This is a genomic window from Vibrio sp. C8, from assembly GCF_054051265.1.
In genome coordinates this window covers 57,672-106,885 of the sequence record NZ_JBPAOE010000008.1, presented here as the reverse complement: position 1 = coordinate 106,885, position 49,214 = coordinate 57,672, and the positions used below count along the sequence as shown (strand labels likewise).

General features: G+C 41.4%; 43 protein-coding genes, 1 tRNA gene and 1 pseudogene (1 of these 45 only partly in view). 30 read left to right on the top strand and 15 right to left on the bottom strand.

All coding sequences use genetic code 11. From position 1 onward, the window contains the following. Window position 1: 1 nt before the first annotated feature. Window positions 2–77 (top strand) — tRNA-Gly (locus ACRQQK_RS05050). 486 nt (window positions 78–563) lie between these two features. Here ACRQQK_RS05050 and ACRQQK_RS05045 read toward each other — a convergent pair. Then, window positions 564–1,640: a PQQ-dependent sugar dehydrogenase gene (locus ACRQQK_RS05045; protein WP_457510298.1), complete on the bottom strand. Its 1,077-nt coding sequence runs from the start codon at window positions 1,638–1,640 to the stop codon at window positions 564–566. A gap of 266 nt (window positions 1,641–1,906) precedes the next feature. Here ACRQQK_RS05045 and ACRQQK_RS05040 point away from each other — a divergent pair, with 266 nt between their 5' ends. The 4 genes from ACRQQK_RS05040 (at window position 1,907) to ihfA (ending at window position 7,449) form a co-directional block, all read left to right on the top strand. Then, entirely contained in the window at window positions 1,907–3,025 is a 1,119-nt protein-coding gene (locus ACRQQK_RS05040; protein ID WP_457510297.1) for a diguanylate cyclase, read from the top strand. 291 nt (window positions 3,026–3,316) lie between these two features. Next, window positions 3,317–4,300, top strand: a complete 984-nt coding sequence (gene pheS / locus ACRQQK_RS05035; RefSeq protein ID WP_042488441.1) for a phenylalanine--tRNA ligase subunit alpha — start codon at window positions 3,317–3,319, stop codon at window positions 4,298–4,300. A 17-nt stretch (window positions 4,301–4,317) separates the two neighbouring features. Continuing rightward, a complete protein-coding gene (pheT, locus tag ACRQQK_RS05030; RefSeq protein ID WP_457510296.1) occupies window positions 4,318–6,705 on the top strand; it encodes a phenylalanine--tRNA ligase subunit beta in 2,388 nt (795 codons plus the stop codon). Window positions 6,706–7,152: 447 nt separating this feature from the next. Further along, window positions 7,153–7,449: an integration host factor subunit alpha gene (gene ihfA / locus ACRQQK_RS05025; protein WP_457510295.1), complete on the top strand. Its 297-nt coding sequence runs from the start codon at window positions 7,153–7,155 to the stop codon at window positions 7,447–7,449. Window positions 7,450–7,543: 94 nt separating this feature from the next. Here ihfA and ACRQQK_RS05020 read toward each other — a convergent pair whose 3' ends face one another. Continuing rightward, window positions 7,544–8,317 carry a phosphoribosylglycinamide formyltransferase gene (locus ACRQQK_RS05020; protein WP_457510294.1) on the bottom strand — a complete coding sequence of 258 codons (774 nt, stop codon included), beginning with the start codon at window positions 8,315–8,317 and terminating at the stop codon, window positions 7,544–7,546. A gap of 321 nt (window positions 8,318–8,638) precedes the next feature. Between ACRQQK_RS05020 and ACRQQK_RS05015 the strand changes: the two genes are divergently transcribed. After that, window positions 8,639–9,286 carry a thiopurine S-methyltransferase gene (locus tag ACRQQK_RS05015; protein ID WP_457510293.1) on the top strand — a complete coding sequence of 216 codons (648 nt, stop codon included), beginning with the start codon at window positions 8,639–8,641 and terminating at the stop codon, window positions 9,284–9,286. Between the two features lie 91 nt (window positions 9,287–9,377). Here ACRQQK_RS05015 and purT read toward each other — a convergent pair whose 3' ends face one another. From purT to ACRQQK_RS05000, 3 genes are all read right to left on the bottom strand, one after another. Next, the gene (gene purT / locus ACRQQK_RS05010) at window positions 9,378–10,553 is read right to left on the bottom strand and encodes a formate-dependent phosphoribosylglycinamide formyltransferase (protein ID WP_457510292.1); all 1,176 of its coding nucleotides are present in this window, start codon (window positions 10,551–10,553) and stop codon (window positions 9,378–9,380) included. A gap of 103 nt (window positions 10,554–10,656) precedes the next feature. Further along, window positions 10,657–11,970, bottom strand: a complete 1,314-nt coding sequence (locus tag ACRQQK_RS05005) for a ferredoxin reductase family protein (RefSeq protein WP_457510291.1) — start codon at window positions 11,968–11,970, stop codon at window positions 10,657–10,659. A 112-nt stretch (window positions 11,971–12,082) separates the two neighbouring features. Continuing rightward, window positions 12,083–12,958, bottom strand: a complete 876-nt coding sequence (locus ACRQQK_RS05000) for an AEC family transporter (protein WP_457510290.1) — start codon at window positions 12,956–12,958, stop codon at window positions 12,083–12,085. 328 nt (window positions 12,959–13,286) lie between these two features. On the opposite strand from ACRQQK_RS05000, the gene ACRQQK_RS04995 reads away from it, so the two are divergent. Continuing rightward, entirely contained in the window at window positions 13,287–16,025 is a 2,739-nt protein-coding gene (locus ACRQQK_RS04995) for an EAL domain-containing protein (RefSeq protein ID WP_457510289.1), read from the top strand. A gap of 70 nt (window positions 16,026–16,095) precedes the next feature. On the opposite strand, the gene cdd is transcribed toward ACRQQK_RS04995, so the two are convergent. The 5 genes from cdd to ACRQQK_RS04970 form a co-directional block, all read right to left on the bottom strand. Beyond that, on the bottom strand, window positions 16,096–16,983 hold the full coding sequence (gene cdd / locus ACRQQK_RS04990) for a cytidine deaminase (protein ID WP_457510288.1): 888 nt from the start codon (window positions 16,981–16,983) through the stop codon (window positions 16,096–16,098). A gap of 203 nt (window positions 16,984–17,186) precedes the next feature. After that, window positions 17,187–17,864 carry an LrgB family protein gene (locus ACRQQK_RS04985; RefSeq protein WP_457510300.1) on the bottom strand — a complete coding sequence of 226 codons (678 nt, stop codon included), beginning with the start codon at window positions 17,862–17,864 and terminating at the stop codon, window positions 17,187–17,189. After that, window positions 17,864–18,229 (bottom strand): CidA/LrgA family protein, encoded by a 366-nt coding sequence (locus tag ACRQQK_RS04980; RefSeq protein ID WP_457510287.1) that lies wholly within the window; start codon window positions 18,227–18,229, stop codon window positions 17,864–17,866. The genes ACRQQK_RS04985 and ACRQQK_RS04980 overlap by 1 nt, the downstream gene beginning before the upstream one ends. 49 nt (window positions 18,230–18,278) lie before the next feature. Beyond that, a complete protein-coding gene (gene sbcB / locus ACRQQK_RS04975; protein ID WP_457510286.1) occupies window positions 18,279–19,703 on the bottom strand; it encodes an exodeoxyribonuclease I in 1,425 nt (474 codons plus the stop codon). 143 nt (window positions 19,704–19,846) lie between these two features. Continuing rightward, complete coding sequence (locus ACRQQK_RS04970; RefSeq protein WP_457510285.1) at window positions 19,847–20,560, bottom strand: NAD(P)H-binding protein; 714 nt, start codon at window positions 20,558–20,560, stop codon at window positions 19,847–19,849. A 165-nt stretch (window positions 20,561–20,725) separates the two neighbouring features. On the opposite strand from ACRQQK_RS04970, the gene cobT reads away from it, so the two are divergent. The 6 genes from cobT to btuD all read left to right on the top strand — a co-directional run bounded on the left by cobT (window position 20,726) and on the right by btuD (window position 26,240). Further along, window positions 20,726–21,754, top strand: coding sequence for a nicotinate-nucleotide--dimethylbenzimidazole phosphoribosyltransferase (cobT, locus tag ACRQQK_RS04965; protein ID WP_457510284.1), 1,029 nt, complete (start codon window positions 20,726–20,728; stop codon window positions 21,752–21,754). Further along, window positions 21,754–22,554, top strand: a complete 801-nt coding sequence (locus ACRQQK_RS04960; RefSeq protein WP_457510282.1) for an adenosylcobinamide-GDP ribazoletransferase — start codon at window positions 21,754–21,756, stop codon at window positions 22,552–22,554. Before cobT ends, ACRQQK_RS04960 begins: the two co-directional genes overlap by 1 nt. After that, window positions 22,551–23,105, top strand: coding sequence for a bifunctional adenosylcobinamide kinase/adenosylcobinamide-phosphate guanylyltransferase (cobU, locus tag ACRQQK_RS04955; RefSeq protein ID WP_457510280.1), 555 nt, complete (start codon window positions 22,551–22,553; stop codon window positions 23,103–23,105). Before ACRQQK_RS04960 ends, cobU begins: the two co-directional genes overlap by 4 nt. 265 nt (window positions 23,106–23,370) lie before the next feature. After that, complete coding sequence (locus tag ACRQQK_RS04950) at window positions 23,371–24,399, top strand: succinylglutamate desuccinylase (protein ID WP_171137418.1); 1,029 nt, start codon at window positions 23,371–23,373, stop codon at window positions 24,397–24,399. A gap of 103 nt (window positions 24,400–24,502) precedes the next feature. Further along, window positions 24,503–25,498, top strand: a complete 996-nt coding sequence (gene btuC, locus ACRQQK_RS04945; RefSeq protein WP_457510278.1) for a vitamin B12 ABC transporter permease BtuC — start codon at window positions 24,503–24,505, stop codon at window positions 25,496–25,498. Then, window positions 25,485–26,240, top strand: coding sequence for a vitamin B12 ABC transporter ATP-binding protein BtuD (gene btuD, locus ACRQQK_RS04940; RefSeq protein WP_457510277.1), 756 nt, complete (start codon window positions 25,485–25,487; stop codon window positions 26,238–26,240). The genes btuC and btuD overlap by 14 nt, the downstream gene beginning before the upstream one ends. A 276-nt stretch (window positions 26,241–26,516) precedes the next feature. On the opposite strand, the pseudogene ACRQQK_RS04935 reads toward btuD, so the two are convergent. Beyond that, a pseudogene (locus tag ACRQQK_RS04935) lies at window positions 26,517–26,879 on the bottom strand (nucleoside triphosphate pyrophosphohydrolase family protein); the annotation flags it as partial. A gap of 219 nt (window positions 26,880–27,098) precedes the next feature. Between ACRQQK_RS04935 and ACRQQK_RS04930 the strand changes: the two are divergent. After that, a complete protein-coding gene (locus ACRQQK_RS04930) occupies window positions 27,099–27,659 on the top strand; it encodes a hypothetical protein (protein WP_102967183.1) in 561 nt (186 codons plus the stop codon). A 495-nt stretch (window positions 27,660–28,154) separates the two neighbouring features. After that, complete coding sequence (locus tag ACRQQK_RS04925; protein ID WP_146742617.1) at window positions 28,155–28,463, top strand: hypothetical protein; 309 nt, start codon at window positions 28,155–28,157, stop codon at window positions 28,461–28,463. A gap of 154 nt (window positions 28,464–28,617) precedes the next feature. Here the strand turns inward: ACRQQK_RS04925 and ACRQQK_RS04920 are convergent, their stop codons facing one another. Then, window positions 28,618–28,941, bottom strand: coding sequence for a helix-turn-helix domain-containing protein (locus ACRQQK_RS04920; RefSeq protein ID WP_258006854.1), 324 nt, complete (start codon window positions 28,939–28,941; stop codon window positions 28,618–28,620). 55 nt (window positions 28,942–28,996) lie between these two features. Here ACRQQK_RS04920 and ACRQQK_RS04915 point away from each other — a divergent pair, with 55 nt between their 5' ends. Together ACRQQK_RS04915 and ACRQQK_RS04910 are read left to right on the top strand one after the other, a co-directional pair. Beyond that, the gene (locus ACRQQK_RS04915; protein ID WP_102967186.1) at window positions 28,997–29,563 is read left to right on the top strand and encodes a hypothetical protein; all 567 of its coding nucleotides are present in this window, start codon (window positions 28,997–28,999) and stop codon (window positions 29,561–29,563) included. A 52-nt stretch (window positions 29,564–29,615) separates the two neighbouring features. After that, a complete protein-coding gene (locus ACRQQK_RS04910; RefSeq protein WP_102967187.1) occupies window positions 29,616–30,233 on the top strand; it encodes a hypothetical protein in 618 nt (205 codons plus the stop codon). A 102-nt stretch (window positions 30,234–30,335) separates the two neighbouring features. Here ACRQQK_RS04910 and ACRQQK_RS04905 read toward each other — a convergent pair whose 3' ends face one another. The 3 genes from ACRQQK_RS04905 to ACRQQK_RS04895 form a co-directional block, all read right to left on the bottom strand. Beyond that, a complete protein-coding gene (locus tag ACRQQK_RS04905) occupies window positions 30,336–31,334 on the bottom strand; it encodes a glycoside hydrolase family 53 protein (protein ID WP_102967188.1) in 999 nt (332 codons plus the stop codon). A 251-nt stretch (window positions 31,335–31,585) separates the two neighbouring features. Continuing rightward, window positions 31,586–32,593 (bottom strand): LacI family DNA-binding transcriptional regulator, encoded by a 1,008-nt coding sequence (locus ACRQQK_RS04900; RefSeq protein ID WP_102967189.1) that lies wholly within the window; start codon window positions 32,591–32,593, stop codon window positions 31,586–31,588. A 135-nt stretch (window positions 32,594–32,728) separates the two neighbouring features. Continuing rightward, window positions 32,729–33,832 (bottom strand): ABC transporter ATP-binding protein, encoded by a 1,104-nt coding sequence (locus ACRQQK_RS04895; RefSeq protein ID WP_102967190.1) that lies wholly within the window; start codon window positions 33,830–33,832, stop codon window positions 32,729–32,731. A 217-nt stretch (window positions 33,833–34,049) separates the two neighbouring features. Here ACRQQK_RS04895 and ACRQQK_RS04890 point away from each other — a divergent pair, with 217 nt between their 5' ends. The 13 genes from ACRQQK_RS04890 to ACRQQK_RS04830 all read left to right on the top strand — a co-directional run. After that, window positions 34,050–35,285 carry an extracellular solute-binding protein gene (locus ACRQQK_RS04890; protein WP_219725646.1) on the top strand — a complete coding sequence of 412 codons (1,236 nt, stop codon included), beginning with the start codon at window positions 34,050–34,052 and terminating at the stop codon, window positions 35,283–35,285. 102 nt (window positions 35,286–35,387) lie between these two features. Further along, window positions 35,388–36,692 carry a sugar ABC transporter permease gene (locus ACRQQK_RS04885; RefSeq protein ID WP_102967191.1) on the top strand — a complete coding sequence of 435 codons (1,305 nt, stop codon included), beginning with the start codon at window positions 35,388–35,390 and terminating at the stop codon, window positions 36,690–36,692. A gap of 134 nt (window positions 36,693–36,826) precedes the next feature. Then, a complete protein-coding gene (locus ACRQQK_RS04880; RefSeq protein WP_269348397.1) occupies window positions 36,827–37,540 on the top strand; it encodes a sugar ABC transporter permease in 714 nt (237 codons plus the stop codon). 16 nt (window positions 37,541–37,556) lie between these two features. Then, entirely contained in the window at window positions 37,557–38,792 is a 1,236-nt protein-coding gene (locus tag ACRQQK_RS04875) for a glycoside hydrolase family 53 protein (protein ID WP_102967192.1), read from the top strand. Continuing rightward, window positions 38,789–40,855, top strand: coding sequence for a beta-galactosidase (locus ACRQQK_RS04870; protein ID WP_102967193.1), 2,067 nt, complete (start codon window positions 38,789–38,791; stop codon window positions 40,853–40,855). Before ACRQQK_RS04875 ends, ACRQQK_RS04870 begins: the two co-directional genes overlap by 4 nt. Window positions 40,856–40,999: 144 nt before the next feature. Further along, window positions 41,000–42,265, top strand: a complete 1,266-nt coding sequence (locus ACRQQK_RS04865) for a maltoporin (protein WP_102954273.1) — start codon at window positions 41,000–41,002, stop codon at window positions 42,263–42,265. 166 nt (window positions 42,266–42,431) lie between these two features. Continuing rightward, window positions 42,432–44,165, top strand: coding sequence for a methyl-accepting chemotaxis protein (locus ACRQQK_RS04860; RefSeq protein WP_102954274.1), 1,734 nt, complete (start codon window positions 42,432–42,434; stop codon window positions 44,163–44,165). 43 nt (window positions 44,166–44,208) lie between these two features. Beyond that, the gene (gene galE / locus ACRQQK_RS04855; protein WP_102967194.1) at window positions 44,209–45,219 is read left to right on the top strand and encodes a UDP-glucose 4-epimerase GalE; all 1,011 of its coding nucleotides are present in this window, start codon (window positions 44,209–44,211) and stop codon (window positions 45,217–45,219) included. Between the two features lie 54 nt (window positions 45,220–45,273). Then, window positions 45,274–46,326: a UDP-glucose--hexose-1-phosphate uridylyltransferase gene (locus ACRQQK_RS04850; RefSeq protein WP_102967195.1), complete on the top strand. Its 1,053-nt coding sequence runs from the start codon at window positions 45,274–45,276 to the stop codon at window positions 46,324–46,326. Window positions 46,327–46,413: 87 nt separating this feature from the next. Continuing rightward, entirely contained in the window at window positions 46,414–47,574 is a 1,161-nt protein-coding gene (gene galK, locus ACRQQK_RS04845; protein ID WP_457510274.1) for a galactokinase, read from the top strand. 532 nt (window positions 47,575–48,106) lie between these two features. Further along, window positions 48,107–48,247, top strand: a complete 141-nt coding sequence (locus ACRQQK_RS04840) for a hypothetical protein (protein WP_180980371.1) — start codon at window positions 48,107–48,109, stop codon at window positions 48,245–48,247. Between the two features lie 141 nt (window positions 48,248–48,388). Continuing rightward, the gene (locus tag ACRQQK_RS04835) at window positions 48,389–48,574 is read left to right on the top strand and encodes a hypothetical protein (protein WP_102967198.1); all 186 of its coding nucleotides are present in this window, start codon (window positions 48,389–48,391) and stop codon (window positions 48,572–48,574) included. A gap of 567 nt (window positions 48,575–49,141) precedes the next feature. After that, window positions 49,142–49,214: the beginning of a hypothetical protein gene (locus ACRQQK_RS04830; RefSeq protein WP_457510272.1), read on the top strand. The gene runs 3,173 nt beyond the window's last position; 73 of the gene's 3,246 nt are visible here — the first part of the coding sequence; its start codon is at window positions 49,142–49,144; its stop codon lies off the right edge, out of view.

The following is a 49,214-nucleotide window of genomic DNA, read 5'->3' as shown; positions in this document are numbered from 1 at the left end:
TGCGACACTAGCTCAGTTGGTAGAGCGCAACCTTGCCAAGGTTGAGGTCACGAGTTCGAACCTCGTGTGTCGCTCCAGAATAAAAAAGCCTCGATTAATTCGAGGTTTTTTTATGTCTGAAATTCAGAGTCGACAATCTCATTTGGTAGAGCGCAAACCTTGCCAAGGTTGAGGTCACGCCTATTAGTTCATAAGAACGGGAACCTCGTGTGTCGCTCCAGAATAAAGAAGCCTCGATTTTTTCGAGGTTTTTTTATGCCTAAAATTCAGAGTGCACAATCTCATTTGGTAGAGCGCAAACCTTGCCAAGGTTGAGGTCACGCCTATTAGTTTAAAAAAATGGGAACCTCGTGTGTCGCTCCAGAATAAAAAAGCCTCGATTAATTCGAGGTTTTTTTATGCCTGAAATTCAGAGTGCACAATCTCATTTGGTAGAGCGCAAACCTTGCCAAGGTTGAGGTCACGCCTATTAGTTCAAAAGAATGGGAACCTCGTGTGTCGCTCCAGAATAAAAAAGCCTCGCTTGTTTCGAGGTTTTTTATGTCTGAAATTTATCCTCAAATTTAACTGTCAGGCATTAAGCGATATATGTTGCCGCTGTCGGTAGTAAAATAGATCCAGTCGTCAGGGGAGAGTTTGATATCTCTGATTCGCTCTTGCAGATCTTCCAGCAATCTCTCTTCTTTAATCGCTGATTGGTTCTCATCCATGGTAATCACATTGATGTGTGTGAGCTTTAAGGCTCCGGTTAAGAGTTTACCGTTGAGTTTAGGGTAGCGATCCCCTCGGTAGAGTAATAAGCCACTGGGAGCGATTGAAGGAATATAAACCTTGGCGGGCGATTCAATGCCTTTCGCTTCTTTGCTTTCGCCCACATCCAATGGCCCCCAATACTCCTTACCATAAGAGGTTTTTGCCCAGCCATAGTTAGCCCCTTTCTTGATGAGGTTTATTTCATCACCACCGCGAGGACCGTGTTCAATTTCCCATAAGTGTTGAGTCTGTGGATCAAAGAACAAGCCTTGAGGATTTCGATGTCCATAACTCCAGATCTCTGGGCGTGCATCTTTGACTCCGACAAGCGGATTATCCTGAGGAACCGTACCATCTAGATTGAGACGAAGAATGCTTCCTGCATGGGTAGAAAGATCCTGACCATTGGGTCTTTTACCTCTATCTCCCACGGTGAAAAACAAATGCTTATCAATAAAACTGATCCGGCTGCCAAAGTGGCGGGAAGTATCAGAGTTTGAAGTGGTGACCAACAGATCATTCCACTGGGTCACTTTATCGCCATTGAATTTTGCTATGGCTAATGTGGTATCTGCGCCAGTATTCGTTCGTTTACTGTAAGTGAAGTAAAACGTTTGGGGATCATAGGGAGAGAGGGCAATGTCAAGCAGACCGCCTTGTCCTTGTGCTGCAACATATTCAATTTGAAGTAATTCCGTCTTTGTCCCTTTGTTCAAATCAACGAGCAAAATTTTTCCATTGCGTTCTGTAACAAAGGCTTGGCTTTCATTTAAGAAACTGATGCTCCACGGAACCAATAAACCTTCCATAACTTTTTCTGCTCGATATTGTGCCTGAACTGGAATGGAAATAACGCAGAATAATAGAAGCCAAAATCTTTGTTTCATAAAACGTGTTCTTATCTTTGGTGAATACCTAATAAAAAGCATAGTTATAAATGAAATGAGATGCTTGGTGAGGCCATTTCAAATTTGTGTGTAAGTATTTCAAATCTGTCGTATCAAGCAGATAGAAGTGAATCAATCTGTGCTTCAAATACAAAATTTTCAACATAGCTTAACGTATAGTGCTTAAATATAAGACGTTAACATTACATATCTTATGGATATATGAGAGTGAACATTTCGCACTGGTTAAAGGAATAGAAACATAGATGAAGTCGTTTGAGTGGAATAAGCATTTTGAAACTGGTCTCATCGAAGTTGACGAACAGCACTTATATTTGGTTGGGTTTGTTAATCAATACGGTGGACTGCTATCAGAGAATAACGTGTCAACAGATGATGTGCGTAAGGCTCTGTTTGAATTAGCACGCTATGCCGAGTTTCATTTCAAAGAAGAAGAACAATTGATGCGTAATGCAGGCATCGCCGAAGAGCATCTCAATGAACATATTCAGGTTCATCGCTCTTTTATGCTTGAGATTAATAGCATGCAGGCTTTTATTGCCGACGACGATCATCGACCAGCAGTTCTGCTACTCGAATTCCTTATTCATTGGCTGGCCTATCATATTTTGGGTATCGACCAGAGTATGGCTCGACAGGTGAAGGCGATTGAAGCAGGGGAAGATCCTTTCGAAGCTTATAAGCGAGAACAACGCGAAAGAGATGCGGCAATTGAACCGCTTCTTAATGCATTGAATGGTTTGTTTCAGCAAGTCTCTGCTCGCAACAAAGAGCTGGTACGTTTGAATCAGTCACTTGAAGATAAAGTTGAAGAGCGCACTCGTCAGTTGCATCGTGCCAACAAACAGTTGGAAAAGCTATCTTTAACTGACAGCCTAACTTCTTTACCTAACCGCCGACAAGCGATGCAGCAGCTCCAAGAGTTTTGGTTGCGCTCTGTAGAGGAGGGGACCAACCTTACCTGTATGATGATCGACGCGGACCATTTCAAACAAGTCAATGATACTTGGGGGCATGATGCAGGAGATTCTGTGTTGATAGCGGTTTCCCGCTGTCTAAAACAGAGATTTCGCAACGATGATATTGTTTGCCGCTTAGGAGGAGATGAGTTTTTTGTTATCTGTCCTAATACCGATCTAGAAGGTGGGTTGTATATTGCACAACAAGTATTGGCGGAGATTCATCAATTGAAAGTGCCAGTTGGCGAAGACAATTGGCAAGGCAGTATCAGTGTTGGTGTAGCTCAGTGTGATTCAGAAATGAAGGAATATACCGCGTTAATGAGCCTTGCTGATAAAGCTCTTTACAAAGCCAAGCAGCATGGACGGAATCAAGTCTGTTTCGCAAAATTTGAATACATTTAAATTGGGGTCGGCAGACCCTAAATTTATGGGCTAAATAGGCCTGACATTTCATGAATTGAATATTCCTCTTTTTTGTCTCACTTCTATCAAATTTTCTTGCTTGATATTTAAACGAAAGTGCAGCTGAAGCGTATTTCAATTTGGCTTTGACGCCAGCTTTCGATACTATGTACAGCTATTTGAGATATCCCAAGAAACCCATTCGGTAACTCTTTGTGGCTTCCTTTTTTGGAGTCGAAGGAACCCTTTTGGGCTCCTTATGGAAACTGCTAATCAGCAGACGAGGAAACGATGCAACATCTACAAGAGATTATTGCTAATGCGACAACAGCGATTGAAGCTGCGTCGTCGTTAGTTGCACTTGATGAAGTGCGTGTTCAGTATCTGGGTAAGAAAGGTGAACTAACGGTTCAACTTCAAAGCCTAGGTAAGCTACCACCAGAAGAACGTCGTACAGCTGGCCAAGAAATCAACGTGGCTAAAGCAGAAGTTCAAAAAGCGATCGCATTGCGTAAAGACGCTCTGCAAAGCGCAGAACTTGAAGCTAAGCTAGCGGCAGAAACTATCGATGTGACACTACCTGGTCGTCGTATCGAAAATGGTGGTCTTCACCCAGTGACTCGCACTGTCGAGCGTATCGAGAAGTTCTTCGGCGAACTAGGCTTTAGCACTGAGTCTGGTCCTGAAATCGAAGATGCATTCCATAACTTTGATGCGCTAAACATTGCGGAAGATCACCCAGCTCGTACTGACCACGATACATTCTTCTTCAACCCAGATTTGATGTTGCGTACTCACACTTCAGGTGTACAAATCCGTACGATGGAAAATGGTAAGCCACCATTCCGTTTCATCGCACCGGGCCGTGTATACCGTAATGACTACGACCAAACACATACTCCAATGTTCCACCAAGTGGAAGGTATGTTGGTTGATGAGAACGTAAATTTCGCTCAGCTAAAAGGCATCTTGAACGATTTCCTATGCAATTTCTTCGAAGAAGAAGTTGAAGTCCGTTTCCGTCCTTCATACTTCCCATTCACTGAACCTTCAGCAGAAGTTGACGTGAAAGGCAAAAACGGCAAATGGCTAGAAGTACTAGGTTGTGGCATGGTTCACCCTAACGTACTGCGCAGTGTTGGTATCGACCCTGAAAAATACTCTGGTTTCGCATTCGGTATGGGCGTAGAGCGTTTAACTATGCTTCGTTACGGCGTTAACGACCTACGAGCGTTCTTCGAAAACGATCTTCGTTTCCTTAAACAGTTCAAGTAATTCAAGGGTAATACACAATGAAATTCAGCGAATCATGGCTTCGTGAGTGGGTAAACCCAGCGGTTACTACTGACGAACTAACGCACCAAATCACTATGGCTGGTCTAGAAGTCGATGACGTACTTCCAGTGGCTGGCGAATTCACTGGCGTAAAAGTCGGTTACGTTGTTGAGTGTGGTCAGCATCCAGATGCAGACAAACTGCGCGTGACTAAAGTTGACGTGGGTGAAGAAGAACTATTAGACATCGTTTGTGGCGCACCAAACTGCCGTCAAGGCCTTAAAGTTGCTGTTGCAACTGTAGGTGCTGTACTTCCAGGCGATTTCAAAATCAAAAAAGCAAAATTACGTGGTCAACCTTCGCATGGCATGCTTTGTTCATTCTCTGAACTAGGTATCGACGTTGAATCTGAAGGCATCATGGAATTAGCAGAAGACGCGGTTATCGGTACAGATTTCCGTCAGTTCCTAAGCTTAGACGACGTAACGGTTGATGTTGACCTAACGGCAAACCGCGCTGACTGTTTCAGCATTCGTGGTATGGCTCGTGAGGTGGGTGTTCTAAACCGCGCAGATGTCACTGAACCTTCAGTCGCACCAGTTGCTCCTTCAATCGATGATGTTGTTTCAATCGAAGTGAAAGCACCGGCGGCATGTCCACGTTACCTTGGTCGTGTTATCAAGAATGTAAACGTACAAGCTGAAACACCACTTTGGATGCAAGAGAAACTGCGTCGTTGTGGTATTCGTTCAATCGATCCAGTGGTTGATATTACGAACTACATTCTTTTAGAGCAAGGTCAGCCAATGCACGCATTCGACCTAGCGAAAATTGAAGGTGGTATTGTTGTTCGTCTTGCTGAGCAAGGCGAAAAGCTGACTCTGCTAGACGGCACAGAAGCAGAGCTTAATACGAATACACTGGTTGTCGCTGACCACAAACAAGCGCTAGCTATTGCTGGCATCTTCGGTGGTGAAGGTTCTGGTGTAAATGCTGAGACTAAAGATGTTCTACTAGAATGTGCATTCTTTGCTCCTGACCATATCCGTGGTCGTGCTCGTAGCTACGGTTTGCACACTGATTCTTCAATGCGTTTTGAACGTGGTGTGGATTTCGCACTACAAGTAAACGCGATGGAACGTGCTACTCAGCTTCTAGTTGAAATCTGCGGTGGTGAAGTTGCACCTGTTGTTGCGGTTGAGTCTGAAGCAGACTTACCTAAACCAAACACAGTATCACTACGTCGTACTAAACTTGATAACCTTCTAGGCCACCACATTGCAGATGCAGAAGTAGTTGAGATCTTAGAGCGTCTTGGTATGTCTGTTGAAGCAACAGAAGCAGGTTGGACTGCTACCGCACCAACATGGCGTTTCGATATTGCGATTGAGCAAGATTTGATTGAAGAAGTTGGCCGTATCTACGGTTACAACAATATTCCAAACCAAGCTCCAGTTGCTGCGCTAAACATGAATGATCACAAAGAAGCGAATCTTCCGCTTAAACGCGTTCGTGACCTTCTTGTTGACCGTGGTTACCACGAAGCAATCACATACAGCTTCGTTGAGCCTGAGCAACAAAAACTGATCGTTAACGATGTTGAACCTCTAATTCTGCCATTCCCAATTTCTGCGGACATGTCAGCAATGCGTTTAGGTCTTATCCAAGGTCTGCTAAACACTGTGGTTCACAACCAGAAACGTCAGCAACCACGTGTTCGTCTATTCGAATATGGTTTGCGTTTCATCCCATGTGAGACAGCAGAAAACGGCATGCGCCAAGAACCAATGCTTGCAGGTGTTATTGCGGGTACTCGCGGTGAAGAACACTGGGGTATGGAAACAGCAACGGTTGATTTCTTCGATCTGAAAGGCGATCTAGAAGCGATTCTTGAGCTTTCTGCGAACGAAAAAGCGTACAGCTTTGTTGCAACTCGCCATCCTGCTCTACACCCAGGTCAATCTGCTGCGATTATGGTAGATGGCAAACAAGTAGGTGTGATTGGTACTGTTCACCCAGAGCTTGAACGCAAGTTTGGTCTGAATGGTCGCACAGTTGTATTCGAAATCGAGTGGAATGCAATTAACTCACGTGTGATTCCTGAAGCAGCTTCAGTATCGAAGTTCCCTTCAAACCGTCGTGACATTGCAGTCGTTGTTGACGAAAACATTGCTTCTGGCGATATCGTAGCAGCATGTTATTCCTCTGGTGGTGAACTTCTTAAAGATGCAAAACTGTTCGACGTATACGTAGGTAAAGGTGTTGAGGAAGGCAAGAAGAGCCTTGCTATCGCACTGACGCTGCAATCTGTTGAACGTACGCTAGAAGAAGCGGATATTGCAGCAGCAGTAGAAGCTATCGTTAAAGCAGTATCTGAGCAGTTTGGCGCGAGTCTACGCGACTAATAAGCACTAAAGCAGTTCACGTATAAAAAGCAGGTTGTATAACCTGCTTTTTTTTCGCCGCTATGATGAGAAACTGACGTGAAATTATCTCCAGTTTAGGAAAAATGTAATTTATTGATAAATAGCTAAATTGTTCTGGTCAGGGCTGAAAAATTTTTAAAATCACACAATAAGATAAAAATTCTTTAAATATAAATTATTTAAGATTTTTAATGCTGTTTTTGTTTTTAATTATCGGTTTTATAGTTTTAAATTATACTTGGTTCGTTATTATATGTGTCTGATTTAATGCCAATGCAAGTTTAGCTTAAATAAAAAAGTTGGCGAAAATCATAAGCTTGGCATACACTTTTCTCGTAAAGCTGATATGTCGTTGATTGGCTAAGCAAAATTGCTCTGGCGCTGTCGTTAGGCAGCAAGGTTTAACATAGCTTTGAGGGAAGTTTTATGGCGCTCACAAAGGCCGAATTGGCTGAAAACCTGTTCGAAAAACTCGGGTTTAGCAAACGGGATGCCAAGGAAACGGTTGAAGTGTTTTTTGAAGAAGTTCGTAAAGCACTAGAAAGTGGCGAACAGGTAAAACTCTCCGGTTTTGGTAATTTTGATTTACGAGACAAGAATGAACGTCCTGGTCGAAATCCAAAAACGGGTGAAGACATTCCGATTACCGCTCGACGAGTTGTTACGTTCCGTCCGGGGCAAAAATTAAAAGCCCGCGTAGAGAACATAAAAGTCGCGAAATAGTCGCCAGTATTAGACCACGCCATATCGCGTGGTCTTTTGTTTTATATAAAGTGTTATATGAAGTTTCAACCACCTTTGGCGGTGGTTGATGTTTTTATGCTGCTTGAATATGTGTGGTGATGTAGGGTTGCCAAGCCTGCAGGTAGAGGTTTTGCGATTCACTACGCATGTGTTTGATCTTGGCTGTCTCGAGTGAGGTTAGTGGACGTTGTTCTCGTTTTGCTACACGCTCAATCTGCTGGATTTGTTCATAAAGCTTATGTTCCGCACCATTTTTCACATCTGCAATCGCTTTTAAGTGAAACTGCACTTCCGCAATAATACCTGTTTTAGGTAACTCGATAAGAATATTCAAATCACGATAGCCTGAAGGGGCAGGGGATTTAAAACGATTCTTCACTTTGACAATGGTTGCTTCTTTGCTCAGGGACTCATAGGCTTCCATAAGGCTGGATACATCGTTCGCTACAATGGTAGCTCGCGCTAAATCAGTGATACGGGCAGCGTTACCATCAAGTTCGGTAGTGACTTTTTCTTTGGCTCTGTGGGTAGATTTCACTCCTGCAAAGTAGGCTTCGGTGGATGTTAATAGCGCGGTACTTTTGCATAAGGTTTCGAGTTCTGCCTGCGCGTAGTGTGACTTGCTGTAAAGGATATCGAAGTCATTATAGGGCTGATATACGGTTTCTTTTGAAGTGGAAATAGAATACAAGCCGCTTAAGCTGTGTTTAAAGCGCTTAGAGGTGAGTTGATTTTCAAATTCACCGCCTTGTGCTTCGGCGGGCATGGTAGGGGGCACAGTCGCGAATGCCGGTGCTCGGCTCAATACTAGAAGCATTAGTGCCGTAGTACGTAGGAACTGGCTCATTCACTCTCCTTGGTTTGTGCTGAAAAATCAAAAGTAGCATTTAAAGGCGCGTTTTTCAGATAGCAAATTTCAAGAAGCTGTAATAATCAAATGGGGCTGTAAGCTTTGAATTCAATGCAGGTAGCCGATTCAATATGGTTATTGTCTATCAGTTCACATTTTTAGCTTGTGTAGTTAAGAGCATTGATCAGCGTTTATAGTTCCTTAACTGGTTGTAAATGAATGTTTCTGATTATGCGAAATGAGATTTGACTATCTCTGTGAATGAGAAATGGTTACCCTTATGAGCCGAATAAAACCAAACACATTTAGAGAGCGTTGATGAAAGATCCAGAATTCTGGCATAGCAAGTGGGCGTCCAATCAAATTGGCTTCCACCTTGAAGACGTGAATCCGTTATTGATAGAACACTGGCACAGAGCAGAGCCAAAAAGAGAAGAAAAAATCTTTGTTCCTTTATGTGGTAAAAGTGAAGACTTAGTGTGGTTGGCGACAAAGCATAATCAAGTACATGGCGTAGAACTAAGCTCTATTGCTGTTCGTTCTTTTTTTGCTGAGCATTTCTACACTCCGTTAGTGATTCAACTGAATGTGCACCATGAGTTGTATCAGTTTGATGAGCTATCAATTTATACCGGCGACTATTTCACCGCACCTGTAGAGACATACGATATTGTTTACGATAGAGCTGCGCTTGTTGCTCTGCCAGAAGAGATGCGTAAAGAGTATGTAGAACGACTCAAGTCGTTGTTAAATCCGGGTGGACGCATTCTGCTAGTGACATTGGATTACGAACAACACGAAATGGCTGGGCCTCCTTTCAGTGTTCCTCAAGAGGAAATAGAGCATTTGTTTGCAGAGTTCTCTGTTGAAAGGTTGCATCAGGACTGTGCCAATGCACAGCATCCCAAAAGAGCCAAAAAAGGTTTATCGCGATTTGCAGAAGAGGTTTGGTTGATCAAAAGCTAAACCCTGAAACAAAAATAACCCAGCAATGCTGGGTTATTTTTTAGCTCTTAGCCTTCAACGAGAGTAGTGTTGATGGCTTCAGGCGTTAGGATTAGTAAACAACCTTCACGGCTTTCGCACATTCTAATGCTTTGTCTACTGCTTCGGTTGTATCTTTACCACGAGCAAGTGCAACACCTAAGCGACGACGACCATCAATTTCTGGTTTTCCAAATAGACGGATTTGGGATTGAGGCACTGACAGCGCTTCACCAATACCATCGAAGAGAATGTTGGTAGACGTACCTTGTCCAAGAATCGCAACCGAAGCTGATGGACCATATTGGGTAATTTGACCAATAGGCATTCCTGTAAATGCACGAACGTGTAGCGCAAATTCAGACACATCTTGAGACATCAACGTGACTAAACCGGTATCGTGCGGGCGAGGCGAGACTTCGTTAAAGATAACGTGGTCACCTTTAACAAACAGTTCAACACCGAAGATACCGTATCCGCCGAGTGCATTAACAATTTGCTCTGCCACATATTCTGCTGCTTTAAGAGCGTTTTCAGACATCGCTTGTGGTTGCCATGATTCACGGTAGTCACCATCTTCCTGACGGTGGCCTATTGGCGCACAAAAGTGAACTCCGTCTACAGCGCGTACGGTTAATAAAGTAATTTCGTAATCGAAGTCGATGAAGCCTTCTACGATAACGCGACCAGCGCCAGTGCGACCACCTTCTTGCGCATATTTCCACGCAGTCTCAATGTCTGCTTCCGTTTTAATGACGCTCTGGCCTTTGCCTGAAGAGCTCATTACCGGTTTACATACACATGGAATACCCACATGTTGAACCGCAGCGACGAAATCCTTGTAGTTATCAGCAAACTTAAACGGAGAGGTCGGCAAAGAAAGCTCTTCAGCGGCAAGGCGACGAATACCTTCACGGTTCATGGTAAGGCGTGCTGCTCTCGCTGTCGGAACTACATTCAAGCCTTGTGCTTCAAGTTCTACCAACTTCTGAGTTGCGATAGCTTCAATTTCAGGAACCACGTAGTGAGGTTTCTCTAGTTCGATGATTTTCTGAAGTGCATCACCATCAAGCATGTTAAGAACATGGCTGCGATGCGCGACGTGCATTGCCGGTGCATCGGCATAGCGGTCGCATGCAATCACTTCCAGACCTAAGCGTTGACATTCAATTGCCACTTCTTTGCCAAGTTCACCAGAGCCAAGTAAAAGTACACGGGTTGCATTTTCACGTGTAGCCGTCCCAAACATAGATATTCCTTTTAATTCTGTAGTAGCCACTAAAAACTGCCGTAATCATACTGGAATATCTCGCAAAAGCAAACGTTTGCGCGGTTTTCGTCTACTGGCGAGATTATCGCATTACAAACCGTTCTGAATGATAGTTTTGTTTATTAAGCCCTAAGCCTAAAAGTCTATTTTTCAGTGTGTTACCAAAGTTAATCGGCCCACAAAAACTGACGCTGGCTTTAGACAAATCAACGTGTTGAGCGACTCGGTCTGCGCATAGGAACTCATTATGGCTGGCGGTATAGATATGCAGCTTCACACAAGGCAGCTTGCTGACTAATTTTTCCAGCAAGTGAACAAAGTATGTCTGGTCATCATTGTCCCGACAGTAGAACAGATCGATGTGTCTGCTGGTTGAATGGGGCAGATGGGTCAAGCAGTGTAGCCACGCTATAAAAGGTACGATACCGATACCAGCACCAATCCAAACTTGGTGTGATGAATCTGGTATTTGGAAGCGACCATAGCCACCTTCAACAGCAACTGCTCTTCCCACCGACAAAGAGTCATAGAGTGCGCGAGTGTAGTCGCCGAGATCTTTGATCGCGAACTCTATCTCATGGTTGTGGGAATCATAATTAAGTACTGAAAACGGATGTGGAGCCTCGCCATCATTGAAGTTGAGATAAGCAAACTGCCCAGCACGATACTTCATCGCCTCATTGAGATTTATTTTTACGTGCAATACCCGAGATTGGCTTGCTTGATCATGAATGCGTTGAATAGAAGTCACTTGACCATTGACTATGCGAGCGCGGCCAATTGAACCTGTTAACGAAACAAATGCACAAATAGAACCCACAATTGCGGCAAGCCAAATCAACGAGTTAAGGCCAGCTGAACTCCATTGATAGTCAAGTAAGAACACACTGTGAAACGAACCTGCGAGGAAAATTGCGCCACCCAGTTTGTGGGTAAGACGGAATTTTCGATAGCTGATCGCTTGGATAAGACTGATGGCGGCAAACGCGAGAAAGACATAAAAAGTGTATTCGCCTACTACTTTTGCCCAGTGGGTCCAGTTGATACTCTCAACGATCTGGCTCAGACGTTGTCTTTTATGTTGGCCTTCAATGATCTCTAGGCTGACCAACCATTTCGCTGATTTAATCAATAACCAATGCATCACCATAGTGACTAGAGCACCAATGCCCATCTGTTTATGAATGGCGTAGCCTTTATCTAGCCCATGTACATATTCTTCTACGCTAGGAATACGCATAGCCAGCAGCATTGCAACTGCCATATAGGCAAAGCCAAGTGCACCTGTAAGCATGGTCAGTTGATGACGCCAGAAGAAGTTATTGGCATCGGGTTGCCATGTAAGCCATACGGATGGAAGCCATAACAGTATGATGAGTAAAGTAAGTTTTTTCATGACAATTATTCCATATGTTTCCTATGGTTTAATTGTAGTTCCGTGGCTTCGGCTAGGACATCGACTTTATCTAGCTTTACTCTGGTTGACCTAAGTTTACATTTCGTATTCTCTATAATGAGAAGGCGAAAATCAGCAACAGAGGCAGAGTGAAAATACTGAGGAAATTACCAAACAATACCATTGAGGCTACGTTCGTTGCTTCAATCTTATAACGCTCCGCGAACAGGTAATTCATTACTGCTGGTGGAAGCATGGTGAATAACACCATCATTTTTAACTGCATTGGCGGTAAAGGAATGAAGTAGTAGATACAGGTAAATGCGATCGCGCCGGTAAACAGTGATTGAGCGGTCGAGAGCAGTCCCACTTTAAAGCCCGCCATTTTCATGTTGGTCATCTGAGCGCCTAATGACAACAACATCACTGGTACAGCAGCCTGACCAAGCAACTTTGTTGCTTCATATAGCGGTTCCCAGACATGAGTTCCTGACAAATTGAGGCACATAGCAGCAACAGCAGCGATAAACACAGGAGCCGTAAAGATCTGCTTGAATGAACCTCCTTTACTTAATACTGCAAGCCCGATGCTGATGTGTAAGCAGGCCGAAACAACAAACAGCAGTACCGCAGAAGAAAGAGCTTGCTGGCCGAATGCGTAGGTGAACAGTGGAATGGCTAAGTTACCGCTGTTTCTAAACATATGAAGCGGAGCCCATGCTTTGAAGTTCCAACCACCTAGCTTGCAAATCGGAATCATAAGCAAACCGGGAATGAGTACAGATAGTAAAGAAGCATAAATGAGAGGAAGTTCTTTACTGCTAATTGGCATGGTGGAAAGTGAAGAGAATACCAATGCTGGAACAAAGGCATCCATATTGATTCTGTTAATGGGACGGAAATCAGGTTTGAGCCAGCGACCAATGAGATAACCAATAATGACTAGTGCCATTACAGGGAACAGTATCCGAACAACTTGTTCAAACATAGGTATCCTTACGAGTGTTTGACACGAAGAAAAGCCAAATTATCAGGCTATTAACTCATCGTCATTGGCGTAGGCGTTAATCTGTGCGCTTCGTATACAAATGTTAATGGAATGTACGGCAATGTATGGTTGTACAAGTAAACTTATTGGTAGATGAATATTATATTGATGCATTTCATATTATACTGGCACCAAAAAAGAGGTATTGGTTCCAAATAAATGTGTGATTTATAGTTTTCTTCATATTTTCATTCGACATATATCATTAAATTCTTACGTGATATGTGTTATTTGTATCGCAAATGTTAACTTGAGAGTTGATCGTTTCTTGAATAAACCATCTCGCTTACGCTTTGTTACGCTGCATACGAAAACTGCATTTTTATTTGCGGTTGGGCTCGCTAGCATCATTTTCAGTAGTCTTTTCCTCACCCGTTATTTCTTTCTGTACAGCCTCAATGAACTGGAGAATATTGAGATTCACAGAGCGAGTTCACAAGCGTTTGCTGTGATTGATTCACTGAGTGTGAGGCAGGAGGAAGCTTCCCATGACTGGGCTTACTGGACTGAGACTTACGATCTTCTCACTCAGTCTGATACTGGTTTTGAAGAACGCAACTTGTATATGGATAGTCTCGACTCATTAGGGCTCGACTTCATGTCTTTTATTAATAGTCGGAATGAGTATGTAGCAGGCCTTGGGCGGGATATTGAAGATGCCAAAGTATTCACACAAACATTGCTACAAGATAAGGGCATTGCTCAACATCTCAATAAAATGAAACGCGTTCTGGACAGCGGTAAAAGCGGCACTTATGGATTAATCCGTGAGGGTGACGATATCTGGGTAGTTAGTATTACACCCGTGCGTAACGGAACCAGTGAATCAGAGTTTGCCGGATGGATGTTGTGGGGGCAGCATTTATCTGACCGTTTTCCTTCTGACTTTGTTGGCATCTTAACGGCTCAGAACTCAATCATTACCGATCTAGATGAGATTAAACATCTTGATGAGCACATTCATGGAGAGGGTATTGATGAGCTCAATGATATAGATGTTTTTCGAACAGATTCAGAGCTTTACCACTATACATCGTTAACCGATATTTATGGTGAAGAGATCGCTGCTTTAAAATCTCGTGAGTCGCGTACCTACTATCAAAAAGGTGAGTCGGTCTTTTACTATCTCATCTTTGCTATTAGCGTGGTCACAACACTGGTTTCTATCGTTATTTTCATTTTATTCCGTAACAACGTAGGCAAGCGATTCAGCTACTTTGAACAGGATATAAAAGCCCTGATATCAAGTGATGAAGTGAACCTGGAAGGGCATCGGGATGAGTTTGAACGTATCACGACCTTAGTACAGTTTTTGGCTAACAACTCCTCAAAAACTGAAGGCAAGTTAAAAGATACGCTACAAAAATTTGAAGCGCTATACCACAGCCAAACACTGGGGATGGTGCTTGTGGTCGATCAAATGATCGCTGACGTGAACCAAGCATTGTTAGATTTACTCGGTTATCAGCGCGGTGATTTGGTTGGTCAGCATGTAGAAAAACTGTGTGCTCACAGTAGTGATTCTATTTGCAGTGCAGAACAGTTATTTATCAATTTGAGTCAGGGATTACGTCAGTTCGAAGTAGGGCTTAACAATAGTTATGGCGAAACTGTTGACTGTGTGATTGAAGCGACCCAATTTGAGCAAGACAACAAGTTGGCTGTTATGTTGTCGATAAAAGATATTAGTGAGCAGAAACAGCAAGAAGTATTAATTGACTCCTTAACTCATCGTGATTCTGCAACCGGATTACTAAATCGTCCTACGGTGATTAATTTGATCAAAAGGTTTTTCCAAAGCTCAGATCAAGAACAGAACTACTCAATTGTCTATTTTAATGCTTCAAGGTTAAAAGAAATCGGTGAAGTGTATGGACACTTAGTTCATGACAACGTTTTGAAACACCTTGCTGATAATTTGTTGAGCCGTTTTGGTGACGAGTTTACTGGGCGCATCAGCGAAAATGAGTTCTTGGTTTGGTGTGTTGAAGAAGACTATCGTCAGTTAGAAAAAGCGGCAAACAGATTACTCGATAGTTATTCGTCGAAGATCAGTGTTTCTGGTTTTGAGTTCGATATTGGCTTAAAAGCGGTATTTGTTCGTTCTTCTTCCAGTTTTGCTAACTTTGAGGATTTTAGTTATGTCGGTCTTTATGCTCTCACAGAAATTAAATCTACAGCTAGAAAGGGTCTTGTGACGGTTGATGACAGTCTGATTAAAAGATCACAAGAATCGCTGGCTTTGAATCGCGACATTATGAAAGCGCTTAAAAATGGTGAAATTGTTGCTTATTACCAACCTATTGTGAACGCGAGCAATGGTCAGGTTGTCGGCTTTGAAGCGCTTGCAAGATGGCACCATCCTACATTAGGTATGGTGTCTCCGGGACTGTTTGTCCCGCTTGCGGAACAGCGTCGATTGATCGTCGAGTTGGGAGAGGTCATTCTTGAGCAGGCGTGTGAGTTTATTCGTGATATTCAGTATAAGAGCACCAGTTCTTCTCAAAATAGGCTGAGTATCCACGTGAATCTGTCGACACCTCATTTCCACCATAAGAGTTTGGTGGAAACTTTGGTCAACCTGATAGAGAAATACCAACTGTTACCAGGACAATTGGTACTGGAGTTAACGGAGAGTATCCTGATAGGTACTGAAGATGAGATCGTTGAGCGAATGGAAGCGGTCAAATCTTTAGGGATTCAGCTTGCGTTAGATGATTTTGGCACAGGGTATTCATCGTTTAGCTCACTCTGCAATTTCCCATTGGATATCATAAAATTAGACAAATCTTATATTGATAGTCTAGAGACAAATGATAAAGCGAAATCATTAGTTCGTAATATTATTCATATGTCCCAAGAACTCGGTATGACAACCGTGGCTGAAGGGGTTGAAACCGCTTCTCAGCTTCGTAAACTCAATGTCTGGAACGTAGATGAAATTCAGGGCTATTACTTCTTCAAACCTATGAATAAACAACAAGCTTTAGACAAGTTTGCGATGTAGGTTAATAGAAAAAGTCTCTGACAACAAAAAAGCCAGACAAGAGTCTGGCTTTTACATGACTAAGCTACTGTTAAAGTGCGATGTAGCTTAGTGGCAAAGAAGAACTCAGTGACGCAAGTGTCGCTTGAGTATCAACAAAGTGACTCACGCTGCCTTTCTCAAGCTCAGCCAGAGTGGCCGCTTCGATGTTGTCGAAAGAATCGCCAGCCATTCTCATCTGAATCAAAGCGACTTGCAGTGGCGGCAGGCTTGGGTTAAACGCTGCGTTTTCCGCATATGCGCCCAAATAAGTTTTACCGGACGATGATTTCAATGCCACACCACTTAAATTTTCAGAGTAAGGGGCATAGCTGCTGTTGAGTGCTGCTACGGCCGATTGCATCAGCGGATCTAATTCCTCGCATTTGTAACCGTGGTCGCTTTTGTTCATCAGTACTTGAGTGATACCTAGGTCGGCAGGGCCAAAAGATTCTGGCAAGTAGTATTGCAGAGAGTTGGCATCACGTTTTGGTAACTGAATCATCAAGCTTTTCGAGGTGGTAAGCTCGTTCATGAACTGGCGACAGTGACCGCAAGGACTGTAGTTCACAGTGATATCACTGATGCCTTCCTCACCCTTCATCCAAGCATGACTGATAGCTGCTTGTTCTGCGTGAATGGTTTGTCCCATCTGAACTTTTGAGAATTCCATGTTGCCGCCGAAATAAATGCGGCCAGACAATCCACGAGCTAGAGCTCCAACATAAAATTTCGAAATAGGTACGTAAGCATATGCTGCCGCAAGAGGCAGTAATTCAATACGAAGGTCTGCGTCACTCAATCCTGTAACGGAAAGTAGTTGCTTAAATTGGTCAGGAGATAGAGTAGCGTCAAACTCATCAGCTAATACGATTGGCGATAAAAACTCCGCCAGCGGTCGTTGCATGTCTGCTAATGCCTGTTCAATACGGCCTTTCATAGATATTCCTAATTAATACATTGAGCTTTAGTTTAGGGGAATATACTAGATTTACTGCGATCAAAATCTCATTATCAAATGCAACGTATTACATGTTTACATAATTAGAGTGATGTCACACATATGAGGTTGATAGATAGGAATAAGGCTCAGAATCTACAGCAAATGCTGTCTGAGCCTAATTAAATAGATATGTCAAAGAGTTAGTGAACAAACCAAAGGACAAAAGCAAATAAACTCGGGGCAAGAACAGAGGTTATGACACCGCAAACGACCAGAGCGAGTGAACTAAAAGCCGCATCTTTCTGATCTTTTTCCGCACAAGTCGCTGTGCCGAGGGCGTGGGAGACATTACCCATAGTTAAGCCTCGAGCAATGGGATGTGTGATATTCAGCATGTTATAAATTGGGTACGCCACAATGGCGCCAAAAACGCCAACCAGCAATACCATTATGGCTGCAATTGCTGGCTCTCCACCTAAATTATTTGCCACTTCCATCGCTATCGGTGTGGTGACAGATTTACCCATGAGTGCTGCAATTAAAGCGATATCAACATTCATTGATGCGGCAATGATCCCAGTCGTCAGCATAGAAAGTACGCTTCCGACACCACAGGCAAGCATGATGATTTTCCAGTTTGCACGAATCTGAGGAAGTTGTTCATACAAAGGGTAAGCTAAGGCAACGACGGCGGGTTGAAGCATGTAGTTCACCCATAGGTTGTCTCGCTCGTAAGTCTCATAAGGGATTTTCAGCAACATCAGAGCAGGGATGATTAGACCTATGCTAATCAACAGTGGGTTGGCAAACGGTGAATTTAGCTTGCGAGCGATCCATCTAGAAACAAAGAACACCGCGATAGTGACTAGCAACCACATCATTTGCCTCCTTTTTTCAAAATGCGATCAAGTGAGAAGGCTAGGATCACAAGCACTAATGTAGTACCACCGATGGCACTGGCTAAGATAGACCAAATGTTGTTTATTAGTATGTCGAAATGCACCATAAGACCGACACTGGTCGGGATGAAAAGTAGAACCATATAGCGAATGAATAAGCTTGCACTTGGCTTCACCCAAGATGACGGTAAGAGTCCGCTCGACATGAGGCCAAACAGGATCAGCATGCCAATAATACTGCCAGGAATAGAAATGCCTAACCAAGTTTGAAGATTATTACCTGCCAGCAAGCAGAGAAATATCATTCCCATTGAGACTAGGTATTTAAGTGCGGTTTGAGCCATGAAACGTTGTTGCCATTTATATGTATAGATAAACCTAGGGACATAGCCCCTAGGAAACGAGTTTTGAGACGTATTGATAGACAGATTTTAAAATAGCGATTTTCTTTTCGTCACTCTCATGCTCATGAACTAAGTTTTCTAAATTGAGCATGTAATCTTCAATTCGCGACTCATAAAAATCACGACAGTGATTCGCCCAGCGGCGCTGTTCATTTTCATCCAGTGTCCATGGGAAGTGACGGGCACGATAACGGAATAATAAAGGCTCGATTCTTTTGTCGGCAAAAGTGATGTCCAGTGCTGCCAAATTTTCTGGTGGTGTACTGCGTATAATCTCCATCGACGCTTTGTCCGCCGGAGAGAAGAAACCTTCGTATAACTGCGTATCGACATCGGTGCTCTGTTCATATTCACGTTCAATCGAAAACAGTGCAACCAGCTTTTCTCGGATCTCTGGATGCTGACGAATCAGTGCTAAGTTCGCTAAACACTGTTCGCGATTGATGCCTATCTTCTCAGCGTTTTCAGCGGTTAACGTCTTCGCGGGTGCAAGAATAGGGCACTTGTTGAGATGAACCAATTTGACATGAACAGGCAGTTCGTCCGGTGCAAGCTCATCACGTTTGGTATAAAGACGCGTATGCAGTTCATCACTGGAAAGCTCAATTAAAGGCTGAGGATCTTTGGCTAAGTCAGCCACAATCACAGCATTTTGATTGGTTGGATGCCAAGCAATAGGCACAATCCAACTGGTGTATTGGCATTCTCTGCCTAACATTCCGGAGACATGCATCAGTGGTGTCATATTGACGATATCCACCAACTCATTGAGTTTGCGCTTATGGCGCATGGTAAAGAAGTAATCAAACAGCTTTGGTTGTGCGGCTTTAACTTTCTTAGCCAGCTCAATAGTAGCAATCACGTCAGCCATCGCATCATGCGCATTTTCGTGTTCAATACCGTTGGCTTTTGATAGGTGCTCAAGTTTGAAGCTAGTGAACCCATCTTCGTTTTCCGGCCAAACAATGCCTTCAGGACGAAGGGCATGGCATGCACGCATCACATCGAGTAAGTCCCAACGCGAGTTGCTGTTCTGCCAGCTCCAAGAATACGGGTCGAAAAAATTGCGATAGCAAGTATAACGCGTGACTTCGTCATCGAATCGAATGCTGTTGTAACCAAGGCTGGTGGTATTTGGCTGAGAAAGTTCGTGATGAATACGAGCAATGAACTCTGGCTCAGGTAGACCTTGAGCCATCGCCTTTTGTGGCGTGATACCTGTTATTAGCGCTGCCTCTGGTGCAGGTAAATAATCGCTAGGTAATTGGCAGTAGATAACTAATGGTTCACCGATAATATTAAAATCCATATCGGTACGTACGCCAGCAAACTGACTAGGACGATCTTTCGCTGGGTTAGTGCCCCAAGTCTCATAATCGAAGAAGAAGTAAGTTGGCGAGTTTTCCTGCTGCATGTGTGATTACCAAATCGCTGAAAGATTTACAGGTATTAGAACATCCCCCATACGACTAAGCAATCACCATGGCGTGTTACAAGCGTTTGTTCAGTAACTTATCGCATTGTCTGGCTAACTATTGGGCAAGTTATGGTCTGATCTTAACGGTACTTTTCCAGCATGTGTCGCATGGCGATGCTATCGAGTATGGTCACATGCTTTGAATCTGTATCGAACAAGCTGTAGAGCATACTTCTGGCCACTGCCTCTGCGCTTATTGGGACGAGATTTCTTAGTTTTCCAAACATCAGGTATTTGCCGACTTTCATAAAGTTTTGCAGTAGAACTTCATCTGGGCGAGTGATGGTTCTCTTGCCTACTAAAGGACCTGGCCTGACGAATGTGACATGCGAAAAGCCGATTTGACGAATGGTTTCTTCCATTCGACCTTTGCAACGTAAATAATGGGAGCGAGATCTTGGGTGGGCGCCGTAACTAGAAACAACCGCTAACCTTTCAACTCCGAGCAATTTCATTTGCTGAGCGACATGACAAACGAGTTCGAAATCAACTTTTTCCAATCCTTGTTTTGAACCTGCCTGTTTTAAGGTCGTGCCCAGTGCGATGATCCCCAATGTAGGGCGACTGTTTGAGTTTTCCCAATGTTTTATGTTCAGTTCTGCATCTATAAGCTGGGTTAACTTACCATCTGCTGCTAGAGGTTCCGGCGCAAATGGCTTTCTGCTCAAGGTAAAAATATGTTCAAGTGCATGCTCATTGAAAGCAATGTCTAAACAAGATGAACCGACTAAACCCGATGCTCCCGCGATAATGAGAATGGGTTTGTTTGTTGTTGTAAAAGGGGCGTCTTTCATCGTTGCTTCCCAGATGTTTAATGTCATGTAGTGAAATTAAGCTAATTACTCGACAATATACAAGTATTCCATTTATTGGCGCTTTGTAGGTTTGGCGTCGGATGGATTTTGTGAGTAGACTGCGTCATCTCTTTTAAAATTTAAGCATTGTTCAAGGAATCAATAATGTTAGATCTATCGTTTAACGATGCAATTTGGCACCGTATTAATCAAAAAACCAAACCATTAGGTGCTTTAGGGCAGTTAGAGCAAGTTGCTCATCAACTGGCATTAATTCAAAGTCAGGGGCAGCAACAAGCGGTTGAACGAATTGCGATTCAACAACCAACGGTACTGGTATTTGCCGGAGACCACGGTATTGCGGATGAAGGGATCAGTATTGCTCCTAGCGCTGTAACACAACAGATGGTACTGAATTTTTTGGCGGGTGGTGCTGCTATCAACTGTTTCTGCCGTGCAAACAATGTGGCGATGAAGGTCATTGATACAGGGATATTGTTACCAGTGGACGTGCAGCATCCGGATTTTATTGTTCAACGTTTAGGTGTTCGCACCGAGAACTTTGCTAACCAGCCAGCTATGTCGTTAGAGCAAGTTGATCAAGGACTAGAGTACGGTCAGTCACTGGTTGAAAGTGTGATTGATGCTGGTAGCAACTTGGTGATGTTCGGTGAGATGGGCATTGCTAATACTTCAAGTGCAGCGGCTCTATTAGCCAGCTTGTCTGATTTACCTGTTGAAGAGTGTGTCGGTAAAGGCACGGGTATTTCTGATCAGCAGCTTGAGAAAAAGTATCAACTGGTCGCAAAAGGCGTAGAACGCTCTAAAGGCAAGGGCGTGAAAGAGGTGCTTGCAGAGGTTGGTGGATACGAGATCGTGCAAATGGTAGGCGCATTTTTAGGTGCTTATCGTAAGCGCACACCTGTGCTAGTGGATGGGTTTATCGTCACGGTCGCCGCTTATGTTGCCACGCTTATTGAACCAGATTGTCGAGACTATATGATATTTGCGCACTGTTCTGACGAATCGGGGCATAAAAAGGTGCTGAATTTATTAGAAGCAACGCCTATGTTGAACCTGCATCTGAGACTCGGCGAAGGTACAGGCGCGGTTCTCGCAGTTCCACTCATTAAATCAGCCGTCGAGTTTTACAACAACATGGCGAGTTTTGCTGAGGCAGGAGTGACAGTGTAATGCTGGCCAGATTCAAATATCAGTTTGAACTGTTTCTTTTGGCGCTCAGTTTCTTTTCTCGAATTCCTGTGCCCGCCAATTTGCCTTATAACAGTGAAAGGATGAATCAGTCTGGCCGATATTTTGCGCTAGTTGGCATACTTTTAGGAGCAATTTGCGCTGGCTTCTATGCATTAGTCGATCTGCTTTTGACGTCTGAAATCAGTATTTTTTTGACTATGGTGCTTAGCTTGATGCTGACCGGAGCCTTCCATGAAGATGGACTTGCCGATATGGCGGATGGTGTTGGTGGCGGAATGACGGTAGAGCGTCGTTTAAGCATCATGAAAGATAGCCGGATCGGCACTTATGGCTCGGTTGCGTTAATAATGGCTCTGCTGGGGAAATATGTGTTGCTGGTAGCGGCCAGTGACATCATTTCTCTCATTCCCATTTGGTTGGTGGGCTACACGTTAAGTCGCGCTGTCGCGTCATCCTTCATCTTCAATACGCCCTATGTTTCCGATAGTGATACCAGCAAAAGTAAACCGTTAGCCCACAAACAGAGCTACAACGAATTGGCTGTGGTTGTGATTACTGGTTTAGTACCTTGCGTACTGTTAGATGGTTATTTGACTCTAGTTCTTATTGCTTTAGCGGTTGTTTTTCGTCAGCTATTCAGACGTTGGTTGATCCGTCGACTTGGAGGATTTACCGGTGATTGTTTGGGGGCGGCACAACAGCTAATGGAATTAATGATCTATCTTGTGGTTGTCGTTTTTGCGCAAAATGGTTTACCCGTTCTAGGGGCTGCGTGGTGACAGTGCGGTTGATACTTGGTGGGGCAAGAAGCGGAAAGTCCAGCTTTGCTGAGCAATTAGCAAAGAGCAAAGTGCGTTTTGATAGTGCAAAAGCTTTGCACTATGTAGCAACAGCGATCGCATTTGATGAGGAGATGGAGGTTCGAATACAACATCACCAAAATCAGCGCGGAAAAGATTGGATTGAACACGAAAGCCCTTACGAATTGGCGCAAATGCTTGAGCAGTTATCTAGTGAGGATGTAGTGCTGGTGGACTGCTTGACACTTTGGTTGAATAACGTGATTTACAATCATGGTCAAATGCGCGATTCGAAACAAATAGAGCTAGTCATCAAGCATCTTATCAATGTGTTAAAACAGAGTCGGGCAGATATCACCTTGGTATCCAACGAAGTCGGCATGGGGCTAACACCGGAAGGAGAAGTATCGCGTCTATTTATTGAACATGCAGGTTTGATGAATCAATGGATTGGAGATATCTCTACAGAGGTTCTTTTCGTCGCTGCTGGTTTAGTAAAAGTACTAAAGGGACCAAACTCAAAGTTGTAAACTGCGGTGTGTTATAAAAGAAAATCCAAAATTGAGATTTAAGACAAGCGTTTCAACGAATTGGAACTTCTAGGGTATAGAGTCTCAATAGCAGTTAGGATAGAATTCGCCTTCAATGTCATTCAGTTAATAGTCGAACAGGTTATCAAAGTACAGCAGGCATATTTCATTTTATATTGAAGTTCAGCTCAATAAGTGAGATCGCTTCAACATAAATTGTTTGCTCAATTCTTTAACATACCGCTGTGCAATAAAGGAGTAGCGCATGACGAAGTCTCTATTTCGCCAATCTTTTCTCTTCGACAGTCTAGATCTTGAACAATCCGTAAAGTGTACAGCGGTGACTACACCGGCAGGCGTCACTCTCAAATTGCTTCAACGCGGTATTTTAGAAGTTGTGCCAGCTAAACACGATGACGATACCAAAAACATCGTTATTTCTTGTGGTATTCATGGTGATGAAACGGCTCCAATGGAGCTTATCGATAAACTCGTGAATGACATTCTGAGTGGTTTCCAGACAGTAAATGAAAGATGTTTATTCATCATTGCGAATCCTGAAGCGACCAAGCTGCATGTGCGTTCATTGGATGAAGACTTGAATCATCTGTTTGACGAAAAAGCCCACGAAGAAAGCAAAGAGCTAGCCATTGCAGATAACCTTAAACTGGTAATTAAGGATTTCTATGCTGAGAGTGAGGTAAAGTCTCGCTGGCATTTAGATCTGCATTGCGCTTTTCGTGATTCAAAACATTATTCATTTGCAATCAGCCCTAAATCTCGTCATCCAGTGCGCAGTAAAGAACTCTTGGATTTTGTTGAGAATGGTCACATCGATGCAGTGATGTTCTCTAATGCGCCAGCAAGTACTTTTAGTTGGTACAGTGCGGAAAACTATGCCGCACAAGCCATGATGATTGAACTGGGTCGTGTCGCTGAAATCGGCTCTAACGATTTGCAGTGCCTAACGGCATTTGATTTGTCGCTACGTGATTTGATTTCCAGAAGCCAATCTGAACATTTGCCTAGAAAGGCTACGATGTATCGCGTGAGCCGGACAATTGTTCGCATCCATGACGACTTTGATTTCTTGTTTGATGATAGTATCTCTAACTTTACGAGCTTTATGCACGGTGAAGTGTTTGGTCATGATGGCGATAAACCACTGATGGCGAAGAATGAAGAGGAAGCGATTGTGTTTCCGAATCGATATGCCGCGGTAGGCGAGCGGGCTGCACTTATGGTGTGTAAAGTAAAAATTCGTTATGAAGACGGTCAAGCGGTATACGATTAACAGGTTTATTTCTGGTCTTCTATATTGAAGCTTTATATTTGAATGGCTTAACGGTAAGGTTAAGCCATTCTTTTTTGAACTGTTATTTTTTACATGAACGTCTATGGATTTTAGTCAACTCATGCTGCTTAAGCAGCGGCGCTGGATGCGAGCAGGCTACCTTTTGCTCACATTGTTAGCATTAGCCAGCGTGGTCTATCTGATGGTTGGTGAAATCTTTATCTCGCCTTTCAGTTCATTTGATGCACTCGAAACTCGTTTGGTGTTTGATTTACGTTTGCCAAGGCTTTTTGCAGCCATGATGATTGGCGCTGCACTAGCGGTTTCCGGTGCTACCCTTCAAGTGTTACTTGGTAACGTGCTGGCAGAGCCCGGGATTATAGGGATCTCTGGCGGTGCAAGCGTTGCGATGGTTGTCCTGCTGTTCTTCTTTCCGGCTATTGCTAGCCCTGAAGCTTTTATGATTTCTGCAATTATAGGGGCTCTGATCTTCACTTTATTGCTGGTGTTTATCGCCAACGCAATGAGACTTACAACAACCCGACTGCTTTTGGTAGGCGTGGCGCTGGGCATTTTGTCTGGTTCCGTCGTCACATGGGCGTTTTATTTCAGTGATGAACTGAGTTTACGTCAACTTATGTATTGGCTTATGGGGAGTATTGGCGGAGCTAGTTGGTATCAACATACTCTTACTCTTATCGCATTGCCGATTATGGCATGGTTGCTATATCAGGGTTCAGCATTGGATAAACTGATGCTGGGAGAAACCCATGCAAAACAGCTAGGTGTAGATGTAGTCAGCATTCGCTGGAAACTGATCATCGCCGTATCCGTTTTAGTGGGCGCTGCGGTTGCCCTAGGAGGCGTGATAGGCTTTGTTGGCTTGGTGGTACCCCATTTATTGCGTTTAGCACTAGGCTCTGAAAACCGCATGCTATTGCCACTAAGTGCTGTCAGTGGCGCTCTTCTGATGGTATTAGCTGATATTGTTGCGCGCTTGGCTCTGGATTCTGCTGAGTTACCATTAGGCGTTGTCACTACCACTATTGGCGCACCCATTTTTATTTGGATGCTGGTGAGAAATCATGATTCGCGTTAATAGCCTGCACGTTAAAAAACGTTTATTGCCTTTGTCATTCCAATGCCAAGCCGGCGAAATACTTCATGTTGTTGGTCCTAATGGCAGTGGTAAAAGCACGCTTCTCTCTGCATTGGCGGGAGTGATTGACTGTGCAGGAGATGTTTTCCTCGACGATTTTGATATCAAGAAAAACTCTCTTAGTGAGTTGGCTTTGCGCAGAGCTTACCTATCTCAAAGCGAGAAGCCCGCTTTTAATCTTGATGTCTTCCAATACCTCGCTTTATCTCTCCCCATTAATAGTTCACTGCAAGACTCTAAAGTTAAAGAGGCCGTGAAGCTGTTTACTCATATATTGAAGATTGACGATAAGCTTCACCGCTCTATTCATCAGTTATCTGGTGGAGAATGGCAACGTGTGCGACTCGCAGGCAGTTGTCTGCAAGTTTGGCCTGCTATCAACCCACACTCTCAGCTACTTATTCTTGATGAACCCGGTGCACCTTTAGATATCGCCCAAGAAGGCATGCTTTATCAATTGATTGCGAAAATGGCACAAGAGGGATTGGCTGTTGTTATGGCGAACCACGATTTAAACCGGAGCTTGCAGAACGCAGACAAAGTATTGCTGCTTGAACAAGGTGTCGTACAGAGTATCGGTGAGCCGGCAGAAGTCTTAAGTGAAGAGAATTTACGTAATGTGTTTAACACTTCTGTGAGATGTGTCTCTATCGCTGGTAAACCATACTTGGTTTTCGATTAGTTTTGGTGCACTGAGCACAAATCTGGGTCAGTTTCAAAAGGTCTTGTGTACTAACTTATTGTTTATATTAAGAGTGAAAAATTAATTTCTTTAAATATCAACGAGTTAATGTTTATTTAAAAGTTGGCACACTATTAGCATTAATAAGAGTGATACATTCTCGTTCTTGTTAGGCTTTTTATAGTCTCATTAGCCACCTTGCTCCCAAGGTGGCCTTTTTTTATCTGCGATTCCGCGCGCCTAAAGACAGCTGACATTGAAAAAGCAGTTAAAAAACTATTGAGTTAGAGCTTCTAGGTTTGCTGGACGGTAATAAACGGACTTCAGGACTTTACCTTGACGAATGGTTTTACTTTCAGACACGAAGTCTTCTGCACATTTCGCGATGAGATAGTCGCCTTTTTGTACCGCCATCAGTTTAATACCTTGCTCAGCATAGAACGCTTCCGTATCGCCATACTCTTTTTCGTTGCGACAAACCTTGCTCATGTTAGAGCTATGAACCTCATCCCAACAAGGAAGGAAATCAATACCACGATTGACTGCAACATTCAGTAGTAGGTCGATCAAGTAGCTAATGGCGATGTTGTCATTGATATTGCGATGACCAAGGTGCACTAGGCGACCCATAAGCACATATTTTCCTAAGTAAGGTGCTTAATGTTGTCAAAAATGATCCTACACGTCTATTCACCATAGGATTCGATCTTCGTGATAAGTTAACCAATCGAATCATAGAACTGTTGTTCATAACATTCTCAGATACTCATAGTTGCTTCAAAGAATTTAATCATTCATTATGAGTTTAGTTGACTAATTTGATATAAACCATATGACTGTGCAGATTAAAGAGTACTAATGAGATTTTCTAAAAATTGTTTGATTCCAACAGATCAAAGAATCCAAGAATGGGAAGTTTTCCAAACATCTATAGAATTTCTATCTAGTAAAGGTATTTTAGGTCTATTTAATGCATTTCAAATTATAGAAATCCTTGCATTTCCTCCAAAAGAATACCACATAAGTGAACCTATAAATATATACAGTATATTTACATGTTCTGATGTTGACCTAGAGAATTTTGATAAACCTGTTGAGTTTGTAAATCGAAGTAATCGGATCGTATTAAATAAATTAAAAGGTTGGTCTTTCGGTATTGCAAAATATAATAAATCTATTGATTGTGTTAAAGGTTGTATTGAAACATATGTAAATAACCGTGTGTGGAGTCCAACTAATTTACCTATATCTACCGGAGAACTCATACCTTTAAAAAAGCAGTATGTTGCATCAGATAGTTTTATTGAAATAGCTTTGAATAAAATTATTAAAAATAATTTTCTGAATGGTTCCTATGTGTTGGAATTGTGTGGAGTTATATGCTCAAATGAAAATTGGGAATTAATATGTGTGAAATAAATGCTATTTGACGAGTGATAATAACAATGAGGTTAAGTGGTTAAAGTTATCTTCTATTGATGTAATATAATATTTTTAACGTGTAAGTAATTATGCAAATTTTGGTTTTTAAATGAAGGTAAATGTTTTTATTTATATAAAAATAGTATTTTTTGCTATTTTAAGTTCTGGTTTAATCTTAAAGACAGCTCAGATTTACGGATTGGCTTATTATACTGGTTATCTTCGTGGAAACGGATTTTACTACTACTTATTCCGGTTGGAATGGGAAGAAACACTTCTATGGACATATTTTGCTAGTCAAGATCTGGGAACAAAGTTTTTAACGGTATTAGATGTTAGTGTTTTAAAATTATTATTCGTAATAAGTGTTTGTTTTGTTTGATTATCAGTACGCTATACCGTATGTATATAATCATTTTTTTCAAAACGACAAAGAATACTATTAATAGGCATAACAAGGACTTTTGGATTTCTTTGATAGGTTCTTATGCAATGTTATTAGCTTTATTGTTATTGAGTTTTTTTGTACTTCTTTGGGTATTTTTGCCTGAAATTGCATCTGACCATGGCAAATTGGTCGCAGAACGTTCGCTGAAGCTGAACAAGGACATATGTGAAACAAACAGTAAGTACTGGGAAAGTAAATGCATTACAGTGATAGTAGAAGGTATAGAGTATAAAGGGGTAATAATAGTGCGAAGTGGAGATAAAATAGGTCTATTGACCAATGGCGGAGCGTTGTCTTTTACTATGGACAAGAATTTTAGTTACTTCAATCCAATGGCTAATCCACATGACTAGTCAATATAAAAACCCTTTCAAGACGATTAATCAACACTTGTCAGTTATGGCTTAGCTTTTTTGCTCACCGTGCAATCATTGAGTATCGTGGCTTGTTCCTTATTGTTCAATTCAAAATGACTGTTGGTTAATGTGAGATGATTCTATTCGCTACTTAGGACTTAGGTTGATCAAGCTTAATCATATTCGCAATTCGGTTAGGATTTTCTTTCGGTAGCAAATCTAGCACTGAGCAATCTAATGCAGCGGCAATGATGTAGACTTTCTCTAAAGTTACTCGACTCTGTGCTCTTTCTAGGCACCCGATATAATTTTTATCAAATCCACAAAGAAGACTTAGCTTCTGCTGAGCGATTCCTTTTTCAACTCTTTGATTTTTTATATTTTTAGCAAATTCTTTTGCGATTATGTTCATTATTATTATTTCGATAAATTTGAGCCACAAGTTAGATGTGACAGAAATGCCTTTATCGAACATTTGCACTCTTGTAATCAACCTAATATATTAGGTATTTTAAGGGCGGAGATTTTTCATGGTTGGACTTAGAGAGCCGTTCTACAGCGCTATGAAGAGTTTTGAAAATGGCGATTTCTCATTGAATGAGCTTATTACAGAGATAAAGCTGATTTGTATAGAAAGAGATGAGGAAATTTTGGTCAATGATAAGCAATTACGATACTTGACTCATAATCAATTAGCTCGGCTGTTGAATAAAAATGCATTGTTTCGCTATGCAGATAAATGGGCTAGAAATGCTCTCTACGAGAAAGCATCTGACTTTGATGCAAAGGTTAAGTTGATTCCTGGTAACAATATATCGCGAGTCAAAACTAAAAAGTTGATAGAGTCTTCAAAAGATAAGCTAGCTAAAGCATTGTTAGAAGTTAAAGAAAACGCTGATTATTTGGAGAAGCGCAAGTTGCAGCTATACGGTCAATCTGAAGGCTATCAGTTCGCGGGTAATCTGTTGCCGAGCATCAAGGATGTATTGGAGCCGAAACTTGAGTCAGTGAACTCAGAGACAGAAAAAATAAATGGCGTTTTACTAGCACTGAATGATGTTATTGAAACCCTACAGAAGCATAAATTAGCACCTTAAGGTGCTAATCCTATGTAGTGACTCAACTAGATTGAAATCCATTTCATTTAATATGACTACTACAAAAAAGTTAACTCTTTCACATAAGCATGCTCCTCGTTTGCAGCATTTATTGAGCAATAGAGAAATTCGTGGCTGGGAACGTGATAGCGACGTTTATATCGATGATGGGATGTTCTGCGTCGATATCTCCATTGAAGCCTATGTAACGATTTATACGAGCATAACTGGGGTGCTATTCCCTTGGTCAGGTGGAGAGCCGAATAAGACATCGCCTGCGAATCTAAAGTACGATTTATCACACATAAACTTCTTACCAAATTCGGTACATAATCTAGTTGAGTTACTGGAAAGTACGAACGCAAAATTGAAAGTTCATTCTCTATGGCGGTACTCATTCTATGGTGAAAAAAATAAGCTATCTGAATTATTCCTTCGCAACGGATTTAAAGAGAATCATCTTCATCCGGAGTTCTTTGTAGGGTTTAAAGGCAAAGATGGCAGCAAAGTTTACGATCTAGAGTTTTCTATTAGTGACAGTTCATCTTCGAACATTGTCATAGATACCCAACCAATGTGTCTTAGCGATAACTTCAAGTTGCATCTCGTAGATCCGGCTGTTGGTTTTAGTTCTAGAGATGTATATGAGCTTAGAAAGCTGATTGACTGAATGTTTTCTGAACAACAATTGCTATCAACGTAATCCAATTAAATTCTCCATAATTATACCCCCTCTAACGATAGAGGGGGATTGGAAAATACGCTTTTTGAGTTATTCAATAAAAGCATCAAGTGCTTGAGTGGGTTGGCGCGTATTTGGGTCCCATGCACCCAAGGTATAACCTTGCCAACTGTATGCTTGTGGCTCCCAATAGAATATCCCAATGCCTTTGCCTTGTTTAATACTACGCACTTTTTGGATCATATCAGCAATGATAGTCTTTGCTTGAGGATCATCCCAAGGCACGCCAATTTCAGTGATCATTACTTCAGTTCCGTAGCGCTCGACCATATCATTCAGGTTAGAGAGGCATTGATTGTTTGCTTCTTGCCAAGTGAGGCCTGTAGCATTCTTGGGGTAGGATGAGGCACCAATAACATCCCACCAAGCACTATTGGACTGTAAGCCATCAAAAATCCATCGGAAATTGGCATTATCGTGACAGTTTGCCAAGTGGACAATAACCTTAGCATCTGGGAAGACTTCTTTGGCTGCATTACGTCCGCTATTAAACAACCATGCGTAGTTACGCATGTTGTTTGAAGCCATTCCATCATTCCACAACATTCCGTTATTGGTTTCATTACCGACTTGAATCCATTTTGGTGTGATACCTGCTGCTTTTAAGGTGTTGAGTGAGTCTCGTGTGTAAGACCATACTTGTCCCATGAGATCTTCGAAGCTCAGTTGTTGCCATTGTGAGGGTTTCCATTGATTGCCGGGATCAGCCCAAGTGTCGCTATAATGGAAGTCAATCATCACGTCCATATTCGCGTCTTTGGCCCACTGCGCTTTGACAATTACATCATCCAGTGAGCTGTAATAACCATCACTGGGATTAACCCACACACGAAGACGCACTGCATTCATTCCATGGTCTCGTAATATTGAAAGGACATCTTGTCGGTAGCCCCAATCGTTATAGAACTCGTAGCCACTGTCTTCCATCTGAGTTATCCAGCTAATATCTGCCCCTTTAATAAATGCGAGAGAATAGCTCGATGTTACTAATGAGCCGAAGATAGCTAGTGTTTTTAGGGTATTGTTCATTGTTTCACCGTTTTATATATTTACGTTATCGTTATTTAATTTTTAACGTAAATAATATAGCAACGAATTTTATTATTGAGGTGGTTTATATAAGTGTTATTGGTTATTTATAAAATAATTTACGGGGTTGTGACTACGGATAAATTACCTAAGTAAATTTACTTTCATAGTTGTGAGTGCGATCAGTATGCGAAAGTACTGAATCGATTTGTCATTAATGATGCAGCATGAAATGATAAATTTTATCGAATTTATTTAATTTTAAAACTGTCCCGCCATATGAACTCATGACCAAATAAAACCGTTTTATTGTATTTTCTACCTTCTATTTTTTCAATAAACATATCAATTGCTACTTCTCCCATTTCAAACGGAAATAGTCGCATTGTCGTCAGGCTTGGACTCATATGTCGGGCTGAGGAAATATCATTTGTTCCGATGACTTGTATGTCCCCTGGAATCGTTAACCCATACTCATAAATAGCGCGATAAACACCAACCGCTACCATATCTGTCGCAGCGTAAACTACGTCAGGAAGTTCATCGAGTTGTAGCATTTCTTTCATCGCTTGATATCCAGATTCAATGCAATATTCTTTACTAACTTTACATAACGAATCGTGGTACAAGCCGTTTTCTTTGGTTACTTTACGAAAAGTATGTAATCGCTCCTCGTTGTTGCCAATAAAAGCGGGTCGTTTACAACGGATTTTCAACATATTCTGCATGACTTCATTAGATAATTCCAACCGGTCAATCAATACTGCATCCGTTTTACTACCCAAGGGATTGGAATCAACAAATATGATATTTTTGTTAGCTTGATACAAAGTATCTACAACATGTTTGGAGAAATGTCCGACCGCTATAACAGCGGGTGCATTTTCTATAAGCTTTAGATTAGTATCGATTTGATCTAAATGGAGAGTCCTTTGGACTACACCTTTTTCTAAGCAGCGATTTTGAATACCTGCACGGATAGATGTAAAATACGGGTCGTCAATTTCCTGTGTGGGTGTTAAAAAGTTCAAAATAACAACTTCACGTACGACAACTGACTCACTTGCTTTAGTTACTTCATGATGAACAAACTGTTTTTTACTACGTTTAGGAGATTGATAGCCAAGTGACTCTACGGCCTCCAAAATTGCCCGCTTTTTTTTCTCACTGACAGACAAAGTAGGGTCTTCGTTGAGAAAACGCGAAATCGTTGATGTTGATATATTCGCCTTTTTGGCAATGTCATTGAGTGTAGCCAAAATATTACCTTATTTTCACCAAATAGTTTTTATTCAACCAGAAAGCGCTCCGCACGCTTTCTGATCATCGTGTGCTTATTTACCCAATTATTTCGAAGTTTTTTGGGTAAATATTGGCGATTAAATCTTAATTGGTTAGTGCGCCAATTCTACCAAATCAAATTTAACAACACTTCCATCAGGTTCAAAAATGTGCACGTGAGATGGTGATGTAAATAACGAAATTGACTCGCCTGGTTTTACTTGAGTGTCTCCATGATGGAGATATTTGAAATCGTCAACGCCACCGCATTGGCCGAATACGTAGGTCATGCCTCCCAATCGTTCAACAACTTCACATTCGAACGCAAGTTCAATCGTATCTAAACTTGTTGATAGGTGCTCTGGACGGATGCCTAGTGTCAGTTTTTTGCCTACTTCAATCGGTGCGATTGCTATCGGTAGCGTGACTGACCCGCCCACATCAAGACCTATGGTTAAGCTAGCCTCGTCCCAAGCTTCTACGCGACAAGGTAGAAAGTTCATTTTCGGCGAACCAATAAATCCAGCTACAAATTTGTTAATTGGATTGTTGTATAAATCCATTGGAGAACCTACTTGTTCGACTTTTCCATCACGCAAAACCACAATTTTGTCTGCTAGTGTCATCGCTTCAACTTGGTCATGTGTGACATAAATCATTGTGGATTTCAGCTCTTGATGGAGCTTGGCAATATGCAGACGCATATCTACACGTAACTCAGCATCAAGGTTGGAGAGCGGTTCATCAAACAAAAATACTTTCGGGTCGCGAACAATTGCTCGACCAATAGCGACACGTTGGCGCTGACCACCAGATAGTTGAGCTGGCTTACGATCAAGCAAGTGCTCTAGTTGCAATGCTTTGCTGACCAACTGCACTTTTTTGTCTCTCTCTTCTTTAGGTATTTTGTTCACTTTGAGTGAGTAACCCATATTTTCAGCTACGGTCATATGTGGGTAGAGGGCGTAGGATTGAAAAACCATAGCAACTCCACGTTCTGATGGAGGTGTGTCGTTTACTACATTCCCAGAAATCGAAATTGAGCCATCACTGATGCCCTCCAGACCAGCAATCATACGCAGTAGTGTTGATTTACCGCAGCCAGATGGACCAACAAAGACCACAAACTCACCTTCTTCAATTGATAAGTTTACGTTGTGAATAGTTTGAGTTTGATCAAATCGTTTAACGACATTGGATAATTGAATCGAAGACATTTCAAATTCCTCTTAAATGAAAAGTAAATAAAGTGCGTGATCTAATTCGTCTTTTATTTAGTAAATTTTATTTTTGCTTGTTTGCCAAATCACAATAATTATCGACTATGGTGATTTAAATCACATCAATGAATAACCTGCATGGAAAAAATAACATAAAGGAGCATATTTGCACCATAAATTTTATTCTAACCAGAAACAAAAGGCGTGAAATTTTATGGACGATATTAAATTTAGTAAAAATTTATCAGCTCTTGCGATTGCTGCTTTATTTTGTTCACCAATGGCATTGGCTCAACAATCTTTGTTAGTTTGGGAGGACATTCAAAAGTCTTTTGGTAACGAAGAGGCAGTAGAAGCGTTTGAAAAACAGCATGATGTAAAAGTAGAAGTACTTGAAATGCCATATGGTGGTCAAGTTGAGTCCTTGCGTATGGATGGACCTGCAGGAACAGGCCCTGACGTTATCTTGATTCCTCATGATCAAATAGGTGGTGCAGTCATTCAAGGTCTACTCGCTCCAGTTAAAGTTGATAAGTCGGTGACGGATACATTCAGTCAGTCTTCGATTGATGCATTAACTTATAATGGAGTGCTATACGGCCTACCTAAGTCAGTTGAAACGGTATTCATGGTTTATAACAAAGACCTTATTTCTGAGTTACCTGAAACTATGGATGAAATATTCGAGCTATCTAAGAAACTTCGTGAGGACAATAAATACGGACTACTTGCTAAGTGGGATGAGCTTTATTATACCTATGGCATTTTAAATGGAATGGGTGGAGACGTTTTCGGTAAAAAAGACGATGGTTCCTACGACCCAGATAAAATATTACTAAATACCCCAGGGGCGGTAGAAGGTGCGAAATATATTCAAAAGTTTTATGAGTCTAAAGTATTTCCTACAGGCATCATCGGTAATAATGGTCTTAATGCCATAGATTCTTTATTCACATCTGGAAAAGCAGCGATTGTTCAAACTGGCCCTTGGGCGTTACAGCCATACAAAGAAGCAGGAATTAATTACGGTGTAGCTCCACTTCCAAAATTGCCATCTGGTGAACAGATGGGTTCATTCATGGGCGTCAAGAGCTATAGCATATCTACCTTCTCTAAAAATAAATCGTTAGCCCAAGAATTTATTACTTTCGTTAATAACTATGAGAACGCTAAACGCAGATTTGAGCTAACGGGTGAAGTACCAGCAGTGACTAAGTTGGTGAGCGATCCAGTTATCAAAAATGATCCTGGTGCTAGTGCGGTTGCTTTACAGTCGATTCACGCTACATCCATGCCATCTATCCCTGAAATGAACGAAGTATGGGGGCCTGCTAATAGTGCATTGCAGCTAATTGCGACGAGTAAACAAGATGCGAAAAGTGCGCTCAACTCGGCGGTAGAGAGTATCCAAATGCAAATTGAAGCCAACCACGCAATGATGGGTCAATAGTTAAAAAGATTTTTCCTAGCGTAAGTATTCGGTTAGCCCTTTATAACAGTTTGGACTTGGGCTAACTGACGCTGGAAGTTTTCCTAGATGGAGTTGTAATTGATGTCTGACATGAGTAAACATTTTGAGCGTGATTCGGGGTTTTATCGATCCCATCGGGTTACTGCATCTTTACTTGCGTTAATTCCTGGCTTTGGTCAGTTATATAACCGACAGTTTATAAAAGGCATAATGTTTTTTATCTTGCTAACAAGTTTTTATGCAGTAACTCGTGATTTCATTTCACATGGGATGTGGGGACTTGTAACACTTGGTGAAAATCTACCTGAAGATAACTCAGTTTTCCTGCTTGCAGAAGGTATTATTGCTTCATTAGTGGTGGTATTTGGCCTGGTGGTCTATGCACTAAGTATAAGTGACGCATATCAAAACGGTAAGTTAACTGACGAAGGGCGAGAGCTTAATTCTTTACGCGTTCAATATCGAAATGTTATCAATGCGGGCTTTCCTTATCTCATGATAAGTCCGGGGTTTATACTTCTAGTCTTTGTTGTTGTATTTCCGATCATATTTGGTTTTGCTATTGGCTTTACTAATTACAACCTCTACAACTCACCGCCTGCTAAATTGGTTGATTGGGTTGGTTTAAAGAATTTTTTCAATATTTTCCAAATTAATTTATGGCGAAACACCTTTATTGATGTTTTGCAGTGGACAGTTGTTTGGACATTAGTTGCTTCAACATTGCAATGTACGGTCGGCGTTTTATTAGCGATTTTGGTTAACCAGAAAGACCTTAAATTTAAGCCATTGATCCGCACTATCTTTATTCTTCCTTGGGCGGTACCTGGTTTTGTTACCATTCTTATTTTTACTGGGATGTTTAACGACAGCTTTGGTGTTATCAATAACGTGATTCTCGATTTCTTTGGTATTGAACCTAAAGCTTGGCTGACAGACCCATTCTGGACAAAAGTTGCGCTAATCATGATTCAAACTTGGTTGGGTTTCCCATTTGTATTCGCAATGACAACAGGAGTTCTACAAGCAATTCCAAATGATCTTTATGAAGCAGCGACGATGGATGGTGCGAGTAAGTTCCAACAGCTAAAAACTATTACGCTGCCGTTGGTGCTGTACTCGATTGCTCCGATTTTGATCACTCAATACACATTCAACTTCAACAACTTCAATATTATTTACTTGTTTAATAATGGAGGACCAGCGGTTATTGGTAGTAATGCAGGTGGTACCGATATCCTAGTGTCTTGGATTTATAAGCTGACAATGTCTTCATCACAATACGGAATTGCATCTGCAATTACGTTGCTATTATCGATTTTCGTTGTAGGCATTGCTCTTTGGCAATTCCGCATGACTAAGTCATTCAAAGAAGAGGCGAGATAATAATTATGAGTATTAAACGTAGTAATCGCATCCGATTGACATTGAGTTACAGCCTTATCCTGTTGGTATCCGTGATCATCATATACCCGTTAGTGTGGACAGTTGGTGCATCATTCTATCCAGGCAATAGCATCATGGGTGAGTCCATTTTTCCCGACAATCCTACTCTAAGTCACTATTCAACTTTGTTTGCCAATGAGAAAGTCGCTTACCTGACTTGGTTTTGGAATAGTTTGAAAATCAGCTTTATGACCATGGTACTGACGCTGATCAGTGTGTCATGTACCTCATATGCGTTTTCACGCTTTCGTTTTAGAGGTAGGAAAAATGGCTTAATGTTATTCCTTCTGTTGCAGATGATCCCTCAATTCTCAGCCTTAATTGCAATATTTGTTCTAGCGCAGATGTTGGGATTGATTAATAGCCATCTTGCATTAGTACTGGTTTATGTTGGGGGGATGATCCCGATGAATACGTATTTGATGAAAGGTTATTTGGATGCAATACCGAAGGATCTTGATGAATCAGCAAAAATGGATGGCGCGAGTAACATTCGCATTTTTTTGGAAATTATACTGCCTATTTCAAAACCAATTATTGCGGTAGTGGCATTATTCTCTTTCACGGGGCCATTAGGCGATTTTATTCTCGCAACCACTATATTAAGAACACCTGAAAATTATACATTGCCGATTGGATTATATAATTTAGTTGTGGAAAAAATGGGTGCAAGTTATACGACATATGCAGCAGGTGCTGTGCTTATTTCAATACCTGTAGCGCTTCTTTACTTATCACTACAAAAATACTTTGTATCTGGCTTAACAGCGGGTAGTACTAAAGGCTAATACTAGAGAGAAAGATATGAATACAAAATTTAAGGTTGCACTTATTAGTGCGGCAGTGGCTTTGGCTGGCTGTCAATCTGTAAACTCTTCAAATAATAATGGCTCTGATATTAATACTAATACAGATAATATTGTTATAACTGCTCCACAACTGAGAGCTGATTTTATTCGTGGTATGGATATTTCCATGTTGCCTGAAATAGAAAAGTTAGGTGGGAAATATTATGAAGATGGTAGTGAAGAAGATCTGATTAAGATATTAAAAAATAATGGTGTTAATTCTATCCGTGCACGTTTGTGGGTAGACCCTATGTCATCTACTGGTGATGTATTTGGAGGCGGCAATAATACGTTAGAGCGTTCCATTGAACTTGGTAAACGCGCACAAGAAAACGGTATGTCATTCCTACTTGATATCCATTACAGCGATTTTTGGGCAGATCCTAAAAAGCAACAAAAGCCAAAAGAGTGGGAGCAACTCACGTTTGAGAGCCTGACACAGAAAGTCTACGACTATACAGCAGAAGTTATGAAAGCACACCAAGCTGCAGGTGTCGTACCAGACATGGTACAGGTTGGCAATGAACTGAATGGCGGTATGCTTTGGCCTGACGGTAAAAGTTGGGGACAAGATGGCAAGGAATTCGACCGTCTATCACTTCTTCTAAAAACCGGCATCAAAGCCGTTCATGACAACGACAGCGGTAAAGATATTCAAATTATGCTGCATCTTGCGGAAGCGGGCGACAACGGTCTATTTCGTTGGTGGTTTGACGAAATCACTAAACGTGGTGTCGATTTCGATGTGATTGGTATGTCTTACTACCCATGGTGGCATGGTCCAATCGATAAAGTAAAAGCCAATATGAACGATGTGATCAGTCGCTACAACAAACCTATTGTTCTAGTCGAGACATCTTTCCCATTTACCACTGAAAATGGTGATGCGTTGGGGAATAGCTACTCCGAGGCAGGACCGATTGAGGGATACAGTGTCTCAGTCGATGGTCAGGCTAAATATTTGGCTGACATTATGACTCTATTGAACGAACTTCCTGATAATCAAGGGTTAGGGATTTATTACTGGGAGCCAGCGTGGTTACCGATTGATGGAGCGACTTGGTCAACGCAGGCGGGGATGGAATATAGCGGTGACAAGTGGGATGTGGGCAACTCATGGGAAAACCAAGCTCTATTCGATTATGAAGGCAATGCCTTACCGTCATTAAAAGTATTTAAGGGGCAACAATGAATAATAAAAAACACGTCATCCCTAAAATAAAAGGCTTGCTTCATGGGGCTGATTATAACCCTGAACAATGGTTAGACAGACCGGATATTTTAGAAAAAGACATTGAGCTGATGAAACAGACGCAATGTAACGTTATGTCTGTGGGAATATTTAGTTGGTCTGCACTTGAACCTGTGGAAGGTGAATTCCAATTTGAGTGGCTTGATAATGTATTGGATAACTTGCTAGCAAATGACATCTCAGTGTTCTTGGCTACACCAAGTGGTGCTCGCCCTGCGTGGTTATCTCAACGTTATCCTGATGTTCTTCGAGTTAATAGCTCTCGTGTAAAACAACTTCATGGAGAGCGACATAACCATTGTTATAGTTCGCCAAATTATCGTAACAAAGTAGCTATTATGAACACTAGGTTGGCTGAACGATACAGCCAACATCCTGCTGTGATAGGTTGGCATGTCTCAAATGAATATGGTGGTGATTGTCATTGTAATTACTGCCAAGAAGAGTTTCGCATATGGCTAAAAAACAAATATGGCTCATTACATAACCTTAATAAGCTATGGTGGAGTGCTTTCTGGAGTCATACATACACCAGTTGGGAACAAATTGAGTCACCATCTCCGATTGGTGAAAACTCTGTTCATGCACTCAAGTTGGATTGGAAACGTTTCTGTACAGATCGTGTATCGAACTTTTGTGAGCATGAGATTGCTCCTCTTAAACGTATTAACCCTGAATTGCCAACGACAGCAAACTTCATGGAATACTTTTACGATTACAACTACTGGGAGTTGGCCAAGTCCATTGATGTTGTATCTTGGGATAGCTATCCGCTATGGCACCGAGACAATGATGAGGTCGCGTTAGCTTGTTATACAGGAATGTATCATGATTTGATGCGTACGTTGAAAAATCAGCCATTTTTGTTGATGGAATCGACCCCAAGTCAAACAAACTGGCAGCCTATCACCAAACTCAAAAAAGATGGTGTTCATTTGCTTTCTTCGTTGCAAGCAGTAGCTCACGGTTCTGATTCTGTACAGTATTTCCAGTGGCGAAAAAGCCGTGGTTCTGTCGAGAAGTTTCATGGTGCTGTTATCGACCATGTTGGACACGCGGACACCCGTACTGGGCGAGAAGTGACTGCTGTAGGTGAGTACCTTAAACAAATAAACGATGTGGCTGGAACGACGACTAAGGCAGAAGTGGCGATCATTTTTGACTGGGAAAATCGCTGGGCTATGGATGATGCTTCTGGCCCTCGTAATGAAGGTATGCAGTATGAACAAACGGTGTGCGACCATTACCGAGGTTTCTGGAGACAGGGAATTAACTGCGACATTATTGAGCAATTATGTGACTTTACGCCTTACAAGGTTATCGTTGCGCCAATGTTATACCTTATAAAACCAGGTGTAGCGGAACGTTTCGAAGAATATGTTAAGCAAGGCGGAACGCTGATTGCTACTTACTGGAGTGGAATCGTTGATCAAAACGACTTATGTTTTCTGGGCGGTTTCCCTGGTGGTGCAAATAGCCCGTTACGCCGGACGTTCGGTATTTGGGCTGAAGAAATTGATTCCCTTTATGACCACGAAAGTGTGAAGTTTGAAATAGAAACTGATTCTGAGCTAGGTTTTAGTGGGGAGTTTAATATTAAGCATTTAATGGAGCACATCCATTTAGAATCAGCGGAGGCTATTGCTTATTACCGAGAGAATTTATTTGATGGCTGTCCAGTTATTACTAAAAACGAGTTTGGTAATGGGGTTGCCTATTATATAGCAGCACGTACAGACGTTGAATTTAATGAGTTGTTCTACAGCTCTATTTCCGAAAAATATGGTGTTAGTAAACCAGTCGAAAATATACCTGAAGGCTTGTCGTTGACAACTCGCGAAGACGAGCAATCTTGTTATTTATTTATTATGAACTTTTTGAATAAAAGTCGGGAACTTGAATGTCCTTTGGGGGATTGGGTCAATGCTTGCACGGGTGATGAGGTTAAAAACAATATAGTCGTTGCTCCATATCAAGTCATCGTTATCAAAAACAATAAATAGTTAATTCCAGCCTAATTAGGCTGGAATGAAAACCAATATATAAAAATAAGACGAATTTCGTCTAACGGGTAAGTATTGTCTTAAATAAAATATTGGCAATATTTACTCGGCCAATAACATCAAGTAATACAAAAGGGAATAAACATGAAAAAAGCATCATTGGCAGTCGCTATTATAGCTTCTTTATCTGCTACTCAAGTATTAGCGGTAGATTTCCACGGTTATGTGCGTGCTGGTTTGGGAGCTAGCGCTGATGGCGGTGGTACCAAAGCTGGGGATGAATTTAATAAAACAACTTTAGGTCGCTTAGGGAATGAATATGATACATATTCAGAAATAGGATTAGGTCAAGAGTTATTTAATAAAGATGGTCGTTCAATGTACTTTGAGAGTATGTTCGAAATGTCTTCTGACGGTAATCTTGAAACGGAGTCGAGCAAAAAAGACAGTGCCAACTTCGCGATTAAACAGTTAAACATTCAAGCAAAAGGCTATATTCCAGCGTCTCCCGAAGCAGTTATTTGGGCTGGTAAGCGTTTCTATCAACGTCATGATATTCATATTATTGACACCAAGTATTGGAATGTTTCTGGTTATGGTGTAGGTGTAGAAAACATTAAACTGGACACTGGGGCGTTATCCACTGCAATTATTCGTGCAGATAATGCGCTTTCAACTTGGGATTCTAGCGGTAATGAAACAAGTTACGGTGATTTAAACACTTATTTCTTAGATATGCGTTATTCCGGATATGCGCCTTGGGAAGGCTCATGGACAGAATTTGGTATCGATTACGCACTTGTTAATCCAACAGATGAGCAAGAGGCATTAACAGAGGATCTAAAAAATGGATTGATGTTAACGGCCGAAATCAGCCAAAGCTTTTCAATGGGTTGGAACAAGTTTGTTCTTCAATATATGGATAAAGGCTTAGCGCAAAATGCTATCTCCCAAGGTGGTGGTTGGTACGACATTTGGAGTGGTGATGTAAGTGAAGCAAAAGGTTATCGTTTCATTAGTACTGGTGATTTAAACATCACCGACAATTTCATAATCAATCATGTGTTGACATACGGTCAAGCGAAAGACCATGGTGATTGGTTAGATAAAGAAGACTTATTCTCTTTTGTTGCTCGTCCTACTTATAACTGGTCAGCTTATAATAAAACTATTTTCGAAGTCGGTTATTTTGATCAAGAGAAAACATGGGACTCAGGTTCTTCTGACAAATCTAGTGGAACTAAATTTACGATAGCACATGCAATCTCAGCAGGTGATTCAATTATGGCTCGCCCAGAGATCCGATTCTTTGCTAGTTACTTCAAAGATAATGAAAATGATAACACCTTCGACAATGGTAAGAGCGCTGACACCATTAGTTATGGTGTACAAGTTGAAGCTTGGTGGTAATTCAAAAGTAATGAGTTAAATTTTGCTACAGGTCAGGCAATAATTGCCTGACCAACTGACTAGTTTTTCTTTGTTTCTTTTTATCTAACTGGATATTTATATTTCTTGTTAATGTTCAGGATATAACTCTATTCCCACTTTAATAATCTTTTGTTTTGGATTTTTTATGAAACCATTGTCGTTGAAAAATAAGATTATAGCTCTGTTTGTTATGTCTTTGCTAATAACTATTGTTGCGGCTTTTTTCAGTGTTAAGTTTGTAATTGGTGACTATATTAACAAATCTTACGACAGTCGCATGGTTAGTAATGTAAATTTGATTAGCAGTGAAATTAAGCAATCACTCGAGAGAGACATCTCAGTTATAGAAAGTCTTGACTTTGGTATAATTGGTATTCGCGATACTCAACAAAAGCTTGGCTATGAGCAAGTTGTTAAATTAATCAACAAGACTGCATTAAGTGATAAAGGTAGTTTGAACAAAGAGCAATCTCAGTATTTTATAGATTTAGCTCGTGATCATGAAGAAGGAATAAAAATTACTCAGATTTATTCTGAAACTGGTCAAGCAAAAGTCATTGTTTCCAAGAAGAAAAATGGAGTAGTAGACTTTTTTACCATCGACCTTAGCTTAATCGATGGCTTAATTAAACGATATAGTATTCCTGGAGTTTATTTTGAGCTGCTTGATGGGCAGAGCAATACTATTTATTCAACAGGGAAAGTAAACTTAGATCTAAAGAAAACCGATATAATTACTGTTGCTGATTCTAAATGGTATTTACGTTCGTATATTGATTACAGCTATATTGATAGTATTACAGGAAGAATAAACCAAGATATTACTAAATACATGTCGCTTTGCGCATTTATGATGTTAGTCGTTAGTTTATTTACACTTAATATTCAACTGAACCCATTGTCAAAATTGAAAATATTAGTTGAAAGTTTGGCGGGTAGTGATGCAGATTTGACACAGAGGATAGAACTCAATCGAAAAGATGAGATTGGAGATATTACCAAATCAGTAAATACCTTTATCGATAATCTACAGTCTTTATTTCTAAACATTTCTAGTTCTAATCGCTCTTTGAATAATGCAAGAGAAGAGCTTGATACACATATAGGTCGAAATGTATCGACGGTCGCTAGCTATAATGCTCAAAGCAAAAGCCTGTCGGAAGCTATTGACGATATTCGTCAATCCTCCTTAGATGTCCAGCAGCAAATAAAAGAGTCAATGGAACTTGCTGAGCAAGTCAGTCATCAGGTTCGCGAAACTGCAAAAAAAGGAAGTTTCGTGGAAAATATCGTAATTACTCTAAGTGATGATACAGAGAAGATCTCTTCGTTAATAGGGGGTATGGATACTGTCACTAAGGGCATAAGTAATATCCTAAATACTATTCAAAAAATTGCCGATCAGACCGATTTACTGGCGTTAAATGCTTCCATAGAAGCGGCTCGGGCTGGCGAGGCCGGAAAAGGGTTTGCAGTTGTTGCTGAAGAAGTAAGGGTACTCGCTTCTAGAACAAGAAGTAGCACCACAGAAATTGATGAATTTCTAGACCAGTTTTCCAGTTCGTCAGATCAAATAGTAAGCCAGATGTCTCAAGTATTGAAAAATAGTGAGTTGAATCGAAACAGTACGTTAGACGTTATTAATCAAATTCAATTGGTTGAAAAGGCTGTAGGTCAAATCAACATGATTAATTCAAGTATTTCTATAGCCGCTGACAACCAATGTACGAAGATGGACAAGTTGAATGCTGAAATACAGTTAACTAACAATCTGAGTGATGAAATTACTGATAGCGCCAGTTCGATTGCTCGTGTCCATGGCGACATTAGCCAAGTTTCCTCGGCGCTAACAAAAGACGTATCAATTTTCAAAGTTTAACTATGCAGTTTAATAATTTGAAACCAGTTTAGGAGGTCCAGCAGTGGCAGTACTTATTACAGGTGGTATGGGTTACATCGGTAGTCATACTTGTGTACAGATGATGGAAGCAGGTCTTGAACCAATTATTGTTGATAACTTGTTCAATTCAAAGGTCGAAGTTTTACAGAGAATTGAAGCGATAGCTGGTAACCAACCTAAGTTTTATCAAGGAGACATTCGAGATGAAGCCTTCCTAGATTCAGTTTTTGCTGAGCATGATATTCAAGCTGTCATTCACTTTGCGGGTTTAAAAGCTGTTGGGGAGTCGGTTGTTAAACCATTGGAATATTACGATAACAACGTTAATGGCTCACTGGTATTAGCTCGCAGTATGCGCAGAGCTGGAGTGAAAAGTCTTATTTTTAGTTCATCTGCCACTGTTTACGGTGATCCTGCCGTAGTACCGATTACTGAAGAATCTCCAACAGGCGCAACCACTAACCCTTATGGTCGGAGTAAATTCATGGTGGAAGAATGTCTCAGTGATTTATTCCACGCTGAAAAAGATTGGAGTATCACTTTGCTACGCTATTTCAATCCAGTTGGTGCCCATCCATCTGGCACTATGGGTGAAGACCCACAAGGTATTCCAAATAACCTAATGCCATTTATCGCTCAAGTCGCAGTCGGCCGTCGCGAAAAACTGTCTGTTTTTGGCAACGACTATCCAACTCATGATGGAACTGGAGTTCGTGATTATATCCACGTTATGGATTTAGCCGATGGTCACATTGCTGCGTTAAAAACCGTTGGTAAAAAATCAGGATTACACGTTTATAACCTCGGCACAGGTAAAGGTTCTAGCGTACTTGAAATGGCGGCAGCATTTGGCATGGCTTGTGGTAAAACCGTTCCCTATGAAATCTGTCCTCGTAGACCTGGTGATATTGCAGAATGTTGGGCCAGTACTGGTAAGGCAGAACGAGAGTTAGGTTGGAAAGCTACACGCAGTGTCGCTGAAATGACTCTAGATACATGGAAGTGGCAGTCTAACAACCCACAAGGTTATTAATTTCATCCGTTGCAGTATTTCGGATTAGCATGAGTAAATAGTTGAGTAAGTAAAATGTCAAACGTTGAATTTAACCCAGTTGAGCATCCTCACCGCCGATACAATCCATTAACAGGTCAATGGGTTTTGGTTTCACCACATCGAGCAAAACGTCCCTGGAGTGGCGCGGATGAGAAAACTGCGATTGATGAGTTACCAGCCTACGATGAGAAGTGTTTCCTTTGCCCGACAAATGAGCGTATCTCTGGTGATGTAAACCCAGATTACCAAGGCACGTATGTATTCAAAAATGATTTTGCGGCTTTAATGGTTGATTCGCCGGATGCACAAGTATCAGAAGACCCATTATTTCAAGTCCAAGGTGTACGTGGTTTGAGCCGAGTAATCTGTTTTTCCCCCGATCATAGTAAAACCTTGCCGGAACTGCCTGTAGAAAAAATCCGTGGAGTTATTGATACGTGGAACGAGCAAATTGAGGAGTTAGGGAAAGATTATATTTGGGTCCAGGCATTTGAGAATAAGGGTGAAACCATGGGCTGTTCTCAGCCTCATCCTCATGGCCAAATCTGGGCGAATAGTTTCTTGCCAAACGAGATCGAACGCAAAGAGAAAAATCTCAAATCTTACTACCAGAAACACGGTAGTAACCTGCTGGTGGATTATGTACAAGCCGAGCTAAAAGAAGATACCCGTATCGTCGTGGAAACTGCTCACTGGGTAGCTGTTGTTCCTTACTGGGCTGCATGGCCATTTGAAACAATGCTACTACCCAAAACACACATTCGTCGTTTAAGCGAACTAAATCCTGAGCAGCGTGATGATCTTGCTGTCGCCATAAAAAAACTGACTAGCCGATACGATAATTTGTTCCAATGTTCTTTCCCATACTCAATGGGTTGGCACTATGCCCCTTTCTTTGAAATTGACACAGACCTTGATCATTGGCAACTGCATGCATTGTTCTACCCTCCGTTATTGCGTAGTGCAACTATCCGTAAGTTTATGGTGGGCTATGAAATGTTAGCTGAAAGTCAGCGCGATTTAACGGCTGAGCAAGCGGCTATACGTTTACGATCGCTGAGTGACATTCACTATAAAGAGCAGTAATCATCATCTGGAATCCATCCTTTAACTCCTTATGTTGGAGTATGGTTTTCGGAAATCTAATTAGTACTATTTATCTGAGATTTAACTATGTTTGAACTAATCCAAAATGTGAAAGCATCTTTTGAACAAGTATTGGGATATCAGGCAACTCATATTATTCAGTCCCCTGGACGAGTTAATTTAATTGGAGAACACACAGATTACAATGATGGCTTTGTATTACCATGTGCTATCGACTATCAAGCGATTGTTGCTGCTTCTATGCGTGACGATCAACTAGTGCGAATTGTTTGTGTCGACTACGGCAATGCTATAGATGAATTTGACCTTACAAAAGAGATTGCATTCCAAGAAGACAAAATGTGGGCTAACTATATTCGAGGCGTAGTGAAATGCTTATTGCAGAGAGGTTGCCCGATTAAAGGTGTAGATATATCTGTAAGCGGTAACGTCCCGCAAGGAGCAGGATTGAGTTCTTCAGCGGCACTTGAAGTTGTAATAGGCCAGACTTTTAAGGAATTGTTTAATTTAGATCTTGGGCAAGCTGATATAGCATTGATTGGACAGCAAGCAGAAAATGAATTTGTTGGGTGTAACTGTGGTGTTATGGATCAAATGATTTCTGCTGAAGGACGTGAGTATCACGCAATGTTATTGGATTGCCGTACTCTAGAAACTAAAGCAGTGCCAATCCCAGAGGATTTAGCTGTCGTTATCATTAACTCTAATAAAAAGCGTGGGTTAGTCGATAGCGAATACAATACGCGCCGACAGCAATGTGAAGAAGCTGCACGTATTTTTGGAGTCCAGGCATTACGCGATGTGACTATGGAAGAGTTTGAGAAACGTAAAAGTGAACTCGGCGATGTAGTAGCAAAACGTGCTCGTCATGTCATTACAGAAAACATGCGTACTTGTGAGGCAGCGAAAGCTCTCAGCTCTAATAATATTAAGCGACTGAGCGAATTGATGGCAGAGTCGCATGCTTCCATGCGAGATGATTTCGAAATTACGGTCAATGAAATTGATAAATTAGTTGAAATGGTCAGAGAAGTGATAGGCGATAGAGGTGGAGTTCGTATGACCGGTGGTGGATTTGGTGGTTGTGTTGTGGCCCTAGTACATATTGAATTAGTGGAAACAGTCAAAAAAATAGTTGAATCCAGATATGAACAAGAAACTGGGCTAAAAGAATTTATCTACATTTGTAAGGCAAAAGAAGGTGCGGGTTTAGTCCAATCTCGCTGAGACAAAGTTAAGCAATGAGTTTTTAAATAGGTACCACTGTATATACCTTCTGTTGGCGTGTTGCCAAGGTCGTTCGAAGGAGCGACCTTTTTTATTAACACGTCGTTTGCCGTTTAATATGGGCTTTTGTAAATAAGCGGTATCTAATTTGTGTTAAAGAGAAGCAAGATGAAATCAGATGTCATACTCCTGCTTCACGAACTTATGTATAAGCCGAAAGGCAATATGAGGTTTAGTGAGATTAGAAGGGCACAATCATATAAGTTTTCAATTGAGACAAGAGTATTGCTACTGTACTGCGTTGAACGAGCATTCGTTGATTTTGAACATGACTGTATTCAACTTACTGAAGCCGGCTTAGATTATTATTTAGCAAACACAAGACTGTTGTCCTGAAGTTACTCATCAAAATTTACGACCTTACCTAGAAGTTGGTCAGAAGGCCGCTGAAATGTTCAACAGTTAGAAATAACAACGGTTATCTTGGCCTTTAGAAACTTTAGGTGAGCTTGATATTTGGGTAAAGAGTTGAGTGGGTATCACGGACCGATGTTTCCCCGCCAATGACAGCGTCCGCTTCATTCCACTGCGTGGACAAAGTGCTGAGTGGAATGAGGTATTGGATAATGTCGCGAGAGATAACTTCATTAAATTTGTTGCAGCAGAGCAGTAATCGTCGCTAACTTATCTTTGCCCCATTTCGTGTTGGTGACGCTCAATCTCACATATCACAGTGAGGTGATTTGACCTACTTTTACTCATCTTTGTACTGTAGTGTTTAACATGATCATTCAATCACATAAGGTAGTTGTCTATGTTCAACATAAATAGAAGTCCTGAAATAAAGGAAGCAAGAGAAAAGTATGATCGCGCTTGTCAGCATCACAAGGAAATGGCAAGGCTTCATCGAGCTGGTGCGATAAGCTCTGAAGATTTAAAAGAGGCCATAGACGATATGCGACATGCAGAAAATGAGCTGGATGCAGCTAAAAGAGCATAATCACTCCATTTACTCATCAGTACATCTTAGATAGGAAGCCTCCCAAGCGGGCTAGCCTCTGTAGCTAGCTCAAATCTGCCCCATTCTTTGTTAGGGGCGAAAGTTATACACATTCTGTTCATCTAAATTTGCTATGGAAAAGCATCAACTAATAAGTATAGGGAAAGCAAGACCTGCCCCATAAGTTTAATTCAGCTTCATTAATACTATGCCTCATATAAGTGATGCAGGATTAATAAGCTAGTAGTGTAGTTGTGATAGCTAGGTTGTTGAATCGACTTATCGGCACGCAATTACTTCGCTTGATTTGGATCCAGTCACTTATTGCTTCCTCATTAGTCCAATAGCTCAAAGAATCACCGTTAATGAACGCTTGGCAGTGTTACGTTACTTCCAGTCGGTTGTTTTGAAAGAGAGGCTTAGGCAAGAGGCTACGTCGTGTGGTTAGTGTAATCAGATCGTTGGCTCTGTTACTTAGCTCCACCGAACTAAGTAACAGAGCCTGATAGAAATTATGTGGATAATGTGTCATATATACCTTAAATATCATTATTCTATCGGTTAAAAATGAAACGATTTATTTGGCTTCCATGCAATACACTGTCAAAGAGAATCAATAAAGACATCAAGGATACCTTTT

What these genes read in the sequence shown, in the direction of transcription:
- ACRQQK_RS04860 (WP_102954274.1), top strand. Translation starts at nt 42,432, where the DNA reads ATGAAACCATTGTCGTTGAAAAATAAGATTATAGCTCTGTTTGTTATG.
- ACRQQK_RS05015 (WP_457510293.1), top strand. Translation starts at nt 8,639, where the DNA reads ATGAAAGATCCAGAATTCTGGCATAGCAAGTGGGCGTCCAATCAAATT.
- ihfA (WP_457510295.1), top strand. Translation starts at nt 7,153, where the DNA reads ATGGCGCTCACAAAGGCCGAATTGGCTGAAAACCTGTTCGAAAAACTC.
- cdd (WP_457510288.1), bottom strand. Translation starts at nt 16,983, where the DNA reads ATGAAAGGCCGTATTGAACAGGCATTAGCAGACATGCAACGACCGCTG.
- ACRQQK_RS04920 (WP_258006854.1), bottom strand. Translation starts at nt 28,941, where the DNA reads ATGTTCGATAAAGGCATTTCTGTCACATCTAACTTGTGGCTCAAATTT.
- ACRQQK_RS04980 (WP_457510287.1), bottom strand. Translation starts at nt 18,229, where the DNA reads ATGGCTCAAACCGCACTTAAATACCTAGTCTCAATGGGAATGATATTT.
- ACRQQK_RS04915 (WP_102967186.1), top strand. Translation starts at nt 28,997, where the DNA reads ATGGTTGGACTTAGAGAGCCGTTCTACAGCGCTATGAAGAGTTTTGAA.
- ACRQQK_RS05040 (WP_457510297.1), top strand. Translation starts at nt 1,907, where the DNA reads ATGAAGTCGTTTGAGTGGAATAAGCATTTTGAAACTGGTCTCATCGAA.
- pheS (WP_042488441.1), top strand. Translation starts at nt 3,317, where the DNA reads ATGCAACATCTACAAGAGATTATTGCTAATGCGACAACAGCGATTGAA.
- ACRQQK_RS04985 (WP_457510300.1), bottom strand. Translation starts at nt 17,864, where the DNA reads ATGTGGTTGCTAGTCACTATCGCGGTGTTCTTTGTTTCTAGATGGATC.
- ACRQQK_RS04905 (WP_102967188.1), bottom strand. Translation starts at nt 31,334, where the DNA reads ATGAACAATACCCTAAAAACACTAGCTATCTTCGGCTCATTAGTAACA.
- btuC (WP_457510278.1), top strand. Translation starts at nt 24,503, where the DNA reads ATGGATTTTAGTCAACTCATGCTGCTTAAGCAGCGGCGCTGGATGCGA.
- ACRQQK_RS04910 (WP_102967187.1), top strand. Translation starts at nt 29,616, where the DNA reads ATGACTACTACAAAAAAGTTAACTCTTTCACATAAGCATGCTCCTCGT.
- pheT (WP_457510296.1), top strand. Translation starts at nt 4,318, where the DNA reads ATGAAATTCAGCGAATCATGGCTTCGTGAGTGGGTAAACCCAGCGGTT.
- btuD (WP_457510277.1), top strand. Translation starts at nt 25,485, where the DNA reads ATGATTCGCGTTAATAGCCTGCACGTTAAAAAACGTTTATTGCCTTTG.
- ACRQQK_RS04875 (WP_102967192.1), top strand. Translation starts at nt 37,557, where the DNA reads ATGAATACAAAATTTAAGGTTGCACTTATTAGTGCGGCAGTGGCTTTG.
- ACRQQK_RS04950 (WP_171137418.1), top strand. Translation starts at nt 23,371, where the DNA reads ATGACGAAGTCTCTATTTCGCCAATCTTTTCTCTTCGACAGTCTAGAT.
- ACRQQK_RS04865 (WP_102954273.1), top strand. Translation starts at nt 41,000, where the DNA reads ATGAAAAAAGCATCATTGGCAGTCGCTATTATAGCTTCTTTATCTGCT.
- sbcB (WP_457510286.1), bottom strand. Translation starts at nt 19,703, where the DNA reads ATGCAGCAGGAAAACTCGCCAACTTACTTCTTCTTCGATTATGAGACT.
- ACRQQK_RS04925 (WP_146742617.1), top strand. Translation starts at nt 28,155, where the DNA reads ATGTTATTAGCTTTATTGTTATTGAGTTTTTTTGTACTTCTTTGGGTA.
- ACRQQK_RS04850 (WP_102967195.1), top strand. Translation starts at nt 45,274, where the DNA reads ATGTCAAACGTTGAATTTAACCCAGTTGAGCATCCTCACCGCCGATAC.
- ACRQQK_RS04835 (WP_102967198.1), top strand. Translation starts at nt 48,389, where the DNA reads ATGTTCAACATAAATAGAAGTCCTGAAATAAAGGAAGCAAGAGAAAAG.
- ACRQQK_RS04870 (WP_102967193.1), top strand. Translation starts at nt 38,789, where the DNA reads ATGAATAATAAAAAACACGTCATCCCTAAAATAAAAGGCTTGCTTCAT.
- ACRQQK_RS05020 (WP_457510294.1), bottom strand. Translation starts at nt 8,317, where the DNA reads ATGAGCCAGTTCCTACGTACTACGGCACTAATGCTTCTAGTATTGAGC.
- galK (WP_457510274.1), top strand. Translation starts at nt 46,414, where the DNA reads ATGTTTGAACTAATCCAAAATGTGAAAGCATCTTTTGAACAAGTATTG.
- ACRQQK_RS05005 (WP_457510291.1), bottom strand. Translation starts at nt 11,970, where the DNA reads ATGAAAAAACTTACTTTACTCATCATACTGTTATGGCTTCCATCCGTA.
- ACRQQK_RS05000 (WP_457510290.1), bottom strand. Translation starts at nt 12,958, where the DNA reads ATGTTTGAACAAGTTGTTCGGATACTGTTCCCTGTAATGGCACTAGTC.
- ACRQQK_RS04885 (WP_102967191.1), top strand. Translation starts at nt 35,388, where the DNA reads ATGTCTGACATGAGTAAACATTTTGAGCGTGATTCGGGGTTTTATCGA.
- ACRQQK_RS04930 (WP_102967183.1), top strand. Translation starts at nt 27,099, where the DNA reads ATGAGATTTTCTAAAAATTGTTTGATTCCAACAGATCAAAGAATCCAA.
- ACRQQK_RS04970 (WP_457510285.1), bottom strand. Translation starts at nt 20,560, where the DNA reads ATGAAAGACGCCCCTTTTACAACAACAAACAAACCCATTCTCATTATC.
- ACRQQK_RS05045 (WP_457510298.1), bottom strand. Translation starts at nt 1,640, where the DNA reads ATGAAACAAAGATTTTGGCTTCTATTATTCTGCGTTATTTCCATTCCA.
- ACRQQK_RS04960 (WP_457510282.1), top strand. Translation starts at nt 21,754, where the DNA reads ATGCTGGCCAGATTCAAATATCAGTTTGAACTGTTTCTTTTGGCGCTC.
- ACRQQK_RS04895 (WP_102967190.1), bottom strand. Translation starts at nt 33,832, where the DNA reads ATGTCTTCGATTCAATTATCCAATGTCGTTAAACGATTTGATCAAACT.
- ACRQQK_RS04890 (WP_219725646.1), top strand. Translation starts at nt 34,050, where the DNA reads ATGGACGATATTAAATTTAGTAAAAATTTATCAGCTCTTGCGATTGCT.
- purT (WP_457510292.1), bottom strand. Translation starts at nt 10,553, where the DNA reads ATGTTTGGGACGGCTACACGTGAAAATGCAACCCGTGTACTTTTACTT.
- ACRQQK_RS04880 (WP_269348397.1), top strand. Translation starts at nt 36,827, where the DNA reads ATGGGTGAGTCCATTTTTCCCGACAATCCTACTCTAAGTCACTATTCA.
- cobT (WP_457510284.1), top strand. Translation starts at nt 20,726, where the DNA reads ATGTTAGATCTATCGTTTAACGATGCAATTTGGCACCGTATTAATCAA.